This window comes from Candidatus Methylomirabilota bacterium (genome assembly GCA_036001065.1).
GTDB lineage: Bacteria > Methylomirabilota > Methylomirabilia > Rokubacteriales > CSP1-6 > MNEF01.
Map to the genome: position 1 here is coordinate 1 of DASYUQ010000087.1, position 50,893 is coordinate 50,893.

Here is a 50,893-nt window from a genome sequence, read left to right on the forward strand (position 1 = left end):
CGTAGCTGGCGCTCTCGTCCCCGCCCTGCAGGAAGCCGGGGGACACCCGCTTGCCGATCCGGCTCGTACCCAGGTTCGAGGTCATGATGAGGATGGCGTTTTTGAAGTCCACCACGTGGCCGAGCGAATCGGTGAGGCGGCCGTCGTCGAGCACCTGGAGCAGCATGTTGAACACGTCGGGATGCGCCTTCTCGATCTCGTCGAACAGCACCACCGAATAGGGACGGCGGCGCACCTTCTCGGTCAGGAACCCGCCCTCTTCGTATCCGACGTAGCCGGGAGGGGCGCCCAGCAGGCGGGACACCGAGAACTTCTCCATGTATTCGGACATGTCCACGCGGATCAGCGCGTTCTCGTCGCCGAAGAGATACTCGGCCAGGGCCCGGGCCAGCTCGGTCTTGCCCACGCCGGTAGGACCCAGGAACACGAACGAGCCGACCGGCCGCTTGGCGTCCTTGAGGCCGGCCCGCGAGCGGCGGATGGCGCGCGAGACCGCGGCCACGGCGTCGTCCTGGCCGACGATGCGTCCGTGGAGCGCCTCCTCCATGCGCGCGAGCTTGGCCGATTCCTTCTCCTCGAGCTTGGACAGCGGGATGCCGGTCCAGCGGGAGACGATGAACTCGATGTCCACCTCGCCCACGGACTGGGTGCCCTTGCCCTTGTTCTTCTCCCACTCCCGCTTCATCTCCTCTTCGCGATGGCGCAGCACCTTTTCCTTCTCGCGAAGAGAGGCGGCCTTCTCGAACTCCTGGGCCTCCAGGTACATGTCCTTTTCCCGGATGACCCGCTCCAGCTCCTTCTCGATCTCCTTGATCTCGGCCGGGGGCGTGAGCGCCATCAGGCGGGTGCGCGAGGAGGCCTCGTCGATGACGTCGATGGCCTTGTCGGGCAGTTGGCGGTCGGTGATGTAGCGGTCGGCCAGCCGCACGGCCGCGTCGATCGCCTGCTCGGTGATCTTCACGCGGTGGTGGGCCTCATACTTGTGGCGCAGGCCGCGGATGATCTCGATGGCCTCAGGGACCGAGGGCGCCTTGACGATGACGGGCTGGAACCGGCGCTCGAGCGCGCCGTCCTTTTCGATGTACTTGCGGTACTCGTCGAGCGTCGTCGCCCCGATCGTCTGAATCTCGCCGCGCGAGAGCGCCGGCTTGAGCATGTTGGAGGCGTCGATGGCGCCCTCGGCCGCCCCGGCTCCGATGAGCGTGTGTAGCTCGTCGAGGAACAGGATGACGTTCTCCGACTGGCGGATCTCCTTCATCACGGCCTTGAGCCGCTCCTCGAACTGGCCGCGGTACTTCGTCCCGGCCACCAGCGCGCCGAGGTCCAGCTGGAGCAGCCGCTTGTTCAGCAGAACGTCGGGCACGTCGTGCGTGACGATCTTCTGGGCTAGGCCCTCGACGATCGCCGTCTTGCCCACCCCCGGCTCGCCGATGAGCACGGGGTTGTTCTTCGTGCGGCGGGCCAGGATCTGGATGACACGCTCGATCTCCTGCTCTCTGCCGATGACGGGGTCGAGCTTGCCCTCGCGGGCCAGCTGCGTCAGGTCGCGGGCGAACTCGTCGAGTACGGGGGTCTGCGAACGTTTCTTGGGCCGGGGGTAGTACTGATCGCCGAGGAGCGCGAGCGTTTCCTGCCGGACCTCGTCCAGCCGCGCGCCCAGCGATTCGAGAATCTTGGCCGCGATGGACTGACCTTCCTTCATCAGGCCCAGCAGGAGGTGCTCGGTGCCGATGTAGTTGTGGCCGAGCTGCCGCGCCTCCTCGATCGACAGCTCGAGGACGCGCTTGGCCTGCGGCGTGAACGGCACTTCACCGAACGTCAGCGTCTTCGGGAAACCTGCCAGCGCGCGCTCGACCTCCGCCTTCACCGTCTCCAGGCGGAGCCCGAGGCGCTGGAGCACAGCCGTCGCGATGCCTTCGCCGTCACGGATGAGCCCGAGCAGCACGTGCTCCGTCCCTACAAAGTCGTGGCGGAAGCGTCCCGCCTCTTCCCGCGCCAAGATGATGACCCGCCGCGCCCGTTCCGTGAATCGTTCGAACACTGGTGGCCCCCGCCCCTTTTCAGTCGCGCCGGGTGCCGATTTCTCTTTCCCCGACGGCTAGTTAGTCGATTTCAGTATAGCCCACGCCCCCACCGGTCGCCAGCGTTTTTCTTCCTCCAATCACTAACCCTGCGAAACTCCAGCGGGAAACTCGCCGGCACCGTCACTCACCCGGCGGCACCTCGCGCGCTCGGCCCTCGATCAAACGATACGCCCGCTCGGCGCGCCGGGCCAGATCGGGGTTGTGCGTGGCGATCAGGAACGCGATCCCGCGCTCGGCCTGCAATCTCAGGAAAAGATCGAACACGACTTCGCTCGTCTTGGGGTCGAGGTTGCCCGTCGGCTCGTCGGCCAGGATCACGCGCGGATGATTCACGAGCGCTCGGGCGATCGCCACCCGCTGCTGCTCGCCGCCCGAGAGCTCTCCCGGCCGGTGGCGAAGCCGGTCGGCGAGTCCCACCTCGGCCAGCGCGTCGCCCGCGCGCTGGCGCGCCTCGTTCACCGGGCGGCGCGCCAGCAGCGCTGGGATCATCGCGTTTTCCAGCGCCGTCATCTCGCCGAGCAGATTGTAGAACTGGAAGACGAAGCCGACCTGGTGCCGGCGGAAGCGCACGAGTCCGGCCTCACCGCGCGCGAAGACGTCCTCGCCCTCGAAGAGGACATGTCCGGCCGTGGGACGATCGAGCGCGCCCAGCAAGTGGAGCAGCGTGGACTTGCCCACGCCCGACGCCCCCACCAGCGCCACCACTTCGCCCTGGCCCACCCGAACGTTCAGGCCCCGCAGCACGCGCACGACCTCGGGTCCGGTGCGGTAATCCTTCTCGAGGTCCTCGCCGACGAGCAACGGAGCGCGGGAATCACTCATAGCGCAACACGTCGACCGGGATCAGCGCCCCCGCCCGGCGGGCGGGAAGGATCGTAGCCAGGAAGGACAGGAGCAGCGTGGACCCGACGATGAGCAGGAAGTCCGTGGGCGTCAGCTTCATCGGCAGGTAGTCGATCTGGTACACGTCGCCGGCCAGGCGGATGATCTTGTAGCTGTTCTGGACCCAGATCAGCAGGAGGCCGACCGCCGAGCCCGCCACGGTGCCCACGACGCCGATGGTCATGCCGACGGTGAAGAACACCGCGGTGATGCTGGAGGCCGAGGCCCCGAGGGCCTTGAGGATCCCGATCTCCTTGCGCTTCTCGGCGACCAGGAGGACCAGGTGGCCGATGATGGCGAAGGCGGCGACGAGGACGATGATCGTCACGATCACGAAGAGGGCCAGCTTCTCGAGCTGGAGCGCCGCGAACAGGTTACGGTTCATGTCCATCCAGTCGCGCACCCAGTACCCGAATCCCAGCTGTCGGGCGATGGCGGCGCCCACGCGCTTGGCCTCGAACGGATCGGTCAGCTTCACCTCGATGCCGGTGACCCGCCGGGACAGCGCCGCGAACTCCTGGGCGGCCGCCAGCGTCAGGTAGGCGATCGACGAGTCGTACTCGTACATGCCGACCTCCACCGTGCCGGCCACGGTGAAGCGGCGCATGCGGGGCACCAGCCCTACCGCGGTGACGGCGCCCTTGGGCGAGATGACGGTGACGCCGTCGCCCACGACCACCCCCAGAGTGCGCGCCAGCTCGACGCCCAGCAGGATCGCCGGCTGGCCGTCGAGGAGCAGGTCGAGGCGACCCGCGCGGAGCTGGGCGCGGAGGTCGGCGACCAGCGCGGGCGTGGCCAGATCCACCCCGCGGACCAACCCGCCGTGAGCCCCGCCGCCCTCGCTGGTGAAGAGCGCCTGCTGGAGCACGAAGGGCGTGGCCGACCGCACGCCGGCGACGGTCTTCACCCGACCGGCGATCGCCTCGGCGTCGGCGATACCGCCCCCGGCGCCGAAGATCAGCAGGTGCGGGTTCGCCGCGATGATCTTGTCGCGAATGCCGTCCTGGAAGCCGGTCATCACGGCCAGCACCACGATGAGCGCGGCGACGCCCAGGAAGACGCCGCCGACGCCGATCCAGACAAAGAGCGACAGGTTCGTACGCTGGCCGGTAGCGCGCAGGTACCGAAGACCGAGGAACAGCTCGAAGGGTACCCGGCTCACGGCTCGTCCCGTCCCTCGCCGCCGGGGCCGCCTTCCGGTCGAAGATGCGGGAACAGGATCACGTCCCGGATCGACGGTTGATTGGCCAAGAGCATCACCAGCCGGTCGATGCCGATGCCCTCGCCCGCCGCCGGGGGCATACCGTACTCCAGGGCCCGGATGTAGTCCTCATCCAGCCAGTGAGCCTCCTCGTCACCCCGGGCGCGCGCCGCCGCCTGGTGCAGGAACCGCGCGCGCTGCTCCACGGGATCGTTGAGCTCGGTGTAAGCGTTGGCGAGCTCGCGCCGCCCCACGAACAACTCGAACCGGTTTACCAGTCGCACGTCGTCTCGTTTCGTCTTGGCCAGCGGCGACAGCTCCACCGGGAAATCGATCACGAAGGTCGGCTGCACCAGCGTCGGCTCTACCAGCGACTCGAAGGCATCCTTCCACGACTCGTGACGGAGAGCCCCGGGTTTCGACTGGACCCCCCGGGCCGCGGCGGCTCCGGCGACGGCGCTGGCCTCGGTGTCAGGCGTGACCGTCATGCCGAGGGCCTCGGACAAGGCGTCGAAGAATCGCAGCCGCCGCCACGGCTGCGCGAGATCGATCGTGTGGTCGCCCCAGGGGATCCGGAGCGCGCCGAGCAGCGTGGTGGCCAGATGGACGAAGAGCTCTTCGGTGAGCGCCATGAGATCCGTGTAGTCGGCGTAGGCCTGGTAGAACTCCAGCATCGTGAATTCGGGGTTGTGCTGGGTCGACACGCCCTCGTTGCGGAAGTTGCGGTTGACCTCGTAGACCCGCTCGAACCCGCCGACGACGAGGCGCTTGAGGTAGAGCTCAGGGGCGATCCGCAGATAGAGGTCCACCCCGAGGGCGTTGTGATGGGTGACGAACGGCCGCGCCACCGCGCCCCCCGGGATCGGCTGCATCATGGGCGTTTCGACCTCCAGGAAGCCGCGCGCGTCCAGGAAGTCGCGGAGGGCCTTGATCACGCGCGACCGGAGGACGAAGATCGCCCGAGTCTCCTGGTTGACGATGAGGTCCACGTAGCGCTGGCGGTAGCGCGTCTCGACGTCGCGGAGCCCGTGCCACTTCTCGGGCAGCGGGCGGAGGGATTTCGCGAGGAACTGGAAGGAGCCGACCCCGATCGTCAGCTCGCCCGTGCGGGTGCGGAACACCTCCCCGGTCACGCCGATGAAGTCTCCCGCGTCGAGGTCCGTGAAGAGCGCGTAGTGATCCCCGAGCTGGTCGGCGCGGGCATAGAGCTGGATGCGTCCGGTGCGGTCCATCAGGTGCGCGAAGCAGGTCTTGCCGTGATGACGCATGGCCACGATCCGCCCGGCGACGCTCACGGGGCCGAAGGCCTTGAGCTCGTCCTCCTTCGCCGGGGCCAGCTGGTCGAGCAGGAGCTGGGCGCCGTGGGTGACCGGGAAGCGGCTGCCGAACGGGTCGATGCCCCGCTTGCGCAGCGCCTCGAGCTTCTCGTACCGCTGGCGGATCAGCGGGGGCAGGGCCCCGGGGTCCGGCCCGGTCACGTCTGGCTCCCGCGCGCTCCGAGGAGGAACGCCTTGATGAACGGATCGATCTCGCCGTCCATGACGGCCTCGACGTTGCCGATTTCCACGCCGGTCCGGTGGTCTTTCACGAGCTGGTAAGGATGGAAGGTGTAGGAGCGGATCTGGCTGCCGAAGGCGATTCCCTTCTTCTCCCCCGTGAGCTCCGCCAGCTCCTCGCGCTGCTTCTTCTGCGCCTGCTCGTAGAGGCGCGCTTTTAAGATCCGCATCGCGGTGTCGCGGTTGCGCAGCTGCGAGCGCTCGTTCTGGCACTGCACGACGATCCCGGTGGGCAGATGCGTGATCCGCACGGCCGAATCGGCGGTGTTGACGCCCTGTCCGCCCGGGCCCGACGAGCGGAAGACGTCGACGCGGATCTCGTCCTCTCGCACGTTGACCTCGACGTCGTCGACCTCGGGAACGACGGCGACCGAGGCGAAGCTGGTCTGCCGCCGCCGGGACGCGTCGAAGGGCGAGATGCGCACCAGGCGATGCACGCCCCCCTCGCCGCGCAGGAAGCCGTAGGCGTACTCCCCGGTGACCTCGATCGTCGCCGACTTGATCCCGGCCTCCTCCCCCGGCAGCAGATCGACGACCTCGGCCTTGAAGCCGTTGCGCTCGCACCACCGGAGGTACATGCGCATGAGCATCTGGGCCCAGTCCTGGGACTCGGTACCGCCGGCGCCGGGATGGATGCTGAGGATGGCCGCCTTGCTATCGTGCGGGCCCGAGAGCATGACCTTGAGCTCGAACTCGTCGAGCTCCTTCCTGAGCCGGGCCACGCCGTCGGAGATCTCGGCGTCCAGGCTGCCGTCGTCGGCCTCCTGGGCCAGCTCGAGCATGACCCCGAGGTCTTGGGCCTGGCGGCCGAGCTCGCTGACCCGCGTGGTGACCCGGGTCAGCTCGGCGCGCTCCCGGATCAGCTCCTGGGCCCGGCGGTTGTCCTCCCAGAATGCGGGCGATCCCATGTCCGCGTCGATCGCGGCCAGCCGCTGCTCCTTGGCCGCGATGTCAAAGATGCCTCCGTAGGTCGTCGACCCGGCGGGCCAGCTCCGCCACGTCCCGCTTCAGCTCGCCCGCCATCACCGCGCCCCCCCGAGCGCCGCCGCGCCGAGCGCGCCGGCCGAGACGAGCAGCCCCAGATACGCGAACCAATCACCGAAACGGGTGTAGAGCGTCTCGCGCGTGCGCAGGGGAACCCGATCGATCAGGTTGTCCCGCTCGAAGAGGCTCAGCGACTTCACGATCCGTCCGGTCGGCGCGATGAAAGCCGACACTCCCGTGTTCGCCGCCCGCACCACCGCGACTCGATGCTCGATTGCGCGGAAGGGATACATCGCCAGGTGCTGCAGGGGACCGCTCGTCCGGCCGAACCACGCGTCATTCGTCATGTTCACCATCAGGCGCGCGCCATTCTTCACGAAGCGACGCACCAGCGCGGGGAAGATACCCTCGTAACAGATCACAACACCGAACGGGGCTGGCGGACCCGAGAAGACCACCGCGCGGGAGCCGGGCGTCAGCTCGGAGATGAACTCCGCCCAGCCCCGAACGAACCCGATCACTCCCGATAACGGCACGTACTCTCCGAACGGAACCAAGTGGATCTTATCATACCTGTTCACGATACCTCGTTCGGTCAGTAAAAATACGGTGTTACGAGCCTCCCGGCCCGCCCCCTCCCCGATGTCGATCGACCCGACGAGCAGCGCCACGTCGTACCTGGCCGCCACGTCCTGGAGGGCCTGGAGCAGGACGGGATCCTGTCTCAGGATCGTGGGCGAGGCCGTCTCCGGCCACACGATGAGGCGGGGATGCTCCCGCGCCGCCGCACGGGTCAAATCGCCGTAGATCCTCAGGGTTGCTGCCGTATGGCTGGCGTCCCACTTGAGGGGTTGCTCGATCGCGGGCTGCATCACGGCGACCGCGACCTCGCCGGCAGGCGATGCCTCCGTGAGGCGCGATGTCCCGAATCCGAGCGTTGCCCCCACCACCGCCATGGCGAGCGCCAGGCCGACCGCGGCCCGCCGCCATGGCAAGACCACGCAGGCGGCGATCGCAGCGTTGACGGCGAACACGACGAAGGAGATGGCATAGACCCCGGCCAGCTCCGCGATCTGGATGACCGCTAGCTGCCGGTACTGGGAATAGCCCAGGCTGCCCCATGGAAAGCCGCCCATCAGGTGGCCCCGCACCCACTCCGCGCCCACCCAGAGAAACGGCGCGATGAGCAGCGCCCAGCTCGCTCCCCGCCGGGCAGCGATCCAGGAGACGGCGCCGGCCACGAGACCGCAGTACAGGCCGCAGTACCCGGCCAGCAGCACCGTCGGCAGCCATGTGAGCGGCCACGGGATCTCGCTGTAGACGCGGAAGGTGAAGTTCAGCCATTGAAGGAGCAGCAGAAAGAACACGAAGCCCGCGAGCCAGCCCCAACCCAGCGCCGGGCGCGGCGGTCGCGTGAGCGCCAGGAAGAGGACGGGACTGAGCGCGATCCAGGCGGCACCCGCCAAGTCGACGCGCGGATAGGCGAGCGCCAGCGCCGCGCCGGCCGCCACCGCCAGAGCGGCCGCTCCCACCGCCGCCGCGAGCGTGTCGCGCAGCTTGCGCCTCTCAGCGGCCCTCGGCCAGGCGATCGGCAAGAAACCTGGGCAGCCCGGCGGCGACGATCTTCGCGCGCGCCGCGGCCAGGTCGTAGGCCACGCGCTGGATCGCCAGGGTCCTGCCCTCGACGTCCCACAGCGCGTACGCTGCGCGCGGGTCGTGGTCGCGAGGCTGGCCCACGCTGCCCACGTTGATGATGTAGCGGCAGCCGGGGTCGATCGAGACCTTCACGGCCCCGGCCTCGTGCTCCCGACCCCAGGATCCCTGCACCCACATGCCCGGCAGGTGTGAGTGGCCGACGAAGCACAGGCGCGTGGTGAACGCCCCCAAGGCCGCGAAGCCGTCCTCGGCTGAGACCAGGTACTCCCACTCCTCGGGATGCGCTGGCGAGGCGTGGACGAGCGTGGCGTCCCCCGCCTCGCTCACCAGCGGCAGCGACCCCAGCCACGCGCGTTGGTCGTCGTCGAGGCGATCGTGCGTCCACTCGGCGGCCGCTCGCGCGTAAGGGTTGAACCACTTGAGGTCGATCCGCCCGGCCACGGCGTGCTCGTGGTTGCCGCCGACGACGAGCTGACAGCGCTCGGCGACGAGCTCGATGCACGCCCCCGGATCGGCGCCGTAGCCGACGATGTCGCCCAGGCAGAGAAAAGCGTCAGCGCGGTCCCCGGCGTCGGCCAGGACGGCCCGCAAGGCCTCGAGGTTGCCGTGGATGTCGGACAGGATCGCGTACCGCACGGTCCTGCTCAGGACGCCGGACGCAGCTCTTTGTGGATCCGGTCGAGAACTCCGTTGATGAAGCGGCTGGACTCTCCGGTGCCGAACTTTTTCGCGATCTCGATCGCCTCGTTGATGGCCACCTTGGGGGGCACGTCCTCGTGCCAGAGCAGCTCGTAGGCGGCCAGCCGGAGGATGTTCCGGTCGACCACCGCCATGCGTTCGAGGTCCCAGTGCTCCGCATACTGGCGGAGCAGCTCGTCCGTCTTGGCCTGGTGCTGCTTGGTGCCGCGCACGAGCGCGTCGGCGAAGGCGCGCGTCTCCGCGTCCACCGGATGGCGCGCCCAGAACTCCGCCGCGTGCGGCGCGGGGTCGTCGTCGCCGTGGAGATCGAGCTGGTAGAGGTACTGCAGCGCGACCTCGCGCGCCTTCCGCCGCTTACCCACGGTCACGCACCTGGCGGACGAAGGTGGCCATCTCCAGCGCGGCGTCGGCCGCCTCCTCGCCGCGGTTGCCCACCTCACCGCCGGCCCGCTCCCACGCCTGCTCCTCCGACAGCGCGGTGATGAGGCCGAACGTCGTCGGCACCCCCGTCGTCAGCGCCACTTGGCGGATGCCCGCGGCGGCCTCCCGCGCCACGTGCTCGAAGTGGGGCGTCTGCCCGCGGATGACGACGCCGACGCAGACGATCCCCGCGTAGCGCCCGGTCGCCGCCAGGTGCGCGGCGGCCTGAGGCAGCTCGAAGGAGCCCGGCACCCAGTGGACCTCGACGTCGCCCGGCGGGATCTTCGCGTCCGCGAACGCGTGGAGCGCGCCGTCGACCAGACGTTTGGTGATCCGCTCGTTGAAGCGCGCCGCGACGATGGCGAACTTCGGGAGCCCGGCGCCCCCCCGCGGCGCGCGGGCGCCGCCCGCCACCGACCGCTGCGGCCTGGGCGCGCGGCCGGCCATATCACTCATCGGAGGGGGGCTTGAGCTCGGAGGGGGGCTTCGCCCCCCTTCCGAAGCCTCCCCCCAGGCCAGGATTGCGCCGGCAAAGCGGGCGCTCGGACAGGGGTTGCGCCGGCAAGGCGGGCGCTCGAAGGCAGGTTGCGGGAGCTGCGGCGGTGCTCGATCGGGTCACTTCGAGGCGCATGTCAGGGAAGCGAGGAGAACAGGTGCCCGAGCTTGTCACGCTTGGTGCTCAGGTACCTGCGGTTCTCGGGATTGGCCGGGATCTCGATCGGTACGCGCTCGACGAAGTGCAGGCCGTAGCCCTCCAGGCCGACGATCTTCTTCGGGTTGTTCGTGAGCAGCCGGAGGTTCTTGAGCCCGAGGTCGACGAGGATCTGCGCGCCGATGCCGTAGTCGCGCAGGTCGGCCTTGAAGCCGAGCGCATGGTTGGCCTCGACGGTGTCCTGGCCGAGGTCCTGCAGCTCGTAGGCGCGGATCTTGTTGTGCAGCCCGATGCCGCGTCCCTCCTGGCGCAGGTAGACGACGACGCCCCGGCCCTCCTGCTGGATCGTCGCCAGCGCCTTCTGGAGCTGCTCGCCGCAGTCGCAGCGGCGCGACTGGAAGACGTCGCCGGTCAGGCACTCGGAGTGCATGCGCACCAGCACCGGCGCGTCGCCGGCCACCTCGCCCATCACCAGCGCCAGGTGCACGCGGCTGTAGACGGTCGCCTCGTAGGCGATCGCGGTGAACTCGCCGAACTCGGTGGGCAGCCGCGTGGTCGCGATCCGCCGGACGAGCTTCTCCTTCTGCGTGCGGTACTCGATGAGGTCCTTGATCGTGATCATCTTGAGGCCGTGCCGCCGACCCAACTCTTGGAGCTGGGGCACGCGCGCCATGCCGCCTTCCTCGTCCATCACCTCGCAGATCACCCCGGCCGCGGTGCAGTCGGCCAGCCGGGCGAGATCGACCGCCGCCTCAGTATGGCCCGCCCGCCGCAGCACCCCGCCCGGCATCGCGCGCAGCGGCAGGATGTGGCCGGGACGCGTGAGGTCCTCGGCGCGCGCGTGGGGATCGACCAGCGTCCGGATCGTGACCGCGCGGTCGTAGGCCGACGTGCCGGTGGTGACGCCGCGCCGGGCGTCGACCGTGATGGTAAAGGCGGTCCCCAGCGGCGCCGTGTTGTCGGAGACCATCATCGAGATCTTCAGCTCGTCCAGGCGCTCGCCCGTCATCGGCATACAGATGAGCCCCCGGCCGAACTTGGCCATGAAGTTCACCGCCTCCGGCGTGACCTTGTCGGCCGCCATCAGGAGGTCGCCTTCGTTCTCGCGGTCCTCGTCGTCGACGACGATGAGGATCCGGCCCTGCCGGATCTCCTCGATGGCCTCCTCGATCGTCGCGAACACGGCTATCACGCCCCCTTGAGCGCGAGTGATCGGACCACGTACTTGCCGATCACGTCCGTTTCGATGTTCACCGCCTGCCCCACCTCCAGCCGACCCAGCGTCGTCGCCTCCAGTGTGTACGGGATCAGCATCACCTCGAAGCTCGTCGGCCCCAGGGCCGCGATCGTGAGGCTCACGCCGTCCACGGCCACCGACCCCTTGGGGACCAGGAACGGCTCCAGGTCGGGGCCCGCCAGGGCGATCCGCACCCGCGCCGTTGATTCTACACGGGTTATGCCCTCGATGGTTCCCACCCCGTCCACGTGCCCCAGCACCAGGTGACCTCCCAGGGGGGCCCCCAGCCGGAGCGGCCGCTCCAGATTGACGTGGGCGCCCGAGACCAGCCGGCCGAGGGCGGTGCGCCCCAGCGTCTCGGGGCCGACGTCGAAGGCCAAGCCGTCGGGCCGGCGCTCGACCACCGTCAGGCAGGCGCCGTTCACCGCGATGCTGGCGCCCACCTCGCTGCCCTCGAGCGTGGTCTTCGCCCGGATCTCGAGCCGCATCGTGGCGGCGCCCCGCGCGACGCGGGCGACCGCCCCCAGCTCCTCGACGATCCCGGTGAACATCAGGCGCGCTCGCGGAGGACCTCGGCCTCGATCAGGAGGTCGTCGCCCACCCTTCTGACCGCCAGCTCGCCGAGGCGCACGGCGTCCTTCAGCGCGCGGCCGGCGCCGCCCACGGCCGAGGGGGCGTCACGGCCGCCCAGGAGGCGCGGCCCGATGAAGACCGCGACCCGGTCGACGAGGCCGGCGTCGAGAAAGGCCGCGTGCACCTCCGCCCCGCCCTCGACCAGCACGCTGCGGACCTCCCGCGCAAAGAGTTCCGCGAGCACGGCGCCGGGATCGACGCGGCCGTCGCGCGCGGGCAGGCGCACGACCGTCGCCCCCGCGGCCTCGAGCTGGCGCAGACGCGCGGCCGGCGCGCTCGCGGCGACGGCGATGAGGGCGCGCGCGGCCGTGCCCGCGGTGATCAAGCGCGCGGCGGGCGGGGTCCGGGCCTCTGTATCCAGCACCACGCGATACGGCTCCCGGGGCCACGCCCGCTCCAGGCGCACCGTCAGCCGCGGGTCGTCGCGCAGCACGGTCCCCAGCCCGACGACGATGGCGTCGCTCTCGCTGCGCAGCCGGTGGGCCTCCCGGCGCGCCGCCTGGCCCGTGATCCACTGCGAGGCGCCGTGCGGGTCGGCGATCTTCCCGTCCAGCGTCATCGCCGCCTTCAGCGTGACGTGCGGTCGCCGCTCCCGCATCGCGGTGATGAAGACGCGGTTCTGCTGGGCGGCTTCCCGTTCGAGCAGGCCCACCGTCACCTCGAGGCCGGCGGCGCGCAGCGCTTCGAATCCCCGCCCGCTCACCAGGGGGTTCGGGTCGCCGATCGCCGTCACGACGCGCCGGATGCCGGCGGCGACGATGGCCGGCGCGCAGGGCGGGGTGCGCCCGTGGTGAGCGCAAGGCTCGAGGGTGACGTAGAGTGTGGCCCCTCGCGCGCGGTCCCCCGCCGCGGCCAGCGCCTCGATCTCGGCGTGGGGCCGCCCCGCCGCGGCGTGAAACCCCTCGCCCACGATCTGGCCCTCCCCGCTCACGACCACCGCCCCCACCAGTGGGTTGGGCGAGGTGAGCCCGCGGGCATCCTCGGCCAGCTCCAGCGCGCGACGCATCAAGCGCTCGTCGACCGCGCTCACGCTCAGGCCGCCGGTACCAGGGCGTCGATGAACCGCGGGGGATCGAAGGGCCCGAGGTCCTCGACCTTCTCGCCCACCCCCACGAGCTTGATGGGAAGCTTCAGCTCGCGCGCGATTCGCACCACGATGCCGCCCTTGGCGGTACCGTCGAGCTTGGTGAGCACCACGCCACTCAGCCCGATCGCCTCGTTGAACATGCGCGCCTGGGCGAAGCCGTTCTGTCCGGTCGGCGCGTCGAGCACCATCAGGCTCTCGTGCGGCGCGCCGGGCAGCTGGCGCTCGATGACGCGCTTGAGCTTGACCAGCTCCATCATCAAGTTGGACTTCGTGTGTAACCGCCCCGCCGTGTCGATGATGAGCGCATCGAGGTTGCGCGCCGTGGCCGCCTTCACGGCATCGAAGACGACGGCCGCGGGATCCGAGCCCGGTTCCTGTCGGACGACCTCGACGCCGATCCGGTGACCCCAGGTCTCGAGCTGCTCGATGGCCGCCGCGCGGAACGTGTCGGCGGCGGCCAGCAGCACCTGCTTCTCCGATCGGGTGAGCGCCGCTGCCAGCTTGGCGCAGGTCGTCGTCTTGCCGGAGCCGTTGACGCCGAGCATCAGCACCACCGCCGGCCGGTGATCGAGGTCGAGGGGCTGCGCCGCGGGGGCCAGGATGTCGCCCAGGAAACGGCGGAACAGCGGCCGGAGCTGGTCGGCGCGGGTGACGGTACCGAACATCACCTCTTCACGGGCGCGGTTGGTGAAGTCGGCAGCCAGCGGCGCGCCCAGATCCGCGGCGACCAGGACCTCCTCCAGCTCCGTGTAGAGGATCTCGTCGATGGGGCGCTCGGGCGGGAGGACCGCCGCCAGCTCCGCAGCGAGATATTCTCGCGACCGCCTGAGCCCCGCGCTCAGTCGGTCGCCCAGGGCGCCCAGGAACTTCACCGTCCTGCAGGCGGGATGACCAGCCGCGAGATGACGGCCCCCCGCGCGCCCAGCGGCGGCAGCGGGCGGCCATTCAGCTCCAGCGTCACGCCTCCGGCGTTACCGACAGTGAGGACGAAGGGAGCGTTGGACACCCACTCGCGGACTTCGCCCGCAGGAATGGTCTCCTCGGTGGCGCGCCCGTCCGCCATCCGCACCCGGACCCACGTCGGCTCCGACACGCGCGCCACCAGGCGATACGGCGACACCACGGGCCCGAGGACGGCCGCGAACTCCGGGCCCGGAGGCGTGACCGACCGCGACGGGGTCGCCTCGCTGGGCCGGGAGGGCTCCGGCGCGCTCGGGCGGATCTCGGGGACCCGCGCGGGCGGCGGAGCCAGGACCGACTCGGCCGGCACCGGCTCGAGGGAGTCCGGCGGCACCGGGGGCGGCTCGGCTGGAGCCCCCGCCTGACCCGCGAGCCGGTCCCCGCCCTCGCGCCCCGACTGGAGCGCGAGCGTCACCGCGAAGAGCGCGAGGCCCAACACGACGAGGAGGACGAAGCTCACCAGCACCGTTCCGCGGCTTCGCGACTCCCCCCCGCCACGGCGTTCGACCACGGCGCGGACCGGTGGAGCCGGCGGCGCCCCAGGCCGCTGATGATAGAGGGCGAGCGCCTCGTCGGGCGTCACGTCGAGCGCCTGACAGTAGGCGCGGATGAACCCCTTGACGAAGACGGGCGCCGGCAGGACATCGAGGTTCTCCGTCTCCAGCGCCTCCAGGCAGGACGAGGCGACGCGCGTGGCGCGGGACAGCTCCTCCAGAGAGAGACCGCGCCGCTGACGGAGCTCGCGAAGATACGGGCCGAGGGACGACATACCCGGTATCGGTGCGAGTCTAGCCTATCTCCGGGCTCTTTTCACGCGGTCAGGCGCTGAGCTTGACGGAGACGAGCTTCGAGAGGCCGGGCTCCTCCATCGTCACGCCGTAGAGGATGTCCGCCGCGTCCATGGTCCGGCGGTTGTGGGTGATGACGAGGAACTGGGTCTGGCTGGTCAGCTCGCGCAGCACGCGCAGAAAGCGGTGGATGTTGGCGTCGTCGAGGGGGGCGTCCACTTCGTCCAGCACGCAGAACGGGCTCGGGCGGTAATAGAAGATGGCGAACAGCAGCGCGAGCCCTGTCAGCGCCCGTTCGCCGCCGGAGAGCAGCGTCACCGACTGCAGGCGCTTTCCGCGCGGCTGGGCCATCAACTCGACGCCGGTCTCCAGCGGGTCGCCGCCCTCCTCGGCCTCGACCAGGCGCAGCTCGGCGCGCCCGCCCTCGAAGAGCCGCTCGAAGAGGCGGGCGAACTCGCGGTTGACCTCGTGGAACGCCTGGGTGAAGCGCTCCTGGGCCGTGCGCGTCATCCCGCGGAGCGCCTTGTCCAGGTCCTTGATCGACGCGGTCAGGTCGTCGTGCTGGGTGCGCAGGAACGTCAGGCGCTCGTCCAGCTCGCGGTACTCCTCGTCGGCGACCAGGTTGACGGGACCGAGGGCAGCCAGGCGCTCGTCCAGCTCCGCCAGGCGCTGGCGCAGCTGGGTGAAGTCGCGGGAGGCGTCGTGTTGAGCCCGCAGCGCTGCCTCGTCGACTCCGTAGGTTCGCAACACCTCCTGAGCCAACTCTTCACGGCGCACGCGCCGCTCCGTGGCCTGGAGCTCGATCTCGTGGATCGCGCTGACGAGCCGGTTCACGTCGCCCTCGAGGCCCCGCATCTCGTGCTCGAGCGTGCGCATCTCGGCCAGGAGGCCTTCGTGACGCTCGGCGACGGTCCGCGCCTCGCCTTCGACCCGGTCGCGCTCCCCGGCCACCTCGCGCGCCGCCGTATCCGTCCGCTCGCGCTCGTCGCCGAGCCACACCTGCCGCTCGCCGAGCTGGGCCTGCCGGACCCGGGCCTGCTCCAGGCGCTCGGTGAGGTCGGCCTCCATCTGGTCGATGCGCCCCAGCTCCCGCCCGAGCGCCTCGACCCGCTCGGCCACCGAGGCCACTTCCACGCGCTTGGCCGTGAGATGGGCGACCAGGGCCGTCTCCCGCGTCTGCGCCGCCTCGATCGCCTCGCGGATCCCGCCGATGGTCGCCTCGTGGGCGGCCTCGGCGTCGCGCGCGGCGGCGATGCGCTGCTCGAGACGCCCGAGCACGGCGGCCGTCTCCTCGGCCTCCTGGGCCACCTGTCGGGCCTCGAGCCGCACGGTCTCGGCGTGACGGTGCACGCGCTCGTGGTCGCGGAGCGCCTGCTCCAGGTCCTTCTCGCCCGCCAGCCGGTCCGCCTGGCGCGCGCCCACGGCCTGCTCGCACAGGGCAATGCGTGTCCGGAGGGTCGCCACGTCCTGGCCGAGCCGGGTCACGGTGCCTTGGGCAGCGTCGACTACGCCGGTGAGCCGGCGCACCTCGTCCTCGAGCTCGCGGAGCTGCCGCTTGCGCGCCAGCAGAGACCGTTCCGGCGCGCCGGCGCCGGCCCCGCCGCGCAGCCGTCCGGTGGGCGCGAGCACCTCGCCCTCCGGCGTGACGTAAGTCGCGACGATCCCGTTGCGCCGCCAGAGGGCTTCGGCCTGGTCGAGGTGCTCGACCAGGGCGACGTGGCCGAGCAGGTAGTGCACCAGGCTCTTGGTCGGGCCCGTGACGTGCCGCGCGACCCAGTCGAGCTCGGCCGGAGGCGAGGCGGCCGGCTCCCCGTTGCGACTCAGGTGCTCGAGCGGGAGGAAGGTCGCCGCGCCCACATTGTTCGCCTGCAGATAGGCCACGGCCGCGCGGGCCTGATCGAAGCGCTCGGTCACCACCCACTCCAGGCGCTCGCCCAGCACCGCTTCGACCGCGCGCTCCAGCCGCGGCGGCACCTCGAGCACGTCGGCCACCGTGCCGACGACGCCGGGGACGCGGGCGCCCCCGCCCTCCGCGAAGATCGCGCGCACCCCCGAGCCGTATCCCTCCCGCGCGCGCTCCAATTCCCGCACCGCCTCGAGGCTGGAGGTCCGGGCGGCGAGAGACAAGCGCGCTTCGGCCAGGCGGGCGTCGGCCTCGGCCAGCTCGCGCTCGCGTGCGGCGAGCTCTCCGACGAGCCGCTCGCGCTCGTCCGTGAGCGAAGTCAGCTCCGCCACGGCCCGCTCGCGGGCCGTCTGGAGGGCGGCCCGACTGGCCGCCAGCCGCTGGGCTTCCGCCTCGGCCTCCGCCAGCTCGGCGGCGAGCCGCTCGGCGCGCCGCGCCAGCTGGCTCTCGCGTTCCCTCAGCTCGCCGGCCGAGCGCGTGAGATCGGTCCGCTCGGCCGCGATGCGGATCTGCTCGAGCCGCAGCCCCTCCAGGCGGTCGCGCTCCTCGGTCAGGCGCGCGCGCTGCTGTTCGACCAGCGCCTCCAGCTCCTGGGCGGCGCGCGTGTGCTCGGCCACGAGCCGCTGGGTGTCGGCCAGGGCGGCCCGCGTGGCCTCGCGCTCGCCGACGATCCCGGCCAGCCGCTCGGTCGTCACCCGGATCTCCTCGTCGAGCCGCACCTGCTCCTCGGCGGCTTCCCGCAGCTGCACGCCCATCTGCTCCCGGCGCTCCAGCAGCCGCTCCAGCTCCGCCTGCACCTTCTGGAGCGACTGCCGGAGGTCGGCCAGCCGGTGATCGCTCTCCTGGATCGCCTCCCGCTGCGTCGCCTCGCGGGCGGCCAGCTGGCTCAGGCGCACGCGCAGCGTCTGCTCGCGCTCCCGCCGGGCCGCGAGATCCGCCTCCAGCCGCTCGCCCTCGGCCCGGAGCGTCGCGTAGTCGGCGGCGACCAGGGCCAGGCGCAGATCGCGGCGCTCCTGCTCGAGCGCCTTGTACTGCTGGGCCTTCCGGGCCTGCCGCTCGAGGGAGCCGAGCTGCCGCTTCACCTCGTCCATCACGTCCTTGACGCGGAGCAGGTTCTGCCGGGCGGCGTCGAGCTTGCCCTGTGTCTCGTTCCGCTGCTGCTTGTAGCGCGCGATCCCGGCGGCCTCTTCGATGAAGATGCGCCGCTCGTGGGGCTTCGCGGTCAGCACGTGGTTCAGCTTGTCCTGGTCCATCACCGAGTAGGCCCGGGGGTTGGCGCCGGTCCCGGCGAACAGGTCCAGGATGTCGCGCAGCCGGGTGACCGTCTTGTTCAGGAGGTATTCGCTCTCGCCGGTGCGGTAGAGGCGGCGGCTGACGGCGATCTCGCTCCAGGGCACGGCCAGCTCGCCGTCGTTGCTGAACATCAGCTCGACCTCGGCCAGCCCCACGGGCTTGCGCGAAGCCGAGCCGTGGAAGATGACGTCTTCCATTCTCTGACCGCGCAAAGACTTTGCGCTCTGCTCGCCTAAGGCCCACTTGACGGCTTCAGCGCAATTTGTCTTCCCGCAGCCGTTCGGCCCCACGATGGCCGTGATGCCGGGCAGCACCCTGATCTCGGTGCGCTCGCCGAACGACTTGAAACCGTGCAGGGTGATCGACTCGAGACGCATAGAGTTTTGTAGCACGCGGAGTGGTCGGCGGCCAAAGAAAAAGTACCAGGGATTGGGGCGCGAACGAGCGACGAGCCCTAAATGTGGCGGCTGATCAGGCGCCCTTGAGGTAGCAGCACTTCCTGTACGAAGGGGCTGCGCTCGAAGTATTCGATATTTCGAGAGCGCGCCCCTGCCAAACACCGCCATGCCACGCCTAAAGCGTCACCATACTATAGCGGGCCGTTCCTGCTGGACTGCCACCCAGCTCTGATCGCGTAGGGCGCGGTCATGATGGTCGTCCTTTACTTGTGCTGGCACCCTGGGTCCGGCAGTACTGGGAGCCCATTCGACCTATGGTCGTCGCTGCCCTAAGGGCCGGACCCAGAGTGATCAGCGCGATAAGTACCGGGATCACACTCGCGGGAGCACCGCATTACACTGATGCTGCGTCACACAATTTAGACTCGCAACCGAACAGGCACGACGTTTTAACTTAGATGGCGCGATACGACGCTTGCGGGCTACGGGAGCGAGGAATATGCTCGCCGCATGGAGTTTGCGACTGTGAAAAAGCCAAGGGGTGAGGGAGCCTTTAGAAGCCTTTCCCTTCGATCGCTTCGCAGGGTTTCTGCTCGGCCGATGAGGCTTCGTTCCCACCTCATGGCGCTCGCCGCCGGCGCGCTCCTGCCCGTGGTCATCTTTCCTGCGATCATGATGCCGTGCGCCGAGTCGCTTCATGTGGATCGCTTGAAGATCCGCTGATGGCACGAAAAGCTCCGCACAGAAAATCAGCGCCGAGGCGCTCGTCCGGGCGTGGGCACGATGCCGCCACGCCCAACCCTCCACACGCCGACCGTCCCTCGGACCTGTATCCCTCGGAGCCATCAGAGACGTTCCCGATCGTCGGCATCGGCGCCTCCGCCGGCGGGCTCGAGGCCTTCAGCCAACTCCTGAGAGAACTCCCCACCGACACCGGCATGGCGTTTGTGCTCGTTCAGCACCTGGACCCCAAGCACGAGAGCCAGTTGCCCGAGGTCCTGTCCCGGACCACGGCGATGCCCGTCATGACCGTCACCAACGGCCTGCGCGTGGAGCCTGACCACGTCTACGTGATCCCCTCCAACGCTGACATGACAATCGGCGGCGGCGCTTTCTCGCTCACCTCCCGCGCCGCGGTCGATCGCCACACGCCGATCGACCACTTCTTCCGCTCGCTCGCGCAGGAGTTGGAAGGCCGCGCGATCGGCGTGGTCCTGTCGGGGACGGGTTCGGACGGCACGCTCGGCCTCCGGGCGATCAAGGCGGAGGGCGGCCTCGCGTTCGTCCAGGATGAGAAATCCGCGAAGCACCCCGGTATGCCCCAGAGCGCGCGCGCGATCGCCGACTTCGTCCTGCCCCCCGCAGGAATCGCCCGCGAGGTGGCGAGGATCGGCCGCCACCCCTACCTGGACCATGCCGTGCCATCCCCCGCCGGCCCAAGCCAGCCGGAAGAAGGGGCTGACGTCAGCGCCGTCCTCCGTGTCCTGCGCACCGCCACCGGAGCCGATTTCACCCAGTACAAACCAGCCAGCGTCCGGCGCCGGATCGCCCGCCGCATGCTCTTGCAGAAGATCGACGACCTTGGGACGTATGTCCGGCACCTCCGGCAGACGCCCCATGAAGCGCAGGCCCTGCACGACGACATCCTCATCCAGGTGACAGAGTTCTTCCGCGACCCGGAAGGGTTCGAGAGCCTCAAGCGGAGCGTCTTCCCGAGCCTCGTGAAGGAGCGGGCCGCCGACGAGCCCATCCGGATCTGGGTACCGGGCTGCGCCACGGGCGAAGAGGCCTACTCGATCGTGATCTGCCTGCTGGAGTTTCTCGGGGAGCACGACAGCACCCTGTCGATCCAGATGTTCGCCACCGACCTCAGCGCCGCCGCGGTCACCCAGGCCAGGGCCGGGAGGTTCCCCGCGAGCATCGAGAACGAGGTCTCGGCCGACCGGCTGCGACGGTTCTTCGTCAAGACGGACGGGCGGTATCAGCTCGGCAAGGCGATCCGGGACGCTTGCGTCTTCGCGCAGCAGGACGTGACGCGGGACCCGCCGTTCTCGAAGCTCGACCTGATCAGCTGCTCCAACGTGCTGATCTATCTCAGCGCCGCGTTGCAGGAGCGCGTCATCCCGGTCCTCCACTACGCGCTGAAGCCCACCGGCTTCCTGAAGCTCGGTCCCTCGGAAAGCGTGGGCCGGTTCACGAACCTCTTCTCCGTCCTCGACAAGAAGCACAAGATCTACGCGTGGAAACCTGGGCTGTCGGCCTACCTCCGCTTCGGCCTCACCGCCGGCGACCGGATCGCCGCGCCGGCCGGCGGGCAAGAGAAGGAGGCAGGCGGGAGCGCGCCGGCGATCGAGAAGGAGGCCGACCGTCTCATCCTTGGGCGGTATGCACCGGCTGGCGTCGTGGTGAACGCCGACATGGAGATCGTACAGTTCCGCGGGAAGACCGGCCCCTACCTCGAGGCGCCGCCGGGCGCGGCGAGCCTCAACCTCTTCAAGATGGCGCGGGAAGGCCTGGCCTCTGCACTCCGTCAGGCCGTCCACCGGGTGGCCAAAGGCGGTGGCCCGGTGAAGGTGGAGGGCCTGCGGGTCAAGGCGAACGGCGGGAGCCGCGAGGTCGGCCTCGAGGTGATCCCGATCGGGCCGGCGGAAGGGGTGAAGGGTCGCCACCATCTCATCCTGTTCTTCGAGGAGCGCCACCGGCCCACCGGGCCCGCGCCGGGGAAACCGGCGCGGGAGCGCGAGTCTCGACCGAAGACGGCGGGCGAGCGCCGGGTGGCCCAGCTCACCCAGGAGCTCGCCGCCGCCCGCCAGCACCTCCAGGCCATCAGCGAAGAGCACGAGGCGGCCATGGAAGAGCTGCGCGCCGCCACCGAGGAGGCGCAATCGAGCAACGAGGAGCTGCTGAGCACGAACGAAGAGCTGGAGACCTCCAAGGAGGAGCTGCAGGCGACCAACGAAGAGCTGACCACCGTGAACGACGAGCTGAACAGCCGGAACCTGGAGCTGGGCCAGGTCAGCAACGACCTCGCCAACCTCCTCACGAGCACCCAGGTCCCCATCATCATGGTGGGGCCCGATCTCCGCGTCCGTCGCATGACGCCGATCTCGGAGCGGGTCCTCAACGTGGCCCCTGGCGACATCGGGCGGCCCATCGGGGATCTCAGGCTCAGCACCGCCATCCCTCATCTGGAGGCGCTCCTCAGGGAAGGGATGGAGACTCTGGCCGTCCAGGAACGCGAGGTCGAGGCCCGAGACGGCCGCTGGTACTCGGTGCGAGTGCGGCCGTACCGGACCGCGGACAACAAGATCGACGGCGCGGTCATCTCGTTCGTCGACATCGACGTTCTCAAGCGCGGCTTCGAGCAGGCAAAGGAGGCGCGCGACCAGGCCCAGGCCATCATCGCGACGGTGCGCGAGCCGCTCGTGATCCTCGATGCCGACCTTCGCGTGGTGACGGCGAGCCGGTCATTCTACGAGACCTTCCAGGTGACTCCGCTGGAGACGGAGCGCCAACCTCTCTTCGACCTCGGGAACCGCCAGTGGGACATCCCGACGTTACAGACGCTGCTGGAGGAGGTCCTGCCGCGGGACAGCGTCGTCGAAGACTTCGAGGTCGAGCACGACTTCCCGACGATCGGGCCGCGGACGATGCACCTCAACGCCCGCCGTGTGCTCCCGGCGACCGGCCAGCCGGGCCTGATCTTTCTGGCCATCGAAGACATCACCGAGGCGAGGCGAGCGGACGCGACGCGTGTGGTGCTCGCCCACGAGCAGGCCGCGCGGGCAGAGGCGGAGGCGGCAACTCGCGCAAAGGATACATTTCTTGCGGTCCTCTCGCATGAGCTGCGCACGCCGCTGACCGCGATGCTGGGGTGGACTCGGATGCTGCGCACCCAGAAGCTGGACAAGGCGACCGTCGCGCGGGCGCTGGAGGTGATCGAGCGCAATACCATGCTGCAGGCTCGGTTCATCGAGGATCTCCTCGATGTGTCACGCATCGTCGAGGGGCGCTTGCGCCTCGATGCTCGGCCCGTCATGGTGGCCCCGGCTGTTGAGGCGGCGCTGGCCGCCATGCGGGGGGCGGCGGAGGCCAAAGGGATCCGGCTGGAGAGCGCCCTCGACGAGAAAGCCGGCCCGGTCCATGGCGATCCAGCCCGCCTGCAACAGATCGTCTGGAACCTCGTGTCAAACGCGATCAAGTTCACGCCGAGCGGAGGGCGGGTCGAGGTCCGCCTCGCGCGCCGGGGATCCGCCGTCGAGGTGAGCGTGCGCGACACCGGCAAAGGGATCGAGGCCGAGCTGCTCTCGCAGATCTTCACACGGGTCGGCGTTGCTGAGCACAGCAGCCGGAAGCCTCAGGAAGGCCTGGGGCTCGGGCTCGGCATCGTCCAACGTCTTGTGGAGCTCCACGGCGGGGCCGTCCACGCCGAGAGCGCTGGGCCTGGACAGGGGGCGACCTTCACCGTGACCCTCCCGCTCACGGACGAACATCCCGCTGGCGAGGCGGAGGCCGGCGGGATCGCGGCTAGAGCACTGGCGTCCAGTCGACTTCCAGCCCTCAGCGGCGTCCGGGTCCTTGTCGTGGACGACGAGGCGGACGGGCGAGAGCTGATGAGAGCGATCCTCGCGCAATGCGGGGCCGAGGTGACCGTTGCCGCGACGGCCCGGGCGGCGCTGGAGGCGCTCGAACAGGCGCCGTTCGATGTCGTGGTGAGCGACATCGCCATGCCGGAAGAAGACGGTTACGATCTCATTCGCAAAGTCAGGGCGCTCGACGCCGGGCGTGGCGGACGGATCCCCGCGCTCGCCCTCACCGCTTATGCCAGGATCGAAGATCGAGCAGCGGCGATCGCGGCCGGCTTTCAGCAGCACGCGGCCAAGCCGATCGAGCCGGCCGAGCTGGCGGCGGCGGTCGCCACCCTCGCCGGCCGCGCGGAACGGTAGCGCGGCGAGTAAGCTCGGTGACCCGCTGGCGCCTCGGGTCGCTCCTGGGTGTCGGCGCCTCGCTCGCTGGCCCGCGCGGCTGCTTCGTCCTCTTCCGGATAATCGACCCACGACCGAGGATCGGGAACGCGCGTGCAGGCTAGTGCCGTTCCAACTTGTTGATACTAAATCTGTCCACGAACGACGTACACGGTGCCTTCCTAGGCGCGAATAGTTGGAACGGCACTAGCCGACCCGAAGGACGTGCCGATTCTCGCTGCGGCCATCGGGGCCGGCAGTCGGCTCCTCGTCACCCATAACGTCAGGCACGTCCGGTCGGGTGAGGGTGTCCGCGTCGTGCGACCTCGCTCATCGAGGAGGCGCGCGCGTGGATGGCGGCGTTTGGCCGGTAACCTTAGGATTGGCCTGGCGACTCTCATCTTGACCGGATGCGCAGCGAAGGGGACTCCTGGGATTCTCTCGTATTATGGAGACTTTTTCTTCATGGGGCAGCGGAGGACCGTCGGCGACGTACCCCATAGCGGCGTAGATTTTGACGGGCGGGTTGGTAGTCCAGTTCTTGCCGCAATAGATGGGTACGTGACGCGATTCTCCAACGAGGGATGCGGCCAAGGACTCATCGAACGCGTCCCAGCATTCGGATATGAGCTCGTCTACTGTCACTTCTCTGAATACACTCGGACGGAGTCAGAGGTGAACCGGTCGGTCAAACGAGGAGAAGTGATCGGGTATATCGGCACCACCGGCTACACCTTTGGCGTCTTAAAGGGTAGGAGTGCTGCCATGGCGAAATGCGATGCGTCACCAGGGCGTCACGAGTGACGCAGGTCCGGCTTGCAAGTTCCCATCCTGCAATCAGTTTTTATTTAAAAGGCAGCATTTCTTGTACTTCTTGCCGGAACCGCAGTAGCAGGGATCGTTGCGCCCGAGCTTCTCGCCCGTCGGTGTGCGGGGCGCCGACGGGGCCGGGGCGCGCCGCGGCTCGGCCGGCGTCTCCCCGCGCGTTTCCCGTGTATCCGCCCAGGCGGTCAGCGTCGGCAGCTCCATGGGCGCCTCCCGAACGATCTGCACCTTGAAGAGACGCTCCACCACCGCGGACTTCACGCGCTCGGCCATGTCCTGGAACAGGTCGAAGGCCTCTCGCTTGTACTCGGTCAGCGGGTCGCGCTGGCCGTAGCCCCGGAGGCCGATGCCCTCCTTGAGATGGTCGATCGACAGCAGGTGGTCCTTCCACTGCTGGTCGATAACGATGAGCATCTCGTGGCGCTCGAGCGCGCGGAGCAGCTCGGGACCCAGCTCGCGCTCCCGCTCGGTGTAGCGCTCCCGCACCGCCTCGCCCACCAGCTGGCCGAGGCCCTCGCGCGAGGTGACCTCCAGGTGGCGATCCGAGGGAACGCGGACGTCGAACTGGCGATAAAGCGCCTCGTTCAGCGCGGTCACGTCCCACTCCTCCGGATGGACCCCCGCCGGCACGTAGGCATCGACCGTGGCCTCGACCAGGTCCTCGATCCACTCGCCGATCGTCTCGGCCTGGCTCTCGCCTCCCAGGATCTGGCGGCGCATGCCGTAGACGATCTCCCGCTGCTTGTTCATGACATCGTCATACTCGAGCAGGTGCTTGCGGATCTCGAAGTTGTGGGCCTCGACGCGCTTCTGGGCGGTCGCGATCGCGCGCGTCACCAGCTTGTGCTCGATGGGCTCGCCCTCCTCCATGCCCAGGCGGTCCATGATCTTCTGGACGCGGTGCGAGCCGAAGATTCTGAGAAGATCGTCTTCCAGCGAGAGGTAAAACCTCGACGAGCCCGGATCGCCCTGACGGCCGGCGCGGCCCCGGAGCTGGTTGTCGATGCGGCGCGATTCGTGGCGCTCGGTGCCGATGATGTGGAGCCCCCCCAGCGTCACCACCCGCTCGTGCTCCGGCTCGGTGATGCGGCGCGCCTCGGCCAGCGCGGCCGCGCGGGCATCGGCCGGCGCCGTGGCCGGGTCGAACCCCTTCTTGCGGAGGATCTCCTTCGACAGGAAGTCCGGGTTGCCACCCAGCAGGATGTCGGTGCCGCGCCCGGCCATGTTGGTGGCGATGGTGACGGCCCCTTCCCGGCCGGCCTGAGCTACGATCTCGGCCTCGCGCTCGTGGTATTTGGCGTTGAGCACCTCGTGCTTGATCCCGTGCTTCTTGAGGAGCTTGGAGAGGTGCTCCGACTTCTCGATGGAGATCGTGCCCACCAGCGCCGGCTGGCCGCGTTCGTGGCCACGGACGATCTCCTCGACGACGGCGTTGAACTTCTCCCGAGCCGTCTTGTACACGACGTCCGGGTTGTTGAGCCGGATCAGCGGGCGGTTGGTCGGGACGACCGTCACGTCGAGCTTGTAGATCTTGGCGAACTCCTCGGCCTCGGTCTCGGCCGTTCCCGTCATGCCGGCCAGCTTCTCGTACATGCGGAAGTAGTTCTGGAAGGTGATGGTGGCGAGCGTCTGGTTCTCGCGCTCGATCCGCACCCCCTCCTTGGCCTCCACGGCCTGGTGCAGGCCGTCGGACCACCGCCGGCCCGGCATGAGCCGGCCGGTGAACTCGTCGACGATGATCACCTGGCCGTCCTTCACGACGTAGTCCACGTCCCTCTTGTAGAGGGCGTGGGCCCGCAGCGCCTGCTGGATGTGGTGGAGGGCGTCGATGTGCTTGGGATCATAGAGGTTGTCGACGCCGAGCAGCCGCTCGCAGGAGGCGATCCCCTGTTCGGTCAGCGCTACGGCCTTGGACTTCTCGTCGACGATGAAATCGCCTTCCTTCTGCTCCTCGACCTCGGAGAGCTTGCCCTCCACGATGGTGGCCGCCCGGCGGAGCTTCGGGATGATGCGGTCGATCTTGTAGTACAGCTCGGTCGACTCCTCGGCCGGCCCCGAGATGATGAGGGGCGTCCGCGCCTCGTCGATCAGGATGGAGTCCACCTCGTCGACGATGGCGTAGTGCAGCTCGCGCTGCACCAGCTCCTCCCTGGTGAAGCGCATGTTGTCGCGCAGGTAGTCGAAGCCGAACTCGTTGTTGGTGCCGTACGTGATGTCGGCGAGATAGGCCTCCGGGCGCGTGCAGGGGCGCAGCGCGCTCAGCCGGATGTCCGGCGTGACGTAGGTGGAGTCGTAGAGGAAGGAGGCCTCGTGCTGGATGACGCCGACGCTCAGCCCTAGCGCCTGATAGATGGGGCCCATCCACTGCGCATCGCGCTTGGCCAGGTAGTCGTTGACGGTGACGATGTGCACGCCGCGGCCGGGAAGCGCGTTCAGGTAGGCCGGCAGCGTCGCCACCAGCGTCTTGCCCTCGCCCGTCGCCATCTCGGCGATCTTGCCGGTGTGGAGCACCATGCCGCCGACGAGCTGGACGTCGAAGTGCCGCATGCCGACCGCGCGCCGCGCCGCTTCGCGGCAGACCGCAAACGCTTCGGGAAGGAGCTCGTCGAGCGCGGCTCCGCCTCCCAGGCGCTTGCGCAGGTCGTCGGTCTTCGCCCGCAGTCCAGCGTCGTCGAGCGCTCGTGCCTCCGCCTCGAATCCGTTGATCGCCTGCACGGTCGGCATCATCCGTTTGACGTCGCGCTCGTGCTTGGTGCCGAAGACCGTGCGGAGGAGAGCGTTCAACATGACCAGTCCCCATTATACAGGGGCGGAACTCGACCCTTCGCGCTTCGGCCCCGCTAGCGGTCCGCCGGCGAATAGCACGAGGGCTGCGCCATCGCTCGCCGTTTCGAGCGCCGGCTCCGCCGGCGCAATCCTTCCTGGGGGAGGCTTGGAAGGGGGCCGTCGCGGCCCTCTCCCACTGTGCTAGCGCCCGGCCAGCAGCTCCCGGGCGTGGCGGCGCGCGGTGTCGGAGGGCGCGGCGCCGCCGAGCATTCGCGCAACCTCTTCGACCCGCGCGGCGCCCTCGAGCACGGTGACCGCCGCGCGCGTTCGCCGGCCGCTCACGCCCTTGACCACCAGGAGATGATGCTGCGCTCTGGCCGCGATCTGCGGCAGGTGCGTCACACACAGCACCTGGCGCCCGGCCGCCGCGGCCGCGAGCTTGTCGGCGACGACGCTGGCGACGTGGCCTCCGATGCCCGCGTCCACCTCGTCGAAGACCATCGTGGGAATGCGGTCGGCGGCGGCCAGAACCGCCTGCACCGCCAGCATCGTCCGCGACAGCTCGCCGCCCGAGCCGATCCGCGCCAGCGGCCGCAACTCCTCGCCGGGGTTCGCCGAGAAGCGGAGCTCGACGCGGTCGAGCCCGCGGGCGGTCACGTCGTCAGGCCCGGCGGGGTCGATCACGATCTCCAAGCGGGCGCGCTCCATGCCCAGCGCTCGGACCTCCCGCTGAATCAGGGGGGCCAGGCGCGCGCCGGCGGCCCGCCGGGCCTCGGAGAGCGCGCCGGCGCGCGCGAGCAGCTCGCTCCTGAGCTCGGCCACGCGCCGCTCCTCGGCGGCGAGAATCTCCTCGTGATGCTCCAGACGCTCGAGCTCGTGGGCCGCGGCCTCCCGGAAGGCCAGCATCGCGTCCTCGGTGTCGCCGTACTTGCGCCTCAGCCGGGTCAGCGCGTCCAGGCGGTCGTCGATCGTCTCCAGCCGCCCCGGCTCGGCGTCCACGCTCGCGCGCAGCGCGCGAATGGCGACCAGCGCGTCCTCGACCTGGGCCGCAGCCGCCTCCAGCAGCTCGGCCGGCGTCGCAAACCCGGGGTCGAGCCGGCCGAGATCCCGGAAGAGCCGGGCGGCCCGCGTCAGCCGGCTGGCCGCGGCATCCTGGTCGTCGACGAGCAGGGCGGACGCCTCGGCCAGCCCCTTGGCCAGCCGCTCGGAGTGCTGCAGCCGCTTCCGCTCGGCGCGCAGCTCTTCTTCCTCGCCGGGGCGGAGGCGCGCGGCGTCCAGCTCGGAGACCTGAAAGCGCAGGAGGTCCTGGCGCTGCGCCCGGTCGCGCTCGGCGGCGCGCATCCGCTCGACCTCTTCGCAGGCGGCCCGGTACTTCGCGAAGAGCCGGGCCACCTGCTCGCGCAGCCCCTCGGCACCGGCGAACCGGTCGAGCAGCTCGAGCTGGCGCGCCGGCTCGAGGAGCCTCTGGTGCTCGTGCTGGCCGTGAACCTCCACCAGGTGATCACCCAGCCGCTCGAGGAGCCCCACCGTCACCGGCGAATCGTTGACGAAGGCGCGGTGCCGGCCGGAACGCGCCAGCTCGCGCCGGATGACGAGTTGATCGTCCTCGGTCGCGAGCCCCGCCTCCTCGAGCCCGGCGGCCACCGCGCAATTGCCCTCCACGTCGAAGACCGCCTCGACGGTCGCCGTCTCGGCGTCGGTCCGGATGACGTCGGACTGGGCCCGCGCTCCCCGGATCAGGAGGAGGGCGTCGATGAGGATCGACTTGCCGGCGCCGGTCTCGCCCGTGAGGACGTTCAGGCCGGACGCGAAGGGGACGGTGACGGTTTCGATGACGGCGAAGTTCCGGATGCGGAGCTCGCGCAGCATGCTGCCCGGATGATGCTAGATCAGGCGCGGGCGCTCAAGCCGTATCTGCTGGAACACGCGGGGACCGGAACCGGGCAGCCCTCGTCGACCACGCCAGCACCTCCGCTCCCCTGCGAGCTTCAGCGGATGCGGTTCAGCGTTCTCCCCATTTCAATTTGGTGCGGAGGACGGAGAAGAAATGCTTCTGCGGGAAGCGGACGAGGCGGATCCGGGAAGCGGCCCGCTGCACCTCGACGGTGTCGCGCTCCCGGAGCCCCACCCCCACCTGCCCGTCGATGGTGAGCATGACCTCCTGATTGCTGAGCAGCGTCACCTCGATGCGCTGGGTCCCGGGCAGCACGACCGGCCGCGCGGTCAGCGTGTGCGAGCAGATCGGCGTGAGGACCACGGCGTCCATGGTCGGAAACAGGATGGGGCCGCCCGCGGAGAGCGAGTAGGCGGTGGAGCCCGTCGGCGTCGCGATGATCAGCCCGTCGGCCCGGTACGCCGTCGCCGACTGTCCCTCCACCGACACGCTCAGATCGATGATCCGGCTCATCGCGGACTTCATGATCACGACGTCGTTGAGGGCCAGGAGCTCGCTCACCGATCGCTCGCTCCGGCGCACCCGGGCGGCGAGCATCATCCGCTCCTCGATGACCATCTGTCCCTGGAGGAAGGCCTCCAGCGCCGGGATCATCTCATCCAGCGTCGTCGCGGTCAGGAAGCCGAGCCCGCCGAGATTGACCCCGAGGAGCGGGATGCCCAGGTCGCCGACCGCGCGGGCCACCGCCAGCAGCGTCCCGTCGCCCCCCAGGACGATGAGGAAGTCCACTTGACCGGGCAGGTCCGTCCGGCTCGCCTGGGAAACCGCGGCATCGGGGGCGAGAGTGGCCGTCTCCTTCTCGAGCAGGACTGTCAGGCCTCGCGCTCCCAACCACTCGATCAGCCGCCGAACGACCGCGCGCGCCTCGCCGGCGTCCGGCTTGGCGACGATGCCGACTTTTTTCATAGGCTCGCCTCGGACGGGCGGGGCTCCCTAGATTCGCTCGCCTCGGGCGCAGGGGCCCCAGCCCCTGGCCGCCCTGCGGCTCGCCCAGCGGCCCGCCGACGTCCTGCGGCTCGCACTGCCATCTTCATCGGCTCGCCTCGGACGCGGGGGCCCCAGCCCCCGGCCGTCCTGCGGCTCGCACTGCCGGTTCACGCAAGCGCCTCGACACTGCGGCTGATCATCGTCTCGATGTTGGCGGCGGTACGGCCGTGCGTGCAGAGATGGAGGAAGAACTCGCGGTTACCCTTGGGACCGCGCAGGGGCGAGGCGGTCACCCCGAGCACATGCCAGCCCCGCAGCACCGAGTACCGAGCCAGCCGGCCCACCACCTGCCGGTGCAGCGCGGGGTCGCGTACGACACCGCCCTTGCCCACCAGTTCACGCCCGACCTCGAACTGTGGCTTGACCAGGGTGATCACGTCGGCCCGGGGCGACAGGACCCCGAAGGCGGCCGGCAGGACCTTCTCCAGGGAGATGAAGGCCACGTCGATCACGGCCAGCGATGGGTGCTCGGGGAAGATCCGGGGGTCGAGCGCGCGGGCGTTGGTCTGCTCCATCACCACCACGCGCGGATCCCGCCGGAGGCGTGCGTCGAGCTGCCCGGTGCCGACGTCCACGGCGTAGACACGGGCGGCCCCGCGCTGCAGCAGACAGTCGGTGAATCCGCCCGTGGAGGCCCCGACGTCGATGCAGATCCGGCCCACCACGGGGACGTTGAAGTGGTCGAGCGCGTGGACGAGCTTCTCGCCGCCACGGCTGACGTAGGGGGAGCGCCCGCGCAGCTCGAGCTCTACCTCCAGCGAGACCAGGGCCCCGGCCTTGTCTACCCGCTCGCCGTCGACGAAAACGTCCCCGGCGAGGATCAGCTTGGTCGCCTTCTCACGGCTCTCGACGAGCCCCCGCTCCACCAGCAGTCGGTCGATTCGAATTCGCGTCGCCATAGCCCCCGATTATAGGCGAGTCGGCCGCCAGAGCCGGAGCAGAAAGACGACAGCCATCCCCGCCAGGAAGCCCCCGATGTGGGCGAACCACGCCACCCCGCCGCCGGCCTCGGGACCGGCCAGGCTGACCGTGAGAATCCCGTTCAGGAACTGCACGACGATCCAGAACCCCAGGACGATGACGGCGGGGATGTGGACGAACCGGATGAAGAAGCCGAAGGTGATCAGCGTCAGCACCCGCGCGTACGGGAAGAGCAGCAGATACGCGCCCAGCACCCCGGAGATGGCGCCGCTGGCCCCCACCATGGGGATCTTCGACGCGGGGTTCATGACGGTCTGGGCCAGCGCCGCGGCCACGCCGCAGAAGAGATAGAAGAGGAGGAAGCGCCCGTGTCCCAGCGTGTCCTCCACGTTGTTGCCGAAGATCCACAGGTAGAGCATGTTGCCGGCGATGTGGAAGAGACCGCCGTGGAGGAACATCGACGTGAAGATCGTCAGGGCCGGGTGCGGGAACTCGGCCGGCGCCCGGCAGGCGCCGGTGAGCCGGCAGGGGATGGCGCCGAACTCGAAGACGAGCTCCTGCGCCGCCTGGAGCGCGCGAGGATCACCGCTCATCTCGAGCGACGCCTGGTAGAGGAACGCCACGACGTTGGCGGCGATCAGGCCCACCGTCATGAACGGCACCGTCCGGCTCGGGACGTCGTCCTTGAGCGGCAGCATCAGCGAGGCTCCAGCACAACCGTGGTGGGCCGCCTGAGATACCGCCCCGCGACCGCCCTGACATCCGCGGCGGTCACCGTCTCCACCGCGCGCGCGTAGCGCTCGGGGAAGTCCCACCCCGCCCCGACAATCTCGAAGAAGGCCAGATACCAGGCGTGGCGCGCGCTGGTCCGGCGGTCCATGGCGAGGCCGCCCAATACGCGCGCCTTGGCGCGGGCGACCTCCTCCTCGCCGACGCCCTCCAGGGGGATCCGTTCCAGTTCCCGCAGCATGCCCGCCTCCGCCGCCGGGATATTCTCGCGGGCGGTGCCCATGTAGGCCACGAGGAACCCCGGCCCGGCCCGCGGCGGGCTCAGCGCCGTGACCTGATACGCGAGGCCGCGATTGTCCCTCAGCTCGACGAAGAGCCGGCCCGACATGCCGCCGCCGAGCAGCGCCGCCAGCACCTTGACGGCGGGATAATCCGGCTCGCCGAGCCCGGGCGCGAGGTAACCGACGAGGATCTGCGCCTGCTGCGCCGGCCTCTCCAGCACGCGCCGCGCCCCCGTGGGCGCCGGCGCGGGTGCAGCGTCGAGGCGGGGCTCGGCGACGACCCGCAGCCCTCCGAAGAGCTGCTCGGCCGCCCGCTTCACCCGGTCCCGCTCGATACGCCCACTGACGGCAAGCACGAGCCGGTCGGGTCGATAGATGGACCGGTGGTGAGTCAGGAGGTCCTCGCGCCCGAGCCCCGCCACGCTGTCGCGACGCCCCAGGCTCCTGAGCCCGTAGGGGTGCGGTCCATAGAGCTCGCGCAAGAGCGAATCGAAGGCGAGCGGAAATGGGTTGTCCTCGCGGGTCTGGATCTGGCTCAGGATCAGCCGGCGCTCCTTCTCCACCTCGTCCGCCGGCAGGGTCGGCGTGAGCGCGACCTCGGCGACCAGGCCGAGCAGCGCCTCCCAGTGGCGGGCCAGCGCGCTACCGCGGACCTCCGCGTACTCGACCTCGCCGGAGGCGTCCAGGTTGCCGCCGAGCCTTTCGGCCGCCTCCACGAGCTGCTCTCCGGTCCGTCGACCCGTGCCGCGCAGCATCGCACGATGCAGGAAATTCGTGATTCCGGCGGTCTCCGCGGTCTCGAAGCGCGAGCCGGCTCGCACCTGGAGCGACACGGCCACCACGCCGGCATCGCCGCTCTCGCGCACGAGCACGGGCATGCGGTTGGGGAGCACGTAGCGGGTCACGCCGGCGGGCTGGGCCTCTGCGATGGTCGGCAACGCCAGCGCCAGCGCGAGCCCGAAACCCAGCGCGCGCCGACCCCTCATCGAGGGCCGCTCGGTACGAACACGACCCTGGCGAAGCGCTCCGGATCGAGGTAGCGGCGCGCCGCCGCGTGGATCTGTTCGCGCGTCACCGAGCGCAGGCGGTCGGTATAGGCCAGCTCCTCTTCCAGGCGCCAGGTGGTCTCGGCGTGGCCCAGCACGAAGGCCCGCCCCTCGGCGGTCTCCGCCCGAAACTCCCGCCGAGCCTCTTCGGTCGTGAGGGCCCGCTCCACCTCCGCCCGCCCGACCCCGCTGTCGCGGAGGCGGCGGATCTCCTTCAGGATCTCGGCTTCGGCCCGCGAGAGGTTGGCCGGATCGAGCTGCGCGTTGAGCGTGACGACGCCGGCGCCTTCCAGCGCCGCGTAGCCCGTCGAGATGGTATTGACGAGCCCGAGCCGCTCACGCACCGTTCGCGTCAGTCGTGACGACCGGCTCTGCCCCAGGATGGCGACGAGGAGATCGACCGCCGGCGTGTCGGCGTGATCGAGCCGGGGGGCGGGCCAGGCCAGCCCCAGATAGGCGTACGTCCCCGGACGTACCAGCTCGACGTTCTTCGGGCGCGCCCCGGCTACCGACGACACCGGAAGGCGCCCGACACCGCTGCGGGGCAGGCGCCCGAACGTCCGCGCCGCGGCTTCCAGGACTTCCGGCGGACTCACCGCGCCCACGACGACAAGGGTGAACGATTCCGGCACGTAGTGGTGCCGGTAGAAGCGCATGAGCTGGTCGCGGGTCAGCGCGCGGATCAGGTCGGCTCGGCCGATCACGGGCCGCCCGTACGGGTGGCCGTCGAAGAGGGCCTCGTAAAGCTGCCGGAAGAGGAAGCGCATCGGCGCGTCCTCGCCCAGGCGCATCTCCTCCAGTACGACGCGCTTCTCGCGCCCGAGCGGGCCGTCGTCGAGGCTGGCGTTCACGCTGACGTCGGCCAGAATGTCGATCCCGACGAGCGCGCGGCGCGCGGGCAGCAGCAAGTGGTAGTACGTGTAGTCGAGCGACGTCCCCGCGTTCATGCGGCCGCCGACGCCTTCCACCTCACGGTCGATGAAGCCGCCGGGCCGGGTCGTGGTGCCTTTGAACAGCATGTGCTCGAGGTAGTGCGCGAGCCCCAGCTCCGACGCCGTCTCGTCCCGTCCACCCGCCTGGACCCAGAGCTGCAGCGCCACCACGTCGCTGGCCTCATGCCGCTCCACCACGACGCGAACGCCGTTGGGCAAGACGTGGCGAGTGGGGCTGGCGGGTGCGCGGGCGACCGGGGTCGAACGACCGACCGCACATGCGCTGAAGACCAGGAGGACGAGCAACGCAAACGCGATGCGCGTCAGCCGAAGCATGAGGGTCCCAAGCCTACCACAGCAGGCAGGCAGAATGCCGGACGGGGGCGCGCGGCCTGGCCGGGCACAACGCCAGTCTCCCGTTCGTCCGGTCCTCGTAAGTATGTGAAAATCAATCCGCTCGCCGAATTGTGATCCCTGGCACCGCGCTTGCCTCATAGGGGGCCGAGCAGCACGGTCGCGCCGTGCGTACGACTCGACGGCGAAGGGGGTGGGACGGCCCGGAAGCGGCGGTTCGGAGTCGACGAAGCGAGGTCATACCAAATCCCGAAAGAAATGGGGAGATGATGAAGAAACTGGTTGCGACGATCATGAGTGTGGTGGCGTTCATCGCCTTCGTTCCGATGGCCGACGCGGCGGCACCCTGCCCGCCCGAGGTCTCGAAAGCGAAGGAGTTGCTGAGCCAGAAGTCCGGTATGGCGCGCGGGCAGGACGCCCAGGCGCCGCGGTCTCTCGCCGGCGCGCGCGGTCAAGATGCTCAGGCGCCGCGCGGGCAGGACGCGCAAGCCCCGCGTGGCCAGGATGTCCAGGCGCCGCGGTCCCTCGCCGGCGCCCGGGGTCAGGATGCTCAGGCCCCGCGCGGCCAGGATGCACAAGCCACGCGCGGTCAGGACGCTCAGGCCCCGCGCGGGCAGGATGCTCAGGCTCCGCGCGGCCAGGATGCCCAGGCTCCGCGGGGGCAGGATGCCCAGGCTCCACGGGGGCAGCGTGGTCTGGATGCTCAGGCCCAGCGCGGCCAGGATGCTCAGGCTCCGCGGGGGCAGGACGCTCAGGCCCCGCGGGGGCAGCGCGGCCTGGATCCTCAGGCGCAGCGGGGGCAGGACGCGCAAGCCCCGCGCGGGCAGGACGCCCAGGCCCCGCGTGGTCAGCGTGGGCTGGATGCTGAGGCACAGCGGGGGGCCCAGGCGCCGCGGTCGCTCGCCGGCGCAAAGCCCTCGGGCGATATCTCCAAGGCGTCGACGCTGGTCAGGGAAGCCGAAGCGGCCTGCAAGGCCGGCGACATGAAGACGGCCAAGTCGAAGGCCGAAGCCGCTATCACCACGCTTAAGTAGTCGACATCGCGACAGACGCTCGGGCTCCAGGGCAACCCCCTGGAGCCCTTTTCTTTAGGATCGGGCTCTTGGCCGAGGTGTCCTAGAATGCGCTCGATGCGTCGCGCGTTGCTCGCCGGCCTCGTAGGGCTGGCCTCGACGACGGCCAACGCCGCCGAGGTCTCGGTTCAGGAAGCGTTATTAAGCGCCAAGCCCGCCGTCGCCCTTGTCGTTGCGGAGGTCTCATCGGAGGTCCACCTCAGGTGTGCGAGCGGGGGCGACGTCAGGGTCACGCCGCCACCCTTCCGCGAGACGGGCACCGGGTGGTTCATCACCCCGAGCGGCTGGGTGATCACCAACGCGCATGTCGTCTCGCCGGCCTTCCGCCCACCCGAGTGGCTGCGGACGCAGCAAGCGCAGAAGGCCGCGCGCCCCGGCTGCCGCGTCGCCGACGTCAAGCTCGACCCCTCGATCTCCGTCATCCTCTCGAATGGGGTTCGGCTGTCCGCGACCGTCGCCAAGTACAGTCCGCCGGTCGCCGGCGAAGAGATGTCCGGTCAGGATCTCGCCCTCCTGAGGCTCGAGGCGGCCGACATGCCGGCGCTCGCCCTGGGCGACTCGAATGCCCTCAAGATCGGCGACCGCGTCCACATCGTGGGCTTCCCGGGCATCGTGCTGACTCACGAGCTGCTCAACGCCTCCGCCAAGATGGAAGCCTCGGTGACGAACGGCGCGGTCTCCGGCTTCAAGCAGGACCGCGCGGGCCAGCCCGTGATCCAGACGGACGCCCCCGCCGCCTGGGGCAACAGCGGCGGTCCGGCGGTCGACGACGCGGGGCGCGTCGTGGGCGTCCTCACGTTCGTCACGCTGGCAGCGGGCGCGGAGGGCGGTATCGTGCAGGGCTTCAACTTCGTGATCCCGTCTCAGGCCGTGCGAGCGTTCCTCGAAGGGACCGAAGTGAAGCTCGACGAGCCGAGCCGGTTCAACCAGGCTTGGCAGGCCGCCTTGCACGACTTCTTCTCCGGCAACCATCGCCGGGCGGAGCCGGCGTTCGCCGAGGCCAACCGGCTGCTGCCGGAGATGCCCGACGTCAGGCGGCTCAGCGCCGAGAACGCGGAGAAGATCAAAAACCCGCCGCCCGTGCCCTTCCCCTGGGCGCTGGTGGCGACGGGGGTGACCGTGGTGAGCCTCGGTGCCTACGGCGGCCTTCTCGGGCTCCGCTGGAAGCGCAACCGCTTCAGGATCCGGCCATCGGAGGTCATGAAGCTCATCGAGACGTCGCCTGAGCCGCCCGTGATTCTCGACGTGCGCGAGGCCACGACGTACGCCCAGAGCCCGGTCCGCATTCCCAACTCGCTCCACGTCGCGCCCCAGGCGCTGGAGTCGGGAAGCGCCCGGCTCCCGGTCGAGCCCGACCGCACGGTCGTCGCCTACTGTACCTGACCCGACGAGGCGACCAGCGCCCGGGTGGCGCACCTGCTGAGGCGGCTCGGCTACCGGGACGTGCGGATTCTCAAGGGCGGGCTCGGCAGCTGGGCCAACGCCGGGCTTCCGCTGGAGTCGAAGGCGGGCTAGCTCGCTCGGAGGGGGCGGAAGTTACGGCCCCCTCCCCCAGAAAGGGATCGCGCGGGCGAAGCCCGCGCTCGAACGGTGATTACTCCGGCGCGTGGCTAGCTGCGGAGGCGCCCCGTGTCGCCGAGCACGCGGTCCACGAACGCTCCCGCCAGCCCCGTGTAGGCCGCGGGATCGAGCAGGCGGTCCAGCTCGGCGGTGGCGGCCAGGTCGCGCTTGACGGCGTCGAGGTCGAGCCGCTCGACGCGGGCACCGCGCGCGATGGCGTCGGCCGCCGCGGCGGGAATGATGCCGAGCTCGGCCTGGCCGGCGGCCAGCGCCGCCTCCACGTCGCGCCAGCGCTGGATCATCGCGCGCTCGTCGAAGAGAGCGCGCATCTTCGACGCCGCGAACTGACCGCCGAACAGCTCGAAGTCGATGACGTGGCTAGGCACCCGAACGCCGCCCCGCCAGGAAGTGGAAGTGCACGTGGTAGACGTGCTGCCCGCCCTCGGGGCCACAGTTGACACCCACGCGGTAGCCGCGCTCGGCGAAGCCCTTGGCCTCGCCGAGCTTCCGCGCCGCCAGCAGACAGCGCCCGACCACCTCGACGTCGCCGGGCTCCATCGCCATGATGGAGGCGATGTGGCGCTTGGGCACGATCAACAGGTGCACCGGCGCCTTGGGATAGATGTCCTTGAAGGCCAGCACGGCGTCGTCCTCGTACTCGATGTCGGCCGGGATCTTCCGGTCGACGATCCGGCAGAACAGACAGTCGCTCATGGGCTCGGGGGTCATGCGCTCTGTATAATACGGCGCATGGGAACCTGTCCGAAGTGCAAGCTCCGCATCCGCCGCAACGGCAACCACATCAAGCTGGGCACCACCTGGTACCACAAGTTCTGCCCGCGGCGCCCGGTCGCGGCGAAGAAGCCGCCCGCCGCCGCCACGAAGACCTGAGGCGGGCGCGGGACGAGAACGGGCCGGGGTTTTCCCGGCCCGCGTCGCGTCAACTGGTGGAGGGTAAGGGATTCGTAGGCCACGTCTTCAATAATCGCGCACTTCTGGAGCACACCCTTGTGCAAAATGCGGCAGAGCACGGCACTCCACGCAACCAGGCGCAACCGGGTTTCTGGTGCAGGCAGGGGGGCAGCTCAGGGACTCGATCCCTGGACTTCCTGATTAAAAGACGAGGGCCGCTGATGAGCCGGCCCTCTCCTCTTTCCGCGATGTTTGCGACCCTACGAGCCCGGATCGGCCCACCTAGGTTTGAGTTCGTGTTCGATCCAGAGTGTTCGAGTTGCGTCTGGAATCGTTTTGGTCGGCTGCCGTGGTTTCGGGTTGGAATTGTCAACTCCGGCGAGCGGACGATCGAAGATGCTGGCGTGTTTTTGATTGAGTTTGGTGGCTTCCCGATGCAATTGCCATCGCTACTCCGCTGGATGGACGATCAGGCAGAGCCCGGCACAACCCGACCGCTACATCCAACCACCCATGGCACGCATCGACATGTTGATCTGGTCAACGAGACGGGACAGACGGGCTGGATGCATGTCTCTCTGGCCCGCGGACATTACCCGATCTTTTGGTGGTGGCGTAAATGCGAGTACCGCATCGTACTCTCCGTTGAAGGCGCGAACGCGGCACCGGTAGGTCGCGTCCTGACTCTATCATTTGATGATGCCGGTTGTCCGTTGTTGAGAGACGACGGCCCATTTAAACCATGATTGATGAAGGTCTTGAGCCTCCTCGTGCAGGGTTCATTGATTCTCCGATTGCCTCTCTGCCACGCCTCGTATGCGCCGAGGACTATCCACGTTCATAAACCTTTGACCTCCGGCGCCCGCGCCAAGCCCGAAACAACATGAGCTTCTCGAAACCAGGCTGAGCCGTCCCAGAATCACTTCTTTTATGCATGCTGCGCAAACTCGGGTCGGTACAAGCCTGGGAAGATCCTCACGGTCGGATCCCAAGTGGGGTCTTCCTGAGAATCAGCCGCCTTGGCCGCAGCGGCAAGAGCGCCGGGTAGGCACAGGTTGCGGTCCTCGTGGAGCTCAGCTTTGTGAACGGCCGACAGGCCGGACACAAAGCAGCTGGGGTATCAGCTAGACCACATCTTCAGGCAACGCGAACCCGTCTCGCCGCGCGCAGCCTGAGCAATATTTTGCAGAACCGCCCGGCATCAAAGCGAGGGCAGGCCGAGTAGGAAGGAAAGAAAACGGTCCTCCTCGCCCTCCTCGACGAGACGCCACGCCTTAGTGAGCTCATCGAGCGTCAGCAGGCAAACGCGACGAGCGAGGGCGCCCTCCCTCACGGCCGAATCACCTTCCTGTCCGGCAAAAAGCGCAGGAACTAGAATCACTTCGGTCATTTCGCCGAACTCCCGGCGGAGCAAGCTGGTGGCATGGAGGAGTTTCTCGTAATCCTCACCTCGCGGGACGTTGATAGTGCACGCGCCGACGACCAGCACGCGACGCGGCGCGTGGTAAGCGAGCAGATCCGCGGTCGCGACTTGAACGCTGGTCTCGGGATGGCGCATCTGGTCGTCGCGCTCGAGGTCGATGGTCCGGAAGCCCGCAAGCGTCAAGAGGTGAGCAACGCTCGCCTGGAACGCCATCTGCGGGCTGCGATCGAGCTTGCGATGCGGCGTCTCGTACGGACGCTCGAGCCGTCGGCGCACCTCGGTGAGATCCCAGAATCGCGAGAGACAGACCAGGAGTGGGTTGCGCTCAGCGAGCGGCAGAAGATCGTGAACTCGCCGGCGCAGCTCGTCGAGCTCGGGGAGAGCAGGGTGCGTGAGCACGATGTCTATGAGTTCTTCTCGATCCGCCTTGAGCTCGGTCGATCCGCGCTGGACTACAAAGTCCCCGCGCTCACCCGCAGCTCGAAGGAAGACCTCGCGGTGCTCCAGGACAGCCAGGCCATCTGGCGCGCGCTTCGTTAGGAAGCAGCGAAATCCGCCAAGGCTCTTGGCTGCTATCGCCTCAATGGCGAGAACAGTACCGTCGAAGCCGAGTTCGGTAATACTCGCTGGCATCAGGACTTCGGTGAATACGTTGCCGAAGCGGGTCGAGGTATCGCGCACTTCGAGGTATGCCCGCATCGCGGTCTCGCACGATGGGAGCCCGAGCTCTCGGCGGACCTCCGCATCGAGCACAGCGATATCGGTCGTCTTCGCGGGGAAAACCCCTCCGTTGGGGGTGTAGGAGAACTCGATACCCGGCCAAATTTCTTTACCAATAGGTTCGCAAGTATGTCGGTACCGCTCGATGCGCCCTTTCAGGTCGCCCGCATTAAGCGGAGCCGTCTCAAGGCTTAGCCCCTCAGGGGCGACGCGGGCGAGCAGCACGTGCCTTGGTGGTAGAGCCGGAAGCTGAGATAAGGGGACGACGGCATGGAAGATTGCGAAGCGATCCGTGCGCGGCCTCCCGAGTCGGCGCTCAAGCTCCAAGTACTTGCCGCGGATGGTTTCCTGGGAATGGAATGAGACCCGGATCACCGTCCGAAGGGGCAGCCACTCGCCTGCACTGACGCTGGTTGACTCCCGGCACGCCGCGACCCTGATATCGACGGTCTGCAGGGCGTCGGCAAGGCCGACGAGTACCTCCCCGAGGGACACCATTATGCTTCCCACGAACTACGATCCTAACCCATGCTGGCGGAAGCGCCACCGCGCCAGTCGAACGCCGGGCAAGCGTCCCGACGCCGCCCCTGGTCTAGGCGCTCGGCTCGAAGGAATCGGGTCCGCTGACGACCGCTAGGCGTAGTCGCCGCCAGATCCAGCGGTGGCCCATTGGCGGGGTGCGTGGCCTTCCCATGTGAGAGCGAGTGCTGTGAAGCCAGTTTCTTGAAGTCGCAGCCGGTCGTTGGGCCCGGCCTAAGATCCCCCGTGCGGGGGGTGGACCGAAAACCCCCTCAGAGATGTGTCACGTAAGCCGGCGAACGCCAGAAGACTTTCGGCTTACCGATCCTCGCCAGGCGAGGATCTACGAGCTCCTGCGGCTCGTCAGTCCTGGCGCCGCGGCCTTTTTCCGCGAGGCGTGCTTCCTCATGGCCTCGGGGGCCATGGCGAACACAACCCATCTCGTGGCCCATTTGCTCCGCGAGATCGAAAGCTCGCTGCTGCGCCGTCGTTCTCCCATCAGACTTCTCGCCGCAGAATCCCAATGAAGCCCATAAGCAGGAGATCCAAGCGACTCTCGCCGCCTACGACTTCAACGATGCCGACGCGATTGGTGCGATCTGGCTGAAGCTCGCGGGCCGGAGTACCGGGAGCCTCTTCGGCTTTGCACACCGAGATGCGCTGGGGCCGCCCCGGCAGGTTGACGAGGGATTCCGACGCTTCTGGGAGGAGATGCAGAGCCTGCTCGATGTCGTCCTCAAGACCTTCGAGCGGCGCTTTCTCGACTCCTTCCCGCGCCTGGACTAGCTCCTGGCCAAGGCGACCCCCGGCGAGCGCGTCCGACGCATATCGCCGAGCGGGCTCCCAGCCGATGATTTCTGTACCAGGGGCATGGACATAGGCATCCGGACCAGTGGCTCCGCACGGCGACCGTGCATTCCGGCCATAGACAGGGCCCTCAAACTGCCTCTCCTGAGTTCGTCGGGCTGGCATGGAGGCAACCCCAACGAGTGGCAGGCTCAAAAACCTCTGGCAAGAGCGCCTCGGGAGAGCCGCGCCTTTAGCGGGCATTTGAGCGGCCGTCTCCTTGGTTCAAAAAGAAATGGTTCTGGCAAGGGGCGAGGGAAAAGGGTCCTGTGAGCCAGGAGGATAGCGACAGATGCTACAAAGGAGGACGCACGAGATGCCTTTCACGGGCACTGCGGCCATCAGGTACGGCATAGCATGCGCTGGACCGTAGGACACCTATCGGCTTACTGTCTTACCCTTGAATCGTTCCTTTCGATCGGGCGGCTCATTTTGACGAGATTTCGCGTAGGCTAGCGTGCGTTTGACTTGGTGCTCTGCAAAATATCGGAGAATCTCATCCTGCGTCTTGCCTGCGAGTTCCTCTTGTAGCCGACTGATTGCTGCCTGGATGATGAGCGAACGACTAGCCTTCGGGTACCCGGCTTGGTGGAGTTGCTCGGTGGTTTGATCTACCGACGCTGCTTGGTCCGTGTGTAAGCTGATAGCGACCACCTTGTACGTCTTGGCGGACGTTTCAGAGCCACTCGCTCGCTTTCCCGGTCGGCGCTTTCTCATGACTCGCTGCTTCACATGCCCAGCTCTGCTCGCCATCCGCCGCATCTCCGACATTGGCGTAGGGACCTTGCGAATGTGGAGCCTAGCCTGCCGAAAGTATCCCCCAATGCCGCGATCACTATCGAATTAAAAAGAGCCGAGTCGAGGGCGGCTGATATTCAGCAGCTCATCGACCGGGGCCCCACAAAGTGCTCGGAAGAGCTTCATAAGTGCGTAATAATCCTGGCGTCGGCAGTTTCGGCTTGGTGAGTCTCGGGCTCGTCTGCTATGTTTCAAAATCTCCGGGCGGCAGGGGCGGTGCTGGAGCGACTCCCCGCCTTGCTTGACCCGCTGACGGCGTTCTAAACGGTAGGAACTGGAGGCGGACATGCCCGATCACACGATCACCTACTTTCCCGTCGGCAATGGCGACACAATTCTCATTACTCTCGCCGACAAGACGACGTTCGTGATTGACCTTAACGTCACGGAAGCGTCGAGCGACAAGGACGATCCCTCGCGGTACGATGTCCACGGACATCTGCTGAGGGAGGCCCGTAGTGATGGCGCCGGCTATCAGCATCACGACGCCTTTCTCAATTCGCACCCCGACCAGGACCACATCCGTGGCTACAGGACGGTCTTTTACGCGGGAGATCCGACGAAGTACACCGACAAGGACAAAAGGGCCGGGCGCATTATCGCGGATGAGCTTTGGTTCGCGCCGCGCATCTTTTGGCCGTGGGCGGAGAGCGATCTCTGCGACGACGCCAAGGCCTTCAAGAAGGAGGTGGATCGGCGGATCGTTCTTTACCGAGTCGGGTCCGAGGCTCGGAACCTGCCCGGCAATCGGATTAGGATCGTTGGCTACACCGATAACCCTGAGCTCAAAGGTCTTGAGGGCCTGGTCATCGTCCCGGGGAACGCGATTAACCTGGTGAACGGCAGCATCAAGAAAGACTTTGCATTCTTCGTCCATGCCCCCGTCCGGAAGGATACCGATGCGGAATGGCAGAAGCGAAATGACACGAGCGTCGTCCTCCAGGCCCGGTTCGCCGTGGACGGCGTGGAGAACGCGGCCCTGGCGTTCTTCGGCGGCGACGCCGGATGCGCGATCTGGGAGGCCATCATCGATAAGAGCCGTGACGCGACGCTCGACTGGGATCTCTTCCTTGCGCCTCACCACTGTTCGTGGACGTTCTTCAGCGAACTGCCATCCGAAGAGAACAAACCGAGCGAGAAGATCCGGGCCTTCCTCAAGAAGCACAAGCGGAAGGGCGCCTTCGTGATCGCCTCGTCGAAGCCGATCAAAGACGACGACGATGACCCGCCCCACTACCAGGCGGCTGTGCTCTACCGCAAGGAGGTCGGCGACGATCACTTCATCTGCACGTGCGAGCATCCTGATGCGAAGAAGCCGCTGCCGATCTACTTCCGTATGACGAAGAACGGGCCTCAAAAGGATGAATACTCAAAGGGAAGTCAGGTCGTCTCCTCCGCCGCGCTCGCGGCCACAGTAACGACGCCGAAGACGTATGGGTGGCGGGCCTGAGTATCATTCCTCGGCCCGGCGGGAGCTCGCGCCCGCCGAGCTTTCGGCATCCATGCGTGCGGCGGTCGACGAGTTGCGGGCACGGTTTCCCGGAGCGGGCGTGCGCTGCCTCACGTGGAACGACGCTTATCACGCGATTGCGATGCAGGTTTTGGTCGACTTGCCATCGCGGGGGCCCGTAGACGATGTAGACATCCGCACCGTCGAGCCAATTCTGCTTCTTGTGCACCAAAAGCAGTTTCCTCGGAAAGCGCCGTTCGCTTACTCCGACCGGCTAGACTTCCCAAGCTCGAGGCTGCCACACCTCATTCCGACCGGGCGTAAGGACTTGGCTTGCTTCTGTCTCCATCGTGGAAGCCTCGACGACTGGTTCGCGGAGCACAGCGTCACAGATCTCGTGCACCGCGTGCAGGGATGGCTCCGGGACGCGGCGAGCAACCGGCTGATCCGGGAGGAAGACCGCTTCGAGGGAACCCGCATCGACCACGCCGTCGGGATTATTGTCTACCCTGCTCGCGACCTTACTGGTGCGGTCGAAGCCGGTTGGGCCAGTTCGGGCGGCTGCCAAGGCAGTTCATACCTTATGGCGACGCTGCTCAAGAATCAGGCCACTGGGGCATACTTTTCGGCTCGGATCTCCTATCGCATAGATTTCGTACTGCCTGAAACGCCGAGCGGGCGGCTGATCGACCTCTTCCGGAAGTACAATCGTGTGATCGACGAGAAGGCCGATGAAGATCGGCTGCTCCTCGGCATGCTCGTTTGGGCATCAAAGACTGCGGTGACTCGATACTTCGGGACTCTTCCGGCCTCCTACGGCGACCTCCGCAACTTCTGCCGCGAAATCGACATAGACCTTGAGGCTGCAGCCGCGCCATATCGGGCCCTCGGTGCTCAGCTGCTTGGCGGTGTCCCGATGGTAGTCGCGCTCCTCCGTCCCCATGCGCTAATTGGGGAGGGGACGGCCGTAGAACTCCTCAACTTCGTGATCCTCGCATCCGAAGACCATTCGAACGAGGACGGTACCTGGAAGGACGAGGCGCCGGTGATGGCGCTCAGTCACCGCTCTCCCCTGACCGCCTCTTTCGCTCGTGAGATGTCGCGCGAGTCGGCCGAGGCGCCGACACGTGTCGCGCTTGTGGGTTGCGGCGCCCTCGGCTCGAAGGTTAGCCTTCACCTCGCTCGGGCGGGGCATGTGAGCCAGAGCCTTGTCGACCTGGCGGATCTTGCGCCCCATCATCTCGTACGCCACGGCCTACCGCCGGAGGCCGTCGGCAAGAACAAGGCCGAAGGCCTCGCGGGCTACATCAAGTCGATGTACCGCCTCGACGAGTCGCATGTAGATGTCCGCTCGTATCCAATATCGATTTATGACCTCCTAGAGCGCCCTGACGAATTTCTCGACACTCCGTTTCTGATCGACGCAACGGCGTCGACCGCGGTCCTGAACGCGCTCGTCGACACGCACGACCTGCCGGCATCGCTTCACTTCTCGCGCTGCGAGATCGCGCACGCGGGGCGGTTGGGAATTCTTCTCTGGGAGGGGACGGCCCGGAATCCGAGACTCGATGATCTCCAGGCATATCTTTTTCATCTCGGACGCCACAATAGGGCGATCGCGGAATGGCTCGCGGCGCATCGCCGGACGCAGCAAGAAGAGCGAGCCGAGGTTCTCGAAGAGATCGGGATCGGTATGAGCTGCAGTTCGACGACGATGCGTCTCTCGGACGACGTGATCGCCGTCCACGCAGCGCTAGTCGCTTCGGCCTACAAGCTCCGGGATAAGTGGGCGAGAGAGGGACTCGGCAGAATCCAGCTATCGCTCCTGGATGTGGGGAGCGGAGTGAACGCAGGTACTGAGACCCTGACAGTTCCGCCGGTCCTCATCCTCGACGCGCGCGATGCCGACGCCTGGCAGGTGCGAATTCACGCCCATGTAGTGGATAAGCTTCGCATCTGGATGAAGCGGGCAGGGAGGAACGAGACAGGGGGGCTTCTCCTAGGCTTTGCTCACCGAAAGCGTAAAGTGATCTACATCACGGACGCCCTGCCGCCGTCGCCCGACTCGAAGGGAACTCCCTACGCCTTCAAACGCGGCGTAAAGGACTACCCTGAGACCTTGGACGAGGTCGGAGGGAGGACCGGCAACCTCATCGGCTACGTTGGTGAGTGGCACTCGCATCCACAGGGACCCGCCGAGTTGAGCGAAAAAGACTTGCTGGCAGTGGCGGAGATCCGCGCTCATCTCGATAACGCGGGGCTGCCGACGCACATCATGGTCATTGCGCCGAAGGAAATCGCCTCCTTCGTCTTCACAACCGACTACTGAACGGCGTCTAAGACGGAACTGCTCAATGACCGGCGATGCTTGCCAAGTTTAATCTCTATGACTTCATCGGCGTTGTCGTCCCCGGGATCTTCTTCCTCTGGGCGCTCGGCGCGGTTTTGGACGTGAGCGCACTCCGCGAAGTACTACCGCTCGCCGGTGGCATCGCGGAAACGTCAGTAGTCATTGTCGTCGGATACGTAGTAGGTCTGTTGCTCCAAGGTATCAGTCAGCAGTTCACGGAGAGATTGTTGGTCTGGTGGTGGGGCGGCTTCCCGTCCGCGCGCTGGCTACTGCCCGAGGATCAACGGTTCACCAAGCGCTACCGCATCGAGGTTACGACCTCCTTACGCGCGAGATTTCAGATCAACCTTGCGGAGGAACGGCTCGGCGATATCCCCCGACCCGAGGCGCTCAAGCGAGCCCAGGAGATCTTCTATCGCTGCTATCGGGCTGTTGAGAAAGCGAGCGAGCTGCCCCAGACATTCAATGCGCAGTATGGCCTCTTTCGCGCCCTCCTCACAACGTTCGTGCTGCTCCTCATCGTGAGCTCATCGCGACTTGCCCTGACCTACAGGGACGGGGCATTAAGTGCGCCAGGCTATCTTGCACTCGGCGTTGCCATCGTAGGCACTGTGGTGAGCTACTGGAGGGTGACGAAACGAGGCGAGGATTTCGCGAAAGCGGTCTACGACGTTTTGCTCGCGAGTGAGCCGCAACGATAAGATCCGCCTGTCTCTACGCGAGGCCTCGCGACGTCGCGACTTCGAGGATTTTCCGTCGAGATTATCTTCGTGGGACCCCACTCGGCCTCGAACGGGCTTGCCCTACCCTGCCCGCTTCGGAGTCCGTCTTGTGGGCCGGCGGGGCTCCGGAGGACTTTGGGACGTCAGACCAACGTCACAGGTGATACGCGTCACTCGATGAACAATCGTCTAAACCAAGCCACAAAACCAATCGCCTCAGCCGCATCGTGCGCAAAAATCCGAGCCCGCAAAGCAGTTCCGAAGGGAAGACCTGGCGGATCCTGCCAGGCTAGCCAGGCATGTATCGCGCTCTTCTGTTCGTCTGTCGAGTTACAACCTTGCGTCAGCGCCTCATGAGTTGCGCGCCTAGCGAAATCCCAGCAGCGGTCATCCACCGGTACGAGGCGTTGGAGAAATTCTTCCAGTCGTCCCCCCGCGCTATTGTCTGGCATGAGCCAGACCCCTACGCGCGATGTGGGTCTGATACCTTGCACAATAGTGCCTTGCAGAACCGGCGTCGCAGGAAGTACGACTCCGACCGGAGCAAGACCATTCCGCAAGCTGCTCCACCGGGCTTCAATGTCTACATCCGCGTCCAGCACGATGCCGACGCGCTCGTACCGTCCCTTAGCAGTGACGGGTGCGGACTCCAGCAGTTCGCCGACCCCTCCAGTCTCGTCGATGTACGGAGCGGCTTCCGCGTCCCAATTGAAGCCATGCCGCACCATAAGATGGACAATTGAATGAAGATCGTCGGTACCCTCCACTAGGAGACGAGACAGACTCTTCTTGGAGGGAGGCATTAGCGCATTTCGACGTGACGCCTCGCTGCGACAGTGATCTCCTGCACACTATAGCGAACTGTGTGATCAAGATCACGCTCTATCCGATGAAGTGCTACATCGATCTCGCTAATCTGCCGGTCTCCGTGAACAGAAGCAAGCGAGTTGACGCAGTCCAAGCTGTGAGTTGTTGCGAATACTTGCACATCTAATGCTTTGGCGGTTTCGATGACCAGGCGCCACATATTCTCCATGACGGTAAAGTGAAGACCAGTGTCAATCTCGTCTACAAACAAGTAACCACCTCGAGCGGCAATTAGGTTCAGTGATAGCGCAAGCAGGCGCTTCAAGCCGTCGCCAACGTTTCCGATCGGCAGCCTTTGGTCGGAGTCCCTAAGCTTCAGAAAGACCCCGCGCCGAAGGCGTCGTTCTCCGAGAAACGCTATTCGCTCTATGGACGGTTCGATGATCTGCAGTGCTTCAACAACTTTATTCTCCTCGGGCTTAAGAGCTATGCTGTCCCACAAGGCATTTAGGCGAGGCGTTTCTATCGACTCGGGACGTAGAAAATTTGCGGCCGCAGAGCTCTCCACAGGTGCAAGCGAAATCCTCCGACGGGCTTCCGAAGAGATGGCACCAGTGGGAAGCAGCGGCAAAACGACAGGTCCGGGACTCGAACCGCTTAGGAAACTGATCGCTAGCGACGGGCCAAGCTGTGCAAGACCGAAAAGGTCGGGCTCTGCCACGCTACGCTCACTCGTAACTTCAATGATCTGGCACGTTACCGACTTAGGACCTGGCGTCCCGGAAATGGAGAAATGGGCGCCCTCAATCACGTGGCCGAAAAATTGATGAGAAATGGCCAGATCACGCCGAACCATCTGTCTTTCTTCTTCATCGATCGATGGAGCCTCTTCGCCACGACGCATCGAGCTGCGAAACAGTGCCCATGCGTTACCGAGAACCAACAGCTCAATCGCGTCGAGAAGCGAGGTTTTACCCGCGTTATTCTTCCCGACAAATAAATTGACGCGGCTCAGGCCATCGACTCTAAGTTTTCTGAACGTTCGATAAGCGGTCAGCATCACGCTAGAAAGCATCCCCTGCTCCTCTGGATCTCAAGCCCTAATTCTGGCATGCAGTCCGCCTGCTGCATCAGTATTGACCGCCCTTGACCTTGCCCTTTTGGCGTCAGGTGCTTGGGGGCAGATCGCGGACCCGTCGGCGGCGGGAGTTGCGAGGGCGCCCCGCCAGCCACGTTGGCGGGAGTGTACGCCCCTCGTCCTCGCTGAAGCAAGAATGTCATCGAAGCGATACGGCAGGTTAGCGACAGTCGCGCGGAGGGCACGAAAACGAGATCCATCGACCCGCCCGACGGCGCTCCGGTGACCGTTTGACCGCGCTTTCGCGTTGCGCTTCCGCGGTAGCGCCCCGGCCGACCGCCTTGAAGGCGGCCGGCGCCCGAACGCCCTTCGCGGAAGCGAAACGGATTACTGAACCAGCCGCACGGCGCTCTGAGGGACACGGTTAGCCTAGAGTGTACGGCTCCCGTTGTCGATAGCATGCGTCGTTACGACGTGAGCGCGAGGACCTCCAGCGGGACTACGAGGGGGGAACAGCCGGTAGGACGAATCCCGTTCGGGGATTGAACCCGTGTTGCCCATTAGCGGAGTCGATCCGGCCCTTGAGCGGAGGGTCGCACGCGCGGAGGTCGCATGCTGGGATTGAAATGGGAGTATGTCGTCGGTGAAATGCGCTGCTTTCGTGTCACTCGGTATCTCTGTACCAGGGGCATGGTGTCCCTGGGCCGGGCCGTCAGCGGAGGGCACGGCGATCTCCAGGGGCGGGCGCTTCCGGACCGCTTCCGATAACGGCCGTTCTGTCGCCAACGCCCAACGCCCCTTTGTCCTTCCTACGCTCTCGGCCTGCACCGGCGACGTCTGGAGACGCTCGACCTCGAGCAGCTCGACCGCGACGCCCGGGCGGTCATCGCCGCGGCGGGGCCTGAGGCGTTTCCCGAAGCCCGCTACGGCTCGCCGCTGGAAGATCTAAAATCCACGCCGACAGCTGTGTATCTGACCGGCCTCCTCGCCGTGACGGCACCGCTGCCCGACTTCAGCGTCATCCGGGCGCCCGCGCTGGCGCTGCTCTCGCGCGGTGGGCGGTTCGGCGATCCCACGGTGACGGCCCGGATCCTCGCAAACCTCCCCCAGTGCACAACGCAGATGCTCGAGGCCCGGCACTGGATCCCTACCGAGTGTCCGATCCAGATGCGCCAGGCGATCGAGGAGTGGTGCAGTAGGGCGACCTTGACGTAATCCGTGATGCGCAGCCCGTTCTCGATCACGCCGGAAGACGAGCGGGGGTGAATGGACATCGCGACCGAGGTCTCCAACGCGTCACAGAATTCCCTTATCTCCCAGGAATCTATCCACGAGCGCCTCTAGCTTGAACTGCTCCATTTCCTGTATAAGATTCGCGTGAACGATTCCCTTCCGCATCGCCGCGCCGATCAGCTTCACCATATCCTCTTTGCTGATTCTCTTTGCCATCCGCCCCAACGACGTTTTAATAGCCGGGAATTCGTCCAATGTCTTCCTTCTGACCAACGGCGCCGCATAATACTTTGGAAAGAATCCCTTGTCATGGGCTGCCGGACTGCTCGTCCTGGGTTTTCTCGCGATGTTCTCCTTTTTACCGGCGCTAGGGCTGCGGCGGAATCGCGTCCAGTTTCACGATGTCCTCGTTCTCGACGCCTCGGAACCAGCCCGCTGGAATAAGCCCAGCCGGAGGGAGATCGCGCCTCCATCCTCGCGCTGTCATGCAAGCACGAAAGAAGACCGGCCTGACTACGCCATAGTCGGGCGCGGCGCTCGTTGACACCGCGGCTTCCCGCGCGCATTCGCGATGATCGTGCGTAAACTCAACGATGCTCGCACCTGGCCTGGTCCAATGGTAGATGCCACAGCCGGCGAGCCCGACGACGAGAACCGCCAGAACCGTCATTTTCATCACGTCCTCGCTCTCCCGTAGAGATGGAACTGGCGGAGCAGCTTAGCATGTCGCACAGGCCCCGATCGCTCGATCGTCAGCTCGGATCACGGCAGGGCCGGCTTGCGACAGACAGTTGGTCCCCCACCCCAAAGCGCCGTTGAATAACCGCGCGGTGCCCTTCATCGCTGAACATCTGGACGCGTACCGGATGTCATTCGCAAGTGATTGGGCCCTTCTACGTGTGCAGCCCGCTCAGTGTTCTGGTGTGATTTCAGCCGTGCCCAAAGTATGAGGATGTCCTACCAGGCTCATTCCAGATGATACGGAAGCATCTGTCTAGCCATGCGTCGAGACTTTGAGAGAAAAGGTTCAAACTCCTTGGGTGGAAGTAGAGTCTCTTGACCCTCTAGGCTGTCCCGAGTCGTAATAGTGTTGACACTTCAGACTCGAAACGAAGAGGGCCATCTGGCCTATCGTTCCCAGAGTGACAACCCCCTGCAAGGGACCACTTTGGGAGGATCGACCGATGACCCTGGACGACAGCATACTCGG

The 50,893-nt window shown here is 67.4% G+C and carries 38 protein-coding genes; 11 read left to right on the forward strand and 27 right to left on the reverse strand.

Features of this window, described 5'->3' with window-relative positions; all coding sequences use genetic code 11:
- From VGV13_07620 to smc, 15 genes are all read right to left on the reverse strand, one after another.
- Window positions 1–2,041: ATP-dependent Clp protease ATP-binding subunit (locus VGV13_07620; protein ID HEV8640949.1), on the reverse strand; the 2,041-nt coding region annotated here is incomplete at its 3' end.
- A 163-nt stretch (window positions 2,042–2,204) separates the two neighbouring features.
- A complete protein-coding gene (locus tag VGV13_07625; protein ID HEV8640950.1) occupies window positions 2,205–2,906 on the reverse strand; it encodes an ABC transporter ATP-binding protein in 702 nt (233 codons plus the stop codon).
- The gene (locus VGV13_07630) at window positions 2,899–4,128 is read right to left on the reverse strand and encodes an FtsX-like permease family protein (protein HEV8640951.1); all 1,230 of its coding nucleotides are present in this window, start codon (window positions 4,126–4,128) and stop codon (window positions 2,899–2,901) included. The genes VGV13_07625 and VGV13_07630 overlap by 8 nt, the downstream gene beginning before the upstream one ends.
- The gene (lysS, locus tag VGV13_07635; protein ID HEV8640952.1) at window positions 4,125–5,645 is read right to left on the reverse strand and encodes a lysine--tRNA ligase; all 1,521 of its coding nucleotides are present in this window, start codon (window positions 5,643–5,645) and stop codon (window positions 4,125–4,127) included. Before lysS ends, VGV13_07630 begins: the two co-directional genes overlap by 4 nt.
- Window positions 5,642–6,746 (reverse strand): peptide chain release factor 2 gene (prfB, locus tag VGV13_07640; protein ID HEV8640953.1). Its coding sequence is split into 2 segments (ribosomal slippage): window positions 5,642–6,685 and window positions 6,687–6,746, totalling 1,104 coding nucleotides; the frame shifts between segments, so codons are not numbered across the junction. The genes lysS and prfB overlap by 4 nt, the downstream gene beginning before the upstream one ends.
- Window positions 6,746–8,302 (reverse strand): apolipoprotein N-acyltransferase, encoded by a 1,557-nt coding sequence (gene lnt / locus VGV13_07645; protein HEV8640954.1) that lies wholly within the window; start codon window positions 8,300–8,302, stop codon window positions 6,746–6,748. The genes prfB and lnt overlap by 1 nt, the downstream gene beginning before the upstream one ends.
- The gene (locus tag VGV13_07650) at window positions 8,274–8,999 is read right to left on the reverse strand and encodes a metallophosphoesterase family protein (GenBank protein ID HEV8640955.1); all 726 of its coding nucleotides are present in this window, start codon (window positions 8,997–8,999) and stop codon (window positions 8,274–8,276) included. The genes lnt and VGV13_07650 overlap by 29 nt, the downstream gene beginning before the upstream one ends.
- A gap of 8 nt (window positions 9,000–9,007) precedes the next feature.
- A complete protein-coding gene (gene nusB / locus VGV13_07655; protein HEV8640956.1) occupies window positions 9,008–9,424 on the reverse strand; it encodes a transcription antitermination factor NusB in 417 nt (138 codons plus the stop codon).
- Window positions 9,417–9,929: a 6,7-dimethyl-8-ribityllumazine synthase gene (ribH, locus tag VGV13_07660; GenBank protein HEV8640957.1), complete on the reverse strand. Its 513-nt coding sequence runs from the start codon at window positions 9,927–9,929 to the stop codon at window positions 9,417–9,419. Before ribH ends, nusB begins: the two co-directional genes overlap by 8 nt.
- Before the next feature lie 185 nt (window positions 9,930–10,114).
- Entirely contained in the window at window positions 10,115–11,317 is a 1,203-nt protein-coding gene (locus VGV13_07665; protein ID HEV8640958.1) for a bifunctional 3,4-dihydroxy-2-butanone-4-phosphate synthase/GTP cyclohydrolase II, read from the reverse strand.
- A gap of 5 nt (window positions 11,318–11,322) precedes the next feature.
- Complete coding sequence (locus VGV13_07670; protein ID HEV8640959.1) at window positions 11,323–11,922, reverse strand: riboflavin synthase; 600 nt, start codon at window positions 11,920–11,922, stop codon at window positions 11,323–11,325.
- Window positions 11,922–13,010 carry a bifunctional diaminohydroxyphosphoribosylaminopyrimidine deaminase/5-amino-6-(5-phosphoribosylamino)uracil reductase RibD gene (gene ribD, locus VGV13_07675; GenBank protein HEV8640960.1) on the reverse strand — a complete coding sequence of 363 codons (1,089 nt, stop codon included), beginning with the start codon at window positions 13,008–13,010 and terminating at the stop codon, window positions 11,922–11,924. The genes VGV13_07670 and ribD overlap by 1 nt, the downstream gene beginning before the upstream one ends.
- A gap of 26 nt (window positions 13,011–13,036) precedes the next feature.
- A complete protein-coding gene (gene ftsY / locus VGV13_07680; GenBank protein ID HEV8640961.1) occupies window positions 13,037–13,963 on the reverse strand; it encodes a signal recognition particle-docking protein FtsY in 927 nt (308 codons plus the stop codon).
- Complete coding sequence (locus tag VGV13_07685) at window positions 13,960–14,820, reverse strand: RodZ domain-containing protein (GenBank protein ID HEV8640962.1); 861 nt, start codon at window positions 14,818–14,820, stop codon at window positions 13,960–13,962. Before VGV13_07685 ends, ftsY begins: the two co-directional genes overlap by 4 nt.
- 49 nt (window positions 14,821–14,869) lie before the next feature.
- Window positions 14,870–18,412, reverse strand: coding sequence for a chromosome segregation protein SMC (gene smc / locus VGV13_07690; GenBank protein HEV8640963.1), 3,543 nt, complete (start codon window positions 18,410–18,412; stop codon window positions 14,870–14,872).
- Window positions 18,413–19,033: 621 nt separating this feature from the next.
- Between smc and VGV13_07695 the strand changes: the two genes are divergently transcribed.
- On the forward strand, window positions 19,034–19,156 hold the full coding sequence (locus VGV13_07695) for a hypothetical protein (protein ID HEV8640964.1): 123 nt from the start codon (window positions 19,034–19,036) through the stop codon (window positions 19,154–19,156).
- Window positions 19,156–23,379 (forward strand): chemotaxis protein CheB, encoded by a 4,224-nt coding sequence (locus VGV13_07700; GenBank protein ID HEV8640965.1) that lies wholly within the window; start codon window positions 19,156–19,158, stop codon window positions 23,377–23,379. The genes VGV13_07695 and VGV13_07700 overlap by 1 nt, the downstream gene beginning before the upstream one ends.
- 855 nt (window positions 23,380–24,234) lie before the next feature.
- On the opposite strand, the gene secA is transcribed toward VGV13_07700, so the two are convergent.
- The 7 genes from secA to VGV13_07735 form a co-directional block, all read right to left on the reverse strand.
- The gene (gene secA, locus VGV13_07705; protein ID HEV8640966.1) at window positions 24,235–27,009 is read right to left on the reverse strand and encodes a preprotein translocase subunit SecA; all 2,775 of its coding nucleotides are present in this window, start codon (window positions 27,007–27,009) and stop codon (window positions 24,235–24,237) included.
- Window positions 27,010–27,189: 180 nt separating this feature from the next.
- Entirely contained in the window at window positions 27,190–28,857 is a 1,668-nt protein-coding gene (gene recN, locus VGV13_07710) for a DNA repair protein RecN (GenBank protein ID HEV8640967.1), read from the reverse strand.
- 133 nt (window positions 28,858–28,990) lie between these two features.
- Window positions 28,991–29,848: an NAD(+)/NADH kinase gene (locus VGV13_07715; GenBank protein ID HEV8640968.1), complete on the reverse strand. Its 858-nt coding sequence runs from the start codon at window positions 29,846–29,848 to the stop codon at window positions 28,991–28,993.
- Window positions 29,849–30,036: 188 nt separating this feature from the next.
- Window positions 30,037–30,828 carry a TlyA family RNA methyltransferase gene (locus VGV13_07720; GenBank protein ID HEV8640969.1) on the reverse strand — a complete coding sequence of 264 codons (792 nt, stop codon included), beginning with the start codon at window positions 30,826–30,828 and terminating at the stop codon, window positions 30,037–30,039.
- Window positions 30,829–30,837: 9 nt separating this feature from the next.
- A complete protein-coding gene (locus tag VGV13_07725; protein HEV8640970.1) occupies window positions 30,838–31,548 on the reverse strand; it encodes a rhomboid family intramembrane serine protease in 711 nt (236 codons plus the stop codon).
- On the reverse strand, window positions 31,548–32,846 hold the full coding sequence (locus VGV13_07730) for a pitrilysin family protein (GenBank protein ID HEV8640971.1): 1,299 nt from the start codon (window positions 32,844–32,846) through the stop codon (window positions 31,548–31,550). The genes VGV13_07725 and VGV13_07730 overlap by 1 nt, the downstream gene beginning before the upstream one ends.
- Window positions 32,843–34,174, reverse strand: coding sequence for a pitrilysin family protein (locus VGV13_07735; protein ID HEV8640972.1), 1,332 nt, complete (start codon window positions 34,172–34,174; stop codon window positions 32,843–32,845). The genes VGV13_07730 and VGV13_07735 overlap by 4 nt, the downstream gene beginning before the upstream one ends.
- Window positions 34,175–34,458: 284 nt before the next feature.
- Here VGV13_07735 and VGV13_07740 point away from each other — a divergent pair, with 284 nt between their 5' ends.
- The 3 genes from VGV13_07740 to VGV13_07750 all read left to right on the forward strand — a co-directional run bounded on the left by VGV13_07740 (window position 34,459) and on the right by VGV13_07750 (window position 36,780).
- Entirely contained in the window at window positions 34,459–35,226 is a 768-nt protein-coding gene (locus tag VGV13_07740) for a hypothetical protein (GenBank protein ID HEV8640973.1), read from the forward strand.
- A 96-nt stretch (window positions 35,227–35,322) separates the two neighbouring features.
- Window positions 35,323–36,648: a trypsin-like peptidase domain-containing protein gene (locus VGV13_07745; GenBank protein HEV8640974.1), complete on the forward strand. Its 1,326-nt coding sequence runs from the start codon at window positions 35,323–35,325 to the stop codon at window positions 36,646–36,648.
- Window positions 36,649–36,672: 24 nt separating this feature from the next.
- Entirely contained in the window at window positions 36,673–36,780 is a 108-nt protein-coding gene (locus VGV13_07750; GenBank protein HEV8640975.1) for a hypothetical protein, read from the forward strand.
- Window positions 36,781–36,875: 95 nt separating this feature from the next.
- On the opposite strand, the gene VGV13_07755 is transcribed toward VGV13_07750, so the two are convergent.
- Together VGV13_07755 and VGV13_07760 are read right to left on the reverse strand one after the other, a co-directional pair.
- Window positions 36,876–37,211 (reverse strand): hypothetical protein, encoded by a 336-nt coding sequence (locus VGV13_07755; protein ID HEV8640976.1) that lies wholly within the window; start codon window positions 37,209–37,211, stop codon window positions 36,876–36,878.
- Entirely contained in the window at window positions 37,204–37,554 is a 351-nt protein-coding gene (locus tag VGV13_07760; GenBank protein ID HEV8640977.1) for a histidine triad nucleotide-binding protein, read from the reverse strand. The genes VGV13_07755 and VGV13_07760 overlap by 8 nt, the downstream gene beginning before the upstream one ends.
- Window positions 37,555–37,575: 21 nt before the next feature.
- Here VGV13_07760 and VGV13_07765 point away from each other — a divergent pair, with 21 nt between their 5' ends.
- Both VGV13_07765 and VGV13_07770 read left to right on the forward strand, forming a co-directional pair.
- A complete protein-coding gene (locus tag VGV13_07765) occupies window positions 37,576–37,716 on the forward strand; it encodes a hypothetical protein (protein HEV8640978.1) in 141 nt (46 codons plus the stop codon).
- A gap of 242 nt (window positions 37,717–37,958) precedes the next feature.
- Complete coding sequence (locus VGV13_07770) at window positions 37,959–38,483, forward strand: hypothetical protein (protein HEV8640979.1); 525 nt, start codon at window positions 37,959–37,961, stop codon at window positions 38,481–38,483.
- Between the two features lie 455 nt (window positions 38,484–38,938).
- On the opposite strand, the gene VGV13_07775 is transcribed toward VGV13_07770, so the two are convergent.
- A complete protein-coding gene (locus VGV13_07775) occupies window positions 38,939–40,390 on the reverse strand; it encodes a hypothetical protein (GenBank protein ID HEV8640980.1) in 1,452 nt (483 codons plus the stop codon).
- A gap of 1,939 nt (window positions 40,391–42,329) precedes the next feature.
- Here VGV13_07775 and VGV13_07780 point away from each other — a divergent pair.
- The 3 genes from VGV13_07780 (at window position 42,330) to VGV13_07790 (ending at window position 46,544) form a co-directional block, all read left to right on the forward strand.
- A complete protein-coding gene (locus tag VGV13_07780; protein HEV8640981.1) occupies window positions 42,330–43,493 on the forward strand; it encodes a hypothetical protein in 1,164 nt (387 codons plus the stop codon).
- A gap of 100 nt (window positions 43,494–43,593) precedes the next feature.
- Window positions 43,594–45,822 carry a Mov34/MPN/PAD-1 family protein gene (locus VGV13_07785; protein ID HEV8640982.1) on the forward strand — a complete coding sequence of 743 codons (2,229 nt, stop codon included), beginning with the start codon at window positions 43,594–43,596 and terminating at the stop codon, window positions 45,820–45,822.
- Between the two features lie 35 nt (window positions 45,823–45,857).
- Complete coding sequence (locus tag VGV13_07790; GenBank protein HEV8640983.1) at window positions 45,858–46,544, forward strand: hypothetical protein; 687 nt, start codon at window positions 45,858–45,860, stop codon at window positions 46,542–46,544.
- A gap of 823 nt (window positions 46,545–47,367) precedes the next feature.
- Here the strand turns inward: VGV13_07790 and VGV13_07795 are convergent.
- Window positions 47,368–48,447 (reverse strand): ATP-binding protein, encoded by a 1,080-nt coding sequence (locus VGV13_07795; GenBank protein HEV8640984.1) that lies wholly within the window; start codon window positions 48,445–48,447, stop codon window positions 47,368–47,370.
- Between the two features lie 969 nt (window positions 48,448–49,416).
- On the opposite strand from VGV13_07795, the gene VGV13_07800 reads away from it, so the two are divergent.
- Window positions 49,417–49,665: a hypothetical protein gene (locus tag VGV13_07800; GenBank protein ID HEV8640985.1), complete on the forward strand. Its 249-nt coding sequence runs from the start codon at window positions 49,417–49,419 to the stop codon at window positions 49,663–49,665.
- 81 nt (window positions 49,666–49,746) lie between these two features.
- Here the strand turns inward: VGV13_07800 and VGV13_07805 are convergent, their stop codons facing one another.
- A complete protein-coding gene (locus tag VGV13_07805; GenBank protein ID HEV8640986.1) occupies window positions 49,747–50,031 on the reverse strand; it encodes a glycine betaine ABC transporter substrate-binding protein in 285 nt (94 codons plus the stop codon).
- Window positions 50,032–50,893: the final 862 nt, after the last annotated feature.

Coding starts and splice junctions, on each gene's coding strand:
- VGV13_07795 (HEV8640984.1), bottom strand. CDS start 48,447: ATGCTTTCTAGCGTGATGCTGACCGCTTATCGAACGTTCAGAAAACTT.
- secA (HEV8640966.1), bottom strand. CDS start 27,009: ATGTTGAACGCTCTCCTCCGCACGGTCTTCGGCACCAAGCACGAGCGC.
- VGV13_07760 (HEV8640977.1), bottom strand. CDS start 37,554: ATGACCCCCGAGCCCATGAGCGACTGTCTGTTCTGCCGGATCGTCGAC.
- VGV13_07625 (HEV8640950.1), bottom strand. CDS start 2,906: ATGAGTGATTCCCGCGCTCCGTTGCTCGTCGGCGAGGACCTCGAGAAG.
- VGV13_07670 (HEV8640959.1), bottom strand. CDS start 11,922: ATGTTCACCGGGATCGTCGAGGAGCTGGGGGCGGTCGCCCGCGTCGCG.
- VGV13_07695 (HEV8640964.1), top strand. CDS start 19,034: ATGAGGCTTCGTTCCCACCTCATGGCGCTCGCCGCCGGCGCGCTCCTG.
- VGV13_07780 (HEV8640981.1), top strand. CDS start 42,330: ATGCCCGATCACACGATCACCTACTTTCCCGTCGGCAATGGCGACACA.
- VGV13_07740 (HEV8640973.1), top strand. CDS start 34,459: ATGATGAAGAAACTGGTTGCGACGATCATGAGTGTGGTGGCGTTCATC.
- VGV13_07765 (HEV8640978.1), top strand. CDS start 37,576: ATGGGAACCTGTCCGAAGTGCAAGCTCCGCATCCGCCGCAACGGCAAC.
- VGV13_07700 (HEV8640965.1), top strand. CDS start 19,156: ATGGCACGAAAAGCTCCGCACAGAAAATCAGCGCCGAGGCGCTCGTCC.
- VGV13_07725 (HEV8640970.1), bottom strand. CDS start 31,548: ATGCTGCCGCTCAAGGACGACGTCCCGAGCCGGACGGTGCCGTTCATG.
- VGV13_07745 (HEV8640974.1), top strand. CDS start 35,323: ATGCGTCGCGCGTTGCTCGCCGGCCTCGTAGGGCTGGCCTCGACGACG.
- VGV13_07715 (HEV8640968.1), bottom strand. CDS start 29,848: ATGAAAAAAGTCGGCATCGTCGCCAAGCCGGACGCCGGCGAGGCGCGC.
- ribD (HEV8640960.1), bottom strand. CDS start 13,010: ATGCGTCGCGCGCTGGAGCTGGCCGAGGATGCCCGCGGGCTCACCTCG.
- VGV13_07730 (HEV8640971.1), bottom strand. CDS start 32,846: ATGAGGGGTCGGCGCGCGCTGGGTTTCGGGCTCGCGCTGGCGCTGGCG.
- recN (HEV8640967.1), bottom strand. CDS start 28,857: ATGCTGCGCGAGCTCCGCATCCGGAACTTCGCCGTCATCGAAACCGTC.
- VGV13_07770 (HEV8640979.1), top strand. CDS start 37,959: ATGAGCCGGCCCTCTCCTCTTTCCGCGATGTTTGCGACCCTACGAGCC.
- VGV13_07720 (HEV8640969.1), bottom strand. CDS start 30,828: ATGGCGACGCGAATTCGAATCGACCGACTGCTGGTGGAGCGGGGGCTC.
- ribH (HEV8640957.1), bottom strand. CDS start 9,929: ATGGCCGGCCGCGCGCCCAGGCCGCAGCGGTCGGTGGCGGGCGGCGCC.
- VGV13_07790 (HEV8640983.1), top strand. CDS start 45,858: ATGCTTGCCAAGTTTAATCTCTATGACTTCATCGGCGTTGTCGTCCCC.
- smc (HEV8640963.1), bottom strand. CDS start 18,412: ATGCGTCTCGAGTCGATCACCCTGCACGGTTTCAAGTCGTTCGGCGAG.
- VGV13_07685 (HEV8640962.1), bottom strand. CDS start 14,820: ATGTCGTCCCTCGGCCCGTATCTTCGCGAGCTCCGTCAGCGGCGCGGT.
- VGV13_07735 (HEV8640972.1), bottom strand. CDS start 34,174: ATGCTTCGGCTGACGCGCATCGCGTTTGCGTTGCTCGTCCTCCTGGTC.